Here is a 57,671-nt window from a genome sequence, read left to right as displayed (position 1 = left end):
CGGAGGGGTAAAGAAAGACGTCGCCCCGGGCCACCACCCGGATGGCCTCGATCAGCTCCTCGTCCGCGGCGGTCTTGCGAACGTATCCGGAGGCTCCTGCCTTGAGGACAGGGAAGAGATAGCGTTCGTGGGCATGGACGGTGAGGATCAGTATATAGGTGGAAGGGAAACGTTCGCGGATGCGCCGGGTTGCCTCCAGCCCGTCCAGCTCCGGCATCGAGATGTCCATGATGACCACATCCGGGCGGAGCCGCTCGGCCAGCTGCACCGCCTCCAGGCCGTTCCCAGCCTCCCCCACTACCTCCATGTCCGGCTCTTCTTCGATCAGCGCCCGCAGACCCCGGCGGAGCACCGGGTGGTCATCCGCGATCAGGATGCGGATCTTCCGTCCTCCGTTCATCATGCCAGACCTCCCGAGCCAGACAATGGGGTCCACCCGCAGGCACCCGGGCGCGGATGCGCGTGCCCTTGCCGGGGGCGGAATCGATCTCCAGTGTCCCCCCGATCAGGGCGAGACGCTCGGCCATCCCGATCAGCCCGAGGGAGCGGGCGCGCGACCGCCGGACCGCCTCCGGGTCGAAGCCGACCCCGTCATCTGCGATCAAAAGCTCCAGATGCTCCGTTGAACAGTTTAATGTGATCTCCACCCGGGTGGCCCGGGCGTGCCGGGCGATGTTGGTCAGGGCTTCCTGGGCGACCCGGTAAAGAACCAGTTCCACCTGGCGGGGCAGCCGCTCGATCCGCCCCTGGATCTGGAGGGTGAGGGAGAGCCCTGTCTGCTTCTGGAACTCCTCCGCCTGCCATCGCAGTGCTTCTACCAGCCCCAGGTCGTCCAGGATGGCGGGGCGGAGCTCCATGGCGATCCGGCGGAGATGCTCCAGGGCGGCGGTGGTCATCCGCTGGAGCTCCTCCACCTCCGGGCGCATCTCCGGAGGGAGGCTGCGGAGGAGCAAGCGTTGGCGGATCAACAGAGAGGTCAGCCACTGGGCGGCCTCATCGTGCAGTTCCCGCGCGATCCGCGCTCGTTCCTCCTCCTGAGCCTGCAGGATCTGCTGGGAAAGCCAGTGCAGGCGCTCGCTGTTGCTAACGATGGTTTCCACCATCTGGTTGAAGGTCTCCACCAGCTGCTCCATCTGGGCGTCGCGGAAGGGATGGGGGGGAACACGCACGTTGAACTGACCCCGGCGGATCGCCTCCGCGGCCTCCTGGAGCTGCTCCAGAGGGCGGAGGGCCCAGCGCACCAGCAGGCTGTAGATCAGCGCGCTCAGCGCGGTTCCTCCTGTCGCGAAGAGCAGGATGTAAGCGTAGCGCCAGCGGTAGTAAGCCTCCCCCGACAGCTGGTGGCCTGCCCGGAAGGACAGGGTGGTGCCGATCACGGCCCCGGCCGCGACCAGGAGGGTGTTGGCGATCAGGATCTTGTAAAACAAAGGCAACCGGAGCGCCCGTTCCCCCAGGGCGCGCAGGAGATCCCCCGGGCCTCCCCTTAACAGAGGGAGCGCTCCATCACGGGACATCTGGCTCATCTTGCCTTCCATCCTGATTCAAGAAGGAAGCGCGCCGCCGGATCATCGATCCTCCCGCAGATAACGCAGCTCGTAGGCGGCGCGCTCCAGCTCCTCCCGGAAGTCTGGATGGGCGATCTCGATCAGGGCCCGGGCCCGCTGGCGGATGGTCTTCCCGTAGAGATCCGCCACCCCCCACTCGGTGACCACGAAGCGGACATGGTTGCGGGTGGTGGTGACGCCGGCGCCGGGTTTGAGGGTGGGCACGATGCGGCTGATCACCGTCCCATCCTTCAGGCGGGCGGTGCTGGGCAGGGCGATGATGGGCAGCCCCCCGCGGGACCGGGAGGCGCCGTAGATGAAATCCAGCTGCCCACCCACCCCGCTGTAAAAGAGATGGCCGATGCTGTCCGCGCAGACCTGCCCGGTGAGATCCACCTCGATGGCCGAGTTGATGGCCACCATGCGTTCGTTTTGAGCGATGATGAAGGGATCGTTCACGTAATCGGTGGGATGCAGCTCAAAGATCGGGTTGTCGTGGACGAACTCGTAGAGCCGGCGGGTGCCCAACATGAAGCCGGCCACGATCTTCCCGGGGTGCAGGGTTTTCCGCTCCCCCGTGATCACCCCTTTCTCCACCAGATCAATGATCCCGTCGGAGAACAGCTCCGTGTGGATCCCCAGGTCCTTGTGGTTGGTGAGCGCCCGGAGCACGGCGTCGGGGATGGCTCCGATGCCGGTCTGTAGCGTGGCACCGTCCGGGACCATGGCGGCGATGTGCTCGGCGATGCGCCGGGCCACCTCGGATTGCTCCGCCATGTGGACCTCGGGGAGAGGGTAGGAGACAGGGACGACGGCGGTGAGCCGGGAGATGTGGATGAAGCTGTCGCCCAGGGTGCGGGGCATGTGTTCATTGACCTCCGCGATCACCACGCGCGCCGACTGGGCCGCCGGCTTGGTGATCCCCACCTCCACTCCAAAGGAGCAGAACCCATGCTCATCCGGCGGCGAGACCTGGATGAGGGCCACGTCCAGGGGGAGCCGGCCGCTGCGGAACAGGCCGGGGATCTCGGAGAGGAAACAGGGGGTGAAATCGGCCCGGCCCTCCTGGACGGCCCGGCGGACGTTGTCGCTGATGAAGAGGGTGTTGACGCGGATGTGCCGCTCCATGCCGGGGGTCACATAATCCGCGGGGCCCACGGTGAGGACCTGCACGATCTCCACGTTCTCCAGCTGAGGGGCGTATTCCACCAGGGCGGCTAACAGGCGCTGAGGGACCCCGCAGTTCCCCGAGAGGAACACCCGCATCCCGGATCGGATGTAGCGACGGACGGCTTCCTCCGGCGTCATCAGCTTCTCGCGGTAGAGTTCCATCCAGGACATCGGATGCCTCCTCGGCGAGGATCAACCCTGGCGGATCGAGGCCTCCATCTCCAGAACACGGGCCAGCTCCGGGTGGGTCACCTGACCCTCACGGGTGTTCACCCCACGGGCCAGGGCTGGATCCCGATCCAGGGCCTCCTCCAGGCCCACCCGGGCGATCTCCTCCAGGAACGGCCACAGAGCGTTCGTCAGCGCGTGTGTGGCGGTCCGCCCCAGCACGCCGGTCATGTTGGGCACCGCATAGTGGATCACCCCCTCCTCGACGAAAGTGGGGTCGCGGTGGGTGGTGGGGCGGCTGGTCTCGACGCACCCGCCCTGATCGATGGAGATGTCCATGATCAGGGATCGAGGCTTCATAGAGCGGACCATCTCCCGGGTGACCAGGATGGGCGTGCGGGCGCCGGGCACCAGCACGGCGCCGATCAGCACATCGGCGAAGCGGACGACCTTACGCAGGTTGTAGGGATGCGAGACCATAGTGACGACCTGGCTTCCGCACAGCTCCTCGAGGCGCTGGAGCCGACGGATGTCTTTGTCCAGCACATAGACGCTGGCTCCCATGCCGGCGAAGGCCCGGGCGGCGTTGGAGCCCACGACGCCGGCCCCTAGGATCACCACCTCGGCGGGCGGGACGCCCGGGGCACCGCCCAGGAGGATCCCTTTGCCCCCCCGGTCGTTCTGAAGCAGGGTGGCGGCGACATGGGCGGCCATCCGCCCGGCGATGGCGCTGATCGGAGCCAGGATGGGGAGGGTGCCGTCGTCGGCCTGCACTGTCTCGTAGGCGATGGCGGTGATCCGCCGCTGGAGCAGGATCTCGATCTTGTCTCGTCGGGCGGCGGCGAGATGGAGGAAGCCCATCAGGGCCTGGCCCTCCCGAAGCCACTCGAACTCCTCCTGGGTGGGCCGGGCCACCTTCACGACCAGATCCGCCCGTCCATAGACCTCGGGCCCGGAGTAGACGATCTGGGCGCCCGCGCGGCGGTAGTCCTCATCCGTGAAGCCGGCTCCCAGGCCTGCCCCGCTCTCCACCCACACCGTATGTCCGGCCTGGGTCAGCATCTCCACCCCTGCCGGGGTGAGGCTCACCCGGTATTCCTCCGGTCGGCGCTCTTTCGGGATCCCGATGTGCATCCTGACCTCCGCACGTTCCGAATTTCGGCGACCCCCTTTTCCCAGTTTACTTCACTTGCTCACTTGCTCTCGGGGGTCTCTTGCGCATTCTGGCGCCGGAACTGGCCAAGCGGGCATCGGAACGGCGCAGCCGGGCTCCGGGCGTCGGGAGCGGGAAGGAACGGAGGAGCGCAGGGCCTGGATCCAGACCCCGCGCCGATGGGAACGGTCGTTCCAGGATCCCCGGAAGGCTCACGCCCGCCTGGAAGCGTTGGATGAAGGGGCTCCCGATGGGATCGGGAAAGCGGAAGCGCGCTCGGGGCGTCGCATCCGGCTCCAGGGGATCTCATCCACGCCGAACTCCAGGAGCCGGATGAGCAGATCCATGAGATCCGTCTCGGTGATGATCCCAACCAGGCGATCTCCCTCGACGACGGGCACCCCGCCGAACTTGTGATCCCGCATCAGACGCACCACCTCGATCAGCGGGGTATCCGGGGAGACCGTGATGGGGTCAGGCGTCATGCAGGCCCGCACCGGCACATGCTCCAGGAGGAGCCGGTCCGAGCGCCGTTCGTGGAGCACCAGCGGGGAATTCAGGGCCAGTCGCACATCCCGATCCGTGATGATCCCCACCAGCCGGTCCCCCTCCACCACCGGCAGCCGCCGGCAGCGACGGGAGCGCATCCTCTCCACCGCCACGCCCAGCGGGTCGTCTGGCTGGACGGTGACCGGGTTGGGGGTCATGATATCTCGCGCTACCAGCATCGCACGCCTCTCCGTGCTCAGGGTTGCCGAAGGGGTTCAGGCCGTCTCACCGCAGCGACGCAGCAGCTCCTCCCAGCGTCGATCCACCTCCGCCTGGATCTCCGCCACCAGGTCCTGGAACTCCGGCCGGAGCAGGTGAGCGAACCGGCCCTGGAGCCGGAGGTATTCGGTGATGGGGAGCTTGCGGCGCGGCCGGTAGTTCAGCCGCCACACCCCATCCTCGACCTCAAAGAGGGGCCAGTAGCATGTCTCGACGGCCAGGCGGGTGACCTCGATGGTCTGGGCCGGATCGTGCCGCCAGCCCCGGTTGCAGTCGGAAAGGGCGTTCAGGAAGGCAGGGCCTCCGCTGGCCACGGCCTTGCGCACCCGGGTCATTAGATCCTTCCAGTGGGAGGGGGCGACCTGGGCCACATAAGGGATCCGGTGGGCGGCGACGATGGCGGTCAGATCCTTGCGCCACTGGGGTTTGCCCGGCATGACCTTCCCCACCGGCGTGGTGGTGGTCCAGGCCCCCCGGGGAGTGGCGCCGGAGCGCTGGATGCCGGTGTTCATGTAGCCTTCGTTGTCCAGACACACGTAGAGGAAGCGGTGCCCGCGTTCCAGCGCCCCGGAGAGGGCCTGAAGGCCGATGTCGTAGCTCCCCCCATCCCCGGCGAAGGCCACGAAGACCACCCGGCGGTCGGCCGGGAGGGCCCCCCGGCGGACGAGGGCGCGGTAAGCGGCTTCCACCCCTGCGGCCACGGCGGCAGTGTTCTCGAAGGCCACGTGGATCCAGGGCACGCGCCACGCCGTGTAGGGGAAGATGGTGGTGGAGACCTCCAGACAGCCGGTGCCGTTGATCACCACCACCGGGTCGTCGATGGCCAGCAGGACCTGCTTCACAATGATGGCCTCCGCGCATCCGGCGCACATGCGGTGCCCACCGGAGAGGGGCGTGCGCTTTTCCGACAGGATCTTCAAGTTCAGCGGAGTAGCCACCATGGGGACCTCCTCAGTCGCCAGCCATCGTGGCCTCGGGGATCCACAGGGACCACTCAGCGGGGCTGGGCAGCGGCAGCTCGCCGCGGACCCCCACGTAGGTGACCGGGCGGGTGACCGCGCCGCGATCGGCGATCTGCATCAGGTCGGTGAAGATCCCCTCGATCTCCGAGGGGGTGATGTCCCGCCCGCCTAGGCCGAACACGTAGTCCGCAATGGGGATGTGCAGGCCGTGGCGGTGGGCGGCTGCCAGCAGATCCAGCCAGAGGGGGCCTCCGTTCTCCAGTGCCCCAAAAGCGATGGCCCGGTCCATCACGCCGATGGCCCGCAGGTGCCGCAGGGCGGCGATGATCTCATGATCCGGGAAGGGACGATAGACCCGCAGCTTGAGCAGGCCGACCCGCCAGCCCATCCGCCGCAGGTTGTCCACCGCCACGCGGGCGGTCCCGGCGGTGGAGGAGAGGACCACCACCGCGGCCTCGGCGTCCTCCAGCTGGTAGGTCTCGAAGAGCCCGTAGCGGCGTCCGAAGCGTCGGGCGAAATCCTCGGCCACCTCCAGGATCGCGTCTTTCGCCCGGCGCATGGCCTCCACCTGGTGGCGTTTGTGTTCGAAGTAATAGTCGTAGAAATCCAGGGCCCCGAAGGTGAGCGGCCGCTCGAAGTTCAGGAGGGTGCAGGCCGGCTGATAGGTCCCCAGGAAGGCCCGCACCACATCGTCGTCCTCCACCCACACGCGCTCCACCGCGTGGCTGGTGATGAAGCCGTCCTGCATCACCATCACAGGCAAGCGGACCTGGGGGTGCTCCGCGATGCGCACGGCCTGCAGGGTGTTATCGTAGGCCTCCTGAGCGTTCTCCGAATAGATCTGGATCCAGCCCGTGTCCCGGGCGCCCATGGAGTCGGAGTGGTCACAATGGATGTTGATGGGCGCGGAGAGGGCCCGGTTGACGACGGGCATCACGATGGGCAGCCGCATCGCGGCGGCGATGGGGAGGATCTCCCACATCAGGGCCAGGCCCTGGGAGGAGGTGGCGGTCATGGCGCGGGCCCCTGCGGCCGCCGCGCCCACGCAGGCGCTCAGGGCGCTGTGCTCGCTCTCCGCCTGGATGAACTCTGTGGGGACCTCCCCGTCCGCCACGAACTGGGCGAAGGTCTGCACGATCCCGGTCTGAGGGGTGATGGGGTAAGCGGCCACCACGTCCGGGGCGATCTGCTTCATCGCGTAAGCCACCGCCTCGGTGCCTTCCAGCGCCATCCATCGGCCCATCCCGCACCTCCTTACGCTCCGGCCATCAGGCGGGCTTCCTCGACCATGGTGATGGCCTTGGGCGGACAGACGGCCGCGCAGATCCCGCATCCTTTGCAGTGGAGCTCATCGAAGCCCACGAACCGCCCGCCGGCCACCCGAACCGCGTCATCCGGGCAGTAGAGCCAACAATAGAGGCAGTGCGTGCATTTCTCCATCTCCACCACCGGCCGGAAGGTCCGCCAGCCTCCCGTGGCATACGCCACCGCGTTCCCGGCGTCCAGGATCAGGCCCCCCCGGGGCAGCTCAAACCAGGGGAGGGCCATCCCCGCCGTGGAGGCTTCCAGCGCCCATTCGCCCGCCGGGATCCGGCCGGGATCGATGCGCACCTCCTCAAAGCCCCGGCGGACCGCTTCCAGGTTGGCCTGGACGATGGCCTCCCCGAATTTGGGGGCGAGGTGATGGTGGAGGTGGCGGGTGAGATCTTCCAGGGAAAAGAGCCCGGTCACCCGGGCCAGGGCGCCCAGCAACGGCGTGTTGGGGAGGTTCCGCTGCAGGACCTCCAGGGCGATCCGCGTGGCATCCAGGAGGGCCAGGCGGCCCGGATAGCCCCGCGCCCGGGCCCGGACCCGGTCTGGAGGCAGTCCGGAGTTGACCACCAGCCAGCCCTCGGGCTTCAGCCCTTCCAGGATGGCCGGATCCCCCAGGAGGGTTTCATCCAGCACGATCACGAGATCCGGCGCCTGCACCTGCGAGTGCAGGGAGATCGGGGAGCGGCTGAGGCGGGTGAAGGCCCGGATGGGCGCCCCGCTGCGTTCCGGCCCGTAATCCGGAAAGGCCTGGATGAAATACCCGGCCTCCATGGCCGCCTCCGCCAGGAGGCGGGCGGCGGTCACCACCCCCTGGCCCCCGCGCCCATGCCATCGGATTTCGATCATCTCCCCCATCGCAGCTCTCCCTTCGCGGAATCCCCGACGGCCACGGTGAGGCTTCTGAGGCGAACCCGGATCGCCATCGATTTTCCTCTACAAATCACTGTAGAATCGCGCGGGGATTTCTCCAGTGATCTCCGGCCCGCTTTTGGGGTGAAGAATGTCGAGTTCCCACTTGGCGTTCGCCCGGCCTTCCCTCCTCGTGATGGAAGTCACAGGGATCAGGTGATCAAAATTACTACAACAGGGGTGATCATTTTCTTAAGGTGAGAGTTGAACCAGCATTGTCGACCCTGTGAGACTGCGGGCGGTTGCATCGCTGGTCTCTCCCCGCTGTCATCGTGCCGCGCTGTGCCCGGAGCCGCCCCAGCCGCCGATATGGGGGGGCCATCATGCGGGTCTACGCTCGGCAGCCGCTGAACCTGACCCAGGTTCGGATCCCACGGGGGCAGGTTTTCCTCATCCCGGAGCGCTGCAAGGGCTGTCAGATGTGTGTGGAGTTCTGTCCCCAGCAGGTGCTCCGCATGTCCAGCCGGATGAACTCGCGCGGTTACCATTACCCGGAGATCGCGCCCGGCAAAGAGAACGCCTGCGTCCATTGCGAGTTCTGCATGATGGTCTGCCCGGAGTTCGCCATCTTCACCCTTGAGGTGGACTCGGCATGACGGGCCGGGGTGTGTTGACGGGCGTCCACTTCATGCATGGCGACCATGCCTGTGCCGAGGGGGCGATCGCCGCGGGGTGCCGCTTCTTCGCCGGGTATCCCATCACCCCCTCCACGGAGATCGCCGAGCGCATGGCCCAGCGCCTTCCGGAGGTGGGCGGGGTCTTCATCCAGATGGAGGACGAGATCGCCAGCATCATGGCGGTGCTCGGCGCCTCGGCGGCCGGCGCCCGGGCGATGACCGCCACCTCCGGCCCGGGCTTCAGCCTGATGATGGAGAGCGTGGGCCTGGCGGCCATGCTGGAGATCCCCTGTGTGATCGTGGATGTGCAGCGCGGCTCCCCCTCCACCGGGCTGCCCACGCTCCCCGGCCAGGCGGATGTGATGCAGGCCCGCTGGGGCTCCCACGGGGATTACGAGATCGCGGCCTATGCCCCATGGTCCCCTCAGGAGATGTTCGATCTCACGGTGCTGGCCTTCAACGTGGCCGATCGCTTCCGGATCCCGGTGATGGTGATGGCCGATGAGGTGGTCGGTCACATGGTCGAGCGCGTGGTGATCCCGCCCGAAGACCAGATCCCCCGCTGGGAGCGGAAGCGGCCCCGCTATCCCGCCGGCAACGGGTTCAAACCTTTCCTGGTGGAGGATGAGGACCTGGTCCCTCCTATGGTGCACGCCGGGGAGGGATATCGGGTGCACTTCACCGGGCTGACCCACGACGAGCGGGGCTACCCGGACATGTCCGCCGAGACGCATCACCGCCTGGTGACCCGACTGGTGGAGAAGGTGCGGCGGAACGCCCATCAGATGATCCGCTACGACACGTATGCGTTGGAGGACGCGAAGATCGTGGTCATCTCTTACGGGTGCACCGCCCGTTCGGCCCGGCGGGCGGTGGCGGACGCCCGCCGCATGGGGATCCCCGCCGGGCTGTTGCGGCTGATCTCCCTCTGGCCTTTCCCGGCCGAGGTGGTGCGGGAGCTGGCGAAGCAGGCGGAGGTCTTCATCGTGGCGGAGATGAACCTGGGCCAGATGATCTGCGAGGTCGAACGCTACGTCTCCCAGCCCGTGAAGGGGGTTTTCCACGCCGGCGGGGCGATGATCCCGCCGGATCCGATCCTGCAGGCCATTCGGGAGGCGGCCTTCCATGGCGCACGCACGGGTGGCGGAAAAGCATCCCCTGGATGATCTCATCCGCCGGGACCGCATGCCCCATATCTGGTGCCCGGGGTGCGGCATCGGCATCGTGATGCGCTGTTACGCCCAGGCGATCCTGGAGTCCGGCATCCCGGTGGAGCGCCATGTGGTGGTCTCGGGCATCGGCTGCACGGCGCGGGTGCCCGGCTACATGAACCTGGATTCGTATCACGTCACCCATGGGCGTCCCATCCCCTTCGCCATCGGCCTCAAGCTGATGAAGCCCGAGCTGATGGTCACGGTGTTCAGCGGGGATGGGGACCTGGCGGCCATCGGCGGGAACCACCTGATCCACGCCGCCCGACGCAATGTGGATATCAAGGTGATCTGTATTAACAACTTCAATTACGGCATGACAGGCGGTCAGGTCGGGCCCACCACGCCCCTGGGGGCGAAGACCACCACCACACCCTACGGCAACCCGGAACACCCCTTCAATCTCCCCTATCTTTTGGCGGCCTCGGGAGCGGTCTTCGTCTCGCGATGGACAGCCCTCCACGTCCGCCAGATCAAGCAGGACATCCTGTATTCCTTCCGCAAGCCCGGTTTTACCTTCATCGAGGTCCTGGCGCCGTGCCCGGTGGGCTTCGGGCGGCCCAACGACATCGAGGACGGCGTGGAGGAGATGCAGCTGTATCGCCGCCGCAGCGTCCTGGTCTACCGGGTGCCGGAGGAGGTGCCCTGGGAGGCCCTGGAGGTGGACCTGCGGGAGGAGCGCCCCATTTACGTGGGTCGGTTCGTGGATCGGGAGCGGGAGGTCTTCCGGCCGGTGCGCCGATGAAGGGAGGATGCGATGCGCGTGGAGATCCGGATCGCGGGCTTCGGCGGGCAGGGGGTGGTGTTGGCCGGCTACATCCTGGGCAAGGCCTTCGCCGTCTACGAAGGCCTGGAGGCGGTGATGACCCAATCCTACGGTCCGGAGGCCCGAGGGGGGTCCTCCAGCTCTAACGTGGTGGTCTCCGATGAGCCCATCGATTACCCCTTCGTGCTGGAGCCGGACGTCCTGATCCTGCTCTCCCAGGAGGCCTACACCCGGTTCCGCCCTACGGCCAAGCCGGACGCCCTTGTCATCATAGAGGAGGATCTCGTCCAGCCCTGGCCGGAGGATCGTCCGCTCGGGATTCCGGCGACCCGGCTGGCGGAGGAGCTGGGGCGGCGCATCGTCGCCAACATGGTCGTCCTGGGGTTCCTCGCCGGGGTCTGGGGACAGGTGCGGCCGGAATCGGTGGAGAAGGCCATCGAGACCACCCTGGCCCCCCGGCTGGTCCCCCTGAACCGGAAAGCCTTCGCCGCCGGCTATGAATACGCCCGGACGCGCTTCCCGTCCTTCCGTGGCGCAGTTCCCCTGGAATCCCCGGAGGAGCGGCCGCGATGAGCGATTCGGTCCTGGTCATCGGCGGGGGGATCGCAGGGATCCAGGCGGCGCTGGATCTGGCCAACGCCGGCGCGCGCGTGGTGCTGGTGGAGCGGGAGCCCACCATCGGGGGGAAGATGGCCATCCTGGACAAGAACTTCCCCACCCTGGACTGCTCCATCTGCATCGAGGCGCCCAAGATGTCTGAGGTCGGTCTCCACCCGAACATCGAGCTGCTCACCCTGGCCGAGGTGGAGCGGGTGGAGGGCCATGCGGGAGATTTCGAGGTAACCATCCGCCAGCGGGCTCGCTTTGTGACGGATCAGTGCACCCGCTGCGGCGAGTGCGTGAACGTCTGCCCGGTGGTCCTCCCCAACGAGTTCGATGTCGGGATGGCGGCCCGCAAGGCCATCTACACCCCTATCCCACAGTCGGTGCCCGGTGCTTATGTGATCGACATCGAGAACTGCCTGAACGATCCCCCCCATTACCTTCCGTGCCACCGGTGCGTGCAGGCCTGTCAGCCAGGGGCCATCGATTTCCTGATGCCCCGGGAGCGCCGCTTGGTGCGCCGCGTGGGGTCCATCATCGTGGCCGTGGGCTATGAGACGATCGACCCGCGGCTGCTGCGGGAGTTCGGATATGGCACCCATCCCGACATCCTGACGGCCCTGGAGTTCGAACGTCTGCTCACCTCCGCCGGCCCGACGGGAGGCGAGATCCTGCGCCCCTCCAACGGCGAACATCCCCACAACATCCTGTTTGTCCTGTGCGTCGGATCCCGGGACCGCCGGTTCTTCCGGCATTGCTCCCGCATCTGCTGCATGTATTCCATCAAACACGCCTACCAGGCCATCGACCATGGCATCCGGGACGTGACCGTCCTCTACATGGACATCCGGGCTTACGGGAAGGGTTTCGATGGCTTCTGGGAGCGGACCCGCGAGGCCGGTGCCCGCTTCGTCCGAGGGCGCCCGGCCCGGATCGCGCCCAACGGGGACGGCCGGATCCAGGTGATCTACGAGGACACGGAACGGGGGATGCGCATCTCAGAGGATTACGATATGGTCGTGCTGGCCACGGCGGTCTCCCCGCCCGACGGCCTGGCGGATCTGGCCCAGCGCCTGGGGATCGAGCTGGATGAGGACGGCTTCATCCGGGCCCTGGAGGGGGTGGGCGGTCTGGTGCGAACCACGCGGCCGGGGATCTACGCGGCGGGTTGCGCCACCGGGCCCAAGGACATCCCGGACAGCGTCTCGGAGGGGAGCGGGGCCGCCGCCCTCGCCCTGAGCCACCTCACCCGCCGCCACTGGCCGGAGCCCCCGCAGGTGGAACCGATTACGGACATCGAAACCCCTCGGGTGGGAGTCTTCGTCTGCCATTGCGGCAGCAACATCGCCGGGGTGGTCGATGTGGAGCGGGTGGTGGAGTTCGCCCGGACCCTTCCCGATGTGGTCTACGCCACCCATCAGATGTTCTCCTGCGCGGGGAACACCCAGAAGGAGATCGAGGAGGCCATCCGCCGGGAGCGGATCAACCGGGTGGTGGTGGCCGCCTGCTCCCCCCGCACCCACGAGGCGATCTTCCGCGGGGTGCTCCAGCGCGCGGGCCTGAACCCGTATCTCCTGGAGATGGCCAACATCCGCAACCTGGACTCCTGGGTGCATAAGGCGGATAAGGAGGCGGCCACCGTCAAGGCGATGGACATGGTCTGGATGGCGGTGGAGAAGGCCCGGCGTCTGACCCCTGGGGAGCCCTCCCAGCTGCCCCTCACCCAGCGGGCGCTGGTGATCGGCGGCGGGATCGCCGGGATGACGGCGGCCATCGCCCTGGCCCGCCAGGGCTTTGAGACCCACCTGGTGGAGCGGAGCGCTGAGCTAGGCGGCCTCCTGAATCAGCTGGACGAGCTCTCGCCCTCCGGCCTGAAGGCCCGCGACCTTGTCGAGGCGAAGAAGCGGGAGCTCCTCCAGAGCGGCGTCCAAGTGCATCTGGGGAAGCAGATCGAGACCATCGGCGGGGTGGTGGGCAATTTCCAGGCCCGCCTGAGCGACGGCACCACCCTCCAGGTGGGCGCCATCGTGATGGCCACAGGGGCGGAGCCCTATCGGCCCACGGAGTTCGGCTACGGAAGCGACCCGCGGGTCATCACCAACCTGGAGCTGGAGGCGATGCTCCGGCGCGGCGCCGTCGAAGCCGAGCGCATCACCTTCGTGGGCTGTGTGGGCTCGCGCCAGGGCAACATGGGCTGCTCCCGCTACTGCTGCACCTCGATGATCGGCCAGGCCCTGCGCCTGCGGCGGATGGGCAAGAAGGTGCGGATCCTTTATCGGGAGATCCGCACCTACAGCCGCAACGCCGAGGAGCTCTACGAGCAGGCCATGCGGGAGGGCGTTCAGTTCTTCCGCTACGATCCCGATCGGCCGCCCCAGGAGGCCATCACCTTCGAGGATGGCCATGTGATCTTCTACGACCATCTCTCGCAGGCGTATCTTCGCCTGCCCACGGATCTGCTGGTCCTGGCAGTGGGCCTGCGCCCGGCCGCTGACGGCCTGGCTGAGCAGCTCCGGCTCTCCCGCAGCGAGGATGGCTTCTTGATGGAACTCCATCCCAAGCTGGGCCCAGCGGAGACAGCCACCCAGGGCATCTACCTGGCGGGGACCGCGCAGGGGCCGAAGGATGTGCGGGAGGCCATCGCTCAGGGCCTGGCAGCAGCGGCCAAGGCCGGCGCCCTCCTCGCCCGCGGGGTCATCGAGAAGGAGCCCCTCACCGCCCGGGTGGACCCGGAGAAGTGCATCGGGTGCATGCGGTGTGTGAAGGTCTGTCCCTTCAACGCCATCGAGCCCACCGGTCCCGTGAAGGTGGGGAAGGTGCGCATCATCGAGGCAGCCTGCATGGGCTGCGGGACGTGCGCCGCGGAGTGCCCAACGGATGCCATCCTCATGCCCTTCTTCACCAAGGAGCAGATCCTGGCCCAGATCGACGCGGCCCTGGCCGAGCGGCCGGAGGAGAAGTGCCTGGTGTTCACCTGCAACTGGTGCTCCTACGCCGGGGCCGATCTGGCCGGCATCGAGAAACGCCAGTATCCGCCTTCCTCACGGATCATCCGGACGATGTGCTCAGGACGCTTTGAGGAAGATTTCATCGCCCGCGCCTTCGAGAAAGGAGCCGGGGCGGTGCTGATCACCGGCTGTCGGCTGACAGAGACCGGCTCGGATTGCCACTACAACTACGCCAACCGGCAGACCTGGAAGCGCTTCCAGTATTGGCAGCGGAAGTTCGCCCGCATGGGGATCGAGCCCGAGCGGCTGCAGCTGCGCTGGATCTCGGCGGCGGAGGGCAAGGAGTTCGCGGAGAAGCTCCGGGAGATGGACGAGGTCGTCCGCCGCTACGTCCGCAAGCTGCGCGGGGAAGCCGTCCCGGCCCCCGAGCGTGCGGCCCAGCCCGCTGAGACGGCAGGAGGCGAGTGATGCTCGAGATGCCCGTCCTGACCCCCGACGAGGCGCTGTGGGAGCGCCTGTTCCGGGAGACGCAGGGGACAATGGCCCTCTGCTATCAGTGTGGGGTCTGCACCGCCGCGTGCCCCTGGGGCCTGGTTCGGCATGAGCCCTTCTCCGTGCGGGCCATGATGCGCCGGGCCCAGGTCGGTCTGCTGGACGGGGATGAGCACCTGTGGTTGTGCGCCGCGTGCGCTCAGTGCGAGACCCTGTGCCCCCGCGGGGTGCCGGTCTCCGAGATCTTCCAGAGCTTGCGGGAGCAGGCTTGGGAAACCCGTCGCATCCCCCGGGGCCTCTCCGCGGTGCTCTGGTCGGTCTACTGGAACAACAATCCCTGGTTCCAGCCTCCCTCCTACCGCGTCCGATGGGCCCGCGACCTGGAGGTGCCCCGCTTCGATCCGGCCCAGCATGAGCTCCTCTACTACGTGGGTTGCACCTCCGCTTATGACCGGCGGGCCCAGAAGGTCGCCCGCGCCCTGGTGCAGCTCCTTCGGGCCGCCGGCGTGCGTTTCGGCACCCTGGGCAACGATGAACCCTGCTGCGGGGAGGCCGTTAAGAGCCTCGGACACCGCCCTTACTTCTACGAGATCGCCCAGAACAACGCGAAGATCTTCGCCGACGCGGGAGTGCGGGAGCTCATCACCACCTCCCCGCATTGCTACGATGTGTTCCAGAATCACTACCCCCGGTTCCAGGCGGAGTTCCGCCCCTATCACTACACCCAGTATCTGGCCCGCCTGCTGGAGGAGGGCCGCCTCCGGTTTGCTCAGGAGGTCCGGCTCCGGGTCACTTATCACGATCCCTGCTACCTGGGGCGGCGCAACGGCGAATACGATGCCCCTCGTCGGATCCTGGATGCGATCCCCGGCCTGGAACGGGTGGAGATGGCCCATTCCGGTCCGGAGGCCCTGTGTTGTGGCGGCGGCGGAGGGCGGATGTGGCTGGAGACCCGGGCCGGCGAGCGGTTCGCCGACCTGCGGGTTCAGGAGGCCCTGCAGACCGGGGCTCAGGTGATCGCCACCGCTTGCCCGTTCTGCATGGCCTGCCTGGAGGACAGCCTGAAGGGCCTCGGCGTGCAGGGGATACGGGTGATGGATGTGGCCGAGATCGCGGCTATGGCGATCAGCCCCTCCGGAACGGACCTGCGCATCTGATGCGCTGCATCCAGCGGAAAGGGGGCAAACCCAATGGCGGCTTCCCTCTACGGTCCCGATGAGGCGCAACCTGCGATCTGGGTGTATCTGGAGCAGGAACAAGCCGTCCTGGAACGGGTGTCCCTGGAGCTGCTTTCTAAGGCCCGAGAGTTGGCGGATGGGATCGGCTGGCGGGTGGCTGGCTTGCTCCTCGGCCATCGGGTGAGGCCCCTGGTGGAGCAGGCCTTCGCCTGGGGGGCGGATGAGGTGTGGGTGGCGGATCATCCCCTCCTCGAGCCCTTCACGGTCGAGGCCCACACGGCGATGGCGTTCCGGGCCCTGATGCAGGGGCGGCCCAGCGTCTTCCTGTGCGGCGCCACTCCCAACGGACGGGACCTGGCCGGGCGTCTGGCGGTGCGGTTGCGGACCGGCCTCACCGCCGACTGCACCGATCTGCGCCTGGATCCAGAGCGGGGCGGGTTGCTGATCGGGGAGGTCACCGGCTTTGGCGGAGGCGTGGTGGCCCTCATCACCATGCCTCATCACCGCCCCCAGATGGCCACTGTGCGGCCAGGCGTCTTCCCCCTCGCTGCTCCCCAGCCCGGGCGGACCGGTGCGGTCATCCCTCTCGATGTGGATCTGCGACCGGAGGATCTCCACACCCGGGTGGTGGAGCGGGTGATCGGCCAGGGGGTGGATCTCACCCAGGCGCCGGTCCTGGTGGTGGGCGGGCGAGGGATCCACGGACGGTTCGATCTGCTCCGGGAGCTGGCGGAGCTGCTCGGCGGAGAGGTGGGGGCCACCCGCCCGCCGGTGGATGAGGGCCTGATCGGCCGGGAGCGCCAGGTCGGCCAGACCGGCGTGGTGTGTCGGCCGAAGGTGGCCATCGTGTGCGGTGCCAGCGGCGCCTTCCAGTTCGTGGTCGGGATCCAGAACGCCGGGACTGTGATCGCGGTCAACAACGATCCAGAGGCTCCCATCTTCGAGTTCACCGATTACGGCGTGGTCGGGGATGCCCTGCAGGTGATCCCGGCCCTGATCGAGGTCCTGCGCGCGGAGCGGATGGCGGTGGAGGGCGGCCCGGCCCGAGGATAGGGATGCGCCCCGAAAGATCGGGAGGAGGATGCAGACGATGGTGAGCCCGAACGGCCGGGACTGGCATTTCGTGGTCTGTATGAAGGTGGTGCCCAAGCCGGAGGAGGTGCGGGTGGACCCGGAGACCCGGCGGCTGGATCGGGCAGGGGCCCGCTCGGAGATCAATCCGCCGGACATGAACGCCCTGGAGATGGCCCTGCAGCTCAAGGACCGCTTCGGGGGACGGGTTTCCATCGTCTCCATGGGCCCGCCCTTCTTCGAGCCCTATCTCCGGGTAGGGCTCGCCATGGGGGCCGATCACATCTACCTGCTCAGCGACCGCCGGTTCGGGGGCGCTGACACCCTGGCTACCACCTACACCTTGGCCCGGGGAATCGAGAAGCTGGGACCGGTGGATCTGGTCTTCTGCGGGGAGGAGTCATCGGATGGGGCCACCGGCCAGGTGCCGCCCGGGCTGGCGGAGTGGCTGGGCTTCCAGCAGATCACCATGGTCACGCAGATCGAGCTGGATCCCTGGCGGCGGGTGGTGCGGGGGCGTCGGGAGCGGCCCGGCGGGTATGAGATCCTGGAGGTCCCTCTCCCGGCGGTGATCTCGGTCAAGACGGGATGCAACGAGCCTCGTTTCATGGACTACCGGCGGAAGCCATGGGCCTTCGCGCCGGAGCGGGTGACCGTCTGGAGCGCCGCGGATTTGGAGGTCGATGAGGTCTTCATCGGGGTCGCCGGTTCTCCCACGCAGGTCTCCGGGCTGGCCCAGGCCCCCTCCCGGGAGCGCCGGCGCATCCGGCTGGAGGGGAGCCCGGAGGAGGTGGCCCGTCAGCTGGCCGAACGACTGCGGGAGCTGCTGGGATAGGCAGCGTTAAGGGCCTCACCGCGGCCGTGGGAAGGAGCTTAACACCCGAATGTAGTTCGCCCGTTCATAGGCGGCCGGGTTGGCGACCCGCTGTCGACACATGCTCCCCTGCATCTGCTCGATGGAAACATATTCGTGTTCCTCCATCCATTGACGGATGTCCTCCAGCAGCCGCCGCACGTGCTCCGGCCCGTGGCGCAGCAGCGCCGAGGCCATGGTGACGGCCTTCGCCCCCACCATCATCGCCTTCAGCACATCCTCCGCCGTGTGCACGCCCCCCGTGATGGCCAGATCCAGGCGCACCTGAGGATACAGGATGGCCACCCAGCGCAGCCGCTCCCGGAGCTCGTGGGAGGTGCTGAGCACCAGATTGGGCACCACCTCCAGGGCCTCCAGGTCGATGTCCGGCTGATAAAACCGGTTGAAGAGCACCAGGGCGGCGGCGCCTGCCTCCTCGAACCGCCGGGCCATATAAGGAAGGGAGCTGAAGTAGGGGCTCAGCTTGACGGCCACCGGGATGCGCACGGAGGCGACCACATCCCGCACCAGCCGGACGTAATTTTCCTCCACCGCCTGGCTGCTCTCATCGGGGGATGTGGGCAGGTAGTAGATGTTCAGCTCCAGGGCGTCCGCGCCGGCCTCCTCCATCAGCCGCGCGTAACGGATCCACCCGCCGGTGGTCACGCCGTTCAGGCTGGCGATGACGGGGATGGAGAGGGCCGCCTTGGCCCGCCGGATGTGCTCGAGATAGCCCTCGGGCCCCAGGTTGTAGTGGTGAAGATCGGGGAAATAACGCAGGGCCTCGGCGAAGCTCTCCTCCCCGTAAGAGAGCCCGTAGTCCAGACGCTCGCTTTCCTCGATGATCTGCTCCTCGAACAGGGAAGGCAACACCACCGCCGCGATCCCCGCCTCCTCCAGACGGCGGAGGGTCTCCAGGTCCTCTGTAAGCGGAGAGGATGAGGCGATGAGGGGGTTCCGCAGGTGAAACCCCAGATAGCGGGTGGAAAGATCGACCATGGGAGCCTCCGGTGCAGTGTAGAAGAGAGGGGCGGGGTCACGCGACCCCGCCCCGGGTTGATCAAGCGCGGCCGTTCCGCCCGTTCACCGGCATCTGGGCCAGGGCCTCGTAGATCCGCCAGCGGAGGCGGATCTCCTCCTCGGCCTCCTCCAGCAGCTCTTCCGCGATCTCCGGCCGGCTGTGGACCAGCATCGTGAATCGGGTCTCGTTATACATATACTCCGAGAGCGGGATGCTGGGCGGCCGGGAGTCGATCTGAAGCGGGTTGAGGCCCTCCCGCAGCCGCCGCGGATCGTAGCGGATCAGCGGCCAGTAGCCCGAGAGCACGGCCCGCTTCTGCTGCTCCATCCCGTAGCGCAGATCGTAGCCATGGGCGATGCAGTGGCTGTAGGCGATGATCAGGGACGGCCCCTCATAGGAGTCGGCTTCCAGGAAGGCCTTGACGGTATGGGTGTCGTTGGCCCCCATGGCCACCCGGGCCACGTAGACGTTGCCGTAGCTGATGGCCATCAGGGCGAGGTCCTTCTTAGGGCCGCGCTTGCCGCCCGCGGCGAACTTGGCCACCGCCCCCCGCGGGGTGGCCTTGGACATCTGGCCGCCCGTGTTGGAGTAGACCTCGGTGTCCAGCACCAGGATGTTCACGTCGTAGCCCGAGGCCAGCACGTGGTCCAGCCCGCCGTAGCCGATGTCGTAGGCCCAGCCGTCGCCCCCGATGATCCACACGCTCTTGCGCACCAGGGCGTCCGCCACCGCCAGCAGATTCCGCACCTCCGGGGAGTCGGGCAGTGCCTGCAGGCGGGCCTTGAGCAGCCCCACCCGCTCCCGCTGGGCCCGGATCCCTTCCTCCGTGGATTGATCGGCGTTCAGGAGCTCCTCCACCAGCGCCTCGCCGATCTGCGCGCGGAGCCGCTTCAGGAGCTCCATCGCGTATTCCCGTTGCTTGTCCAGGCTGAGGCGCATCCCCAGGCCGAACTCCGCGTTGTCCTCGAACAACGAGTTGGACCAGGCCGGGCCGCGCCCCTCCCGGTTGTAGGTCCACGGGGTGGTGGGGAGGTTGCCCCCGTAGATGGAGGAGCATCCGGTGGCGTTGGCGATCACCAGCCGGTCGCCGAACAGCCGGGTGAGCAGCGAGAGGTAGGGGGTCTCCCCGCAGCCGGCGCACGCCCCGGAGAACTCGAACAGCGGCTCCAGCAGCTGCACGTCCTTCACCTGCCCGACGTTCACCCGCAGCCGATCCACCTCAGGGAGCTGGAGGAAGAACTCCCAGTTCCGGCGCTCGGCCTCCCGCAGCGGGGCCTGGGGCCGCATGTTGATGGCCTTGCGGCTCACATCGGACTTGTCCTTCGCCGGGCAGACCTCCACGCACAGGGCGCAGCCGGTGCAATCCTCCGGGGACACCTGGAGGGTGTAAACCATATCCTTGAACTCCCGCCAGCGGGCCGGGGCGTGCTTGAAGGTGGGCGGGGCCTCCGCGAGCAGGGCGGGATCGTAGACCTTGGCCCGGATCACCGAGTGGGGGCAGACCATCACGCACTTGCCGCACTGGATGCACAGGTCCGGCTCCCACACCGGGATCTCCTGGGCGATGTTGCGCTTCTCCCACTTGCTGGTCCCGCTGGGCCAAGTGCCGTCCGGCGGGAAGGCGCTCACCGGCAGGAGATCCCCCTCCCCGGCGATCAGGCGGGCGGTCACCCGCTGCACGAACTCCGGGGCCTCCGGCGGCACGGGCGGCCGACGGTCGAAGGTGCTGGTGACCCGGTTGGGGACCTTCACCTCATGGAGATGCTGCAGGGCGGCGTCCACCGCCGCGAAGTTCTTCTCCACGATGACTTCGCCCCGCTTGCCGTAGGTCTTGACGATGGCCTCCTTGATCTTCGCTACCGCCTGCTCCAGGGGCAGGATGTTCGTCAGGGCGAAGAAGCAGGTCTGCAGGATGGTGTTGATGCGCGGCCCCAACCCGTGCTCCCGCGCGATGCGGTAGGCGTCCACCACGTAGAAGCGGAGGTTCTTCTCGATGATCGCCTGCTGGACCGAACGGGGGAGGTGGTCCCACACTTCGTCCGGCCCGTAGGGGCTGTTGAGCAGGAAGATCGCCCCCGGCTCGGCAACCTGCAGCACATCCATGCGCTCCAGGAAGTTGAACTGATGGCAGGCCACGAAGTTGGCGCGGCGGATCAGGTAGGAGGAGCGGATGGGCCGCGGCCCGAAGCGCAGGTGCGAGACCGTCACCGAGCCGGACTTCTTGGAGTCGTAGACGAAGTAGCCCTGGGCGTAGTAATCGGTCTCGTCCCCGATGATCTTAATGGAGTTCTTGTTGGCGCTCACCGTGCCGTCGGCCCCCAGGCCGTAGAAGACCGCCCGCACCGTCTCCGGGTCCTCGGTGGAGAACGAGGGATCGAACTCCAGGCTGGTGTGGGTCACATCGTCGTAGATGCCCACCGTGAAGTGGTTCCGCGGGCGGTCCTTCGCCAGCTCGTCGAAGACGGCCTTGACCATGGCCGGGGTGAACTCCTTGGAGGAGAGCCCGTAGCGCCCCCCGATGATCCGCGGCATCTCCCGGAAGGGGGCGAGGCCCGAGGCCATGGCCTCCTCCACCGCGGTCACCACATCCAGGTAGAGGGGCTCCCCCGCGCTGCCCGGCTCCTTCGTCCGATCCAGCACGGCGATGGCCTTCACGGTGGGCGGCAAGGCCCGGATGAAATGCTCCACCGAGAAGGGGCGGTAAAGCCGGACCTTGATGACCCCCACCCGCTCGCCCCGGGCGTTGAGATACTCCACGGTCTCGTGGGCCACCTCCGCCCCCGACCCCATGAGCACGATCACCCGCTCCGCCTCCGGGTCCCCCACGTAGTCAAAGAGATGGTAGTGACGCCCGACCAGACGGGCGAGGCGGTCCATGGCGTTCTGGACGATGGTGGGGCAGGCCAGGTAGTAAGGGTTGACCGCCTCCCGGGCCTGGAAATATGTGTCGGGGTTGTGGGCGGTGCCCCGGATGAAGGGATGATCCGGCGAGAGGGCGCGGGCCCGGTGGGCGCGGATCCACTCCTCATCGATCATCGCCCGCAGGTCCTCCGGGGTGAGCAGCTCGATCTTGTTGATCTCATGGGAGGTGCGGAAGCCGTCGAAGAAATGGAGGAAGGGAACGCGGGACTCCAGGGTCGCCGCGTGGGCGATGAGGGCCAGATCCTGGGCCTCCTGGACCGAGCCTGAGGCCAGGATGGCGAACCCGGTCTGCCGCGCGGCCATCACGTCGCTGTGATCCCCGAAGATGGAAAGCGCGTGGGTGGCGATGGTGCGGGCGGCCACGTGGATCACCAGGGGGGTGAGCTCCCCGGCGATTTTATACATGTTGGGGATCATCAGCAGCAGGCCCTGGGAGGCTGTGAAGGTGGTGGCCAGGGCGCCGGTCTGGATGGCCCCATGGATGGCCCCGGCGGCTCCGCCCTCGCTCTGCATCTCGATCACCTTCGGCACCGTCCCCCACAGGTTAGGACGCCCCTTCGCCGCCCACTCGTCTGCCAGCTCCCCCATCGGGGAGGAGGGGGTGATCGGATAGATGGCGATCACCTCGCTCAGCTGATAGGCCACGTTGGCGGCGGCCTCGTTCCCGTCCACCGTTACCATCGGTCGGGCCATGGGAAACCTCCCTCTTCGCTTGGGCTGCCAACGGCCCCGCCCGGGGCCGAGAAGGTTCATCCCGGTTATCTTTATTTCTGCGAAGTATACATCCGGAGCGCTTCAGGTAGGGGTGTCGACCGTCAGGTCTCCCGGGTGCTTTCGCTCATATCCAGGGGGCAGTCGCCCCGGGCCCTCGCCCGGGGCTGGGGGATCACCGGGGCGACCGGTTCGGCCGCCCGGGTCAAGGGATCACGATGGGCAAGCGCAGGAGGACGCGCGTGCCCTGGCCGACCGCGCTCTCGATCTCCACGCGACCCCGATGCGCCTCGACGACCTGCTTGATCACTGTCAGCCCAATTCCCATCCCTCCGAACTTCCGGGTAGTACCTCCGTCGACCTGATAGAAGGGCTCAAACACTCGGGAGATGGCTTCGGCAGGGATGCCGATCCCTTCATCACGCACTTCCAAAAGGGCTTCCGGCCCCTGCACGGCGAGGGAGACTTGGATCGTACCCCCCGTCGGGGAGAATTTGACCGCGTTCTCCAGGAGCTCGGTGAAGGTCAGGAGCAGGTGCTCCCCTTCCCCCATCACCCAGACCGGATGATCCGGCAGATGAACCTGGAGGACATGGCGTTGGGGATCGAGGCGGCTCTGATACGCCCGGCATGCCTCCCGCACCAGCTCCCGGAGATCCAGGATGTTCAGCGACCGCGCGCCGGCCTGGATCTCCTGAAGGGTGAGGAGGAGCTCCACATACCGAATGAGCCCATTTAACCGCTCCTGCATCACCCCCAGCGCCTCACGTTGCTCCGACGTCAGGGGGCCCAAAGCTTCCTCCTGCATGAGCTCGATGTATCCCTGAAGGATCGCCAGGGGGGTCCGCAGCTCGTGGGAGACGTTCTGGATCATCTGTTCACGGAGCTTCAGGGCCTGTTGCAGGGACTCCGTGAGGCTTTCGAGCTCACGGGCGCGACGCTCCAGCTGCCGCCACAGGCGCTCGTTGAGCACCCCCGTGGTCAGCAAGGCAGCTACCCGGAACAGGAACTCCTGGGTGTCTACATCGAAGACCGCCGGCTTCTCCCAGGCGATGGCCAGGCTCCCCAAGATCTCGTCCTCGTGCTTCAACGGAAGAAGCGCCAGCGATCGGGCGGGAAAGAGGGTAGGGGCGCCGGGCGGATCGGTGAACCAGAGGGCCTGGCCCTGAAATATGGGCTCCAGGGCCGGAATGGCATGCCGGCGCATGCGGGCCGGGAAGACGGATCGTGATCCCGAGGCCGAGCGGATCCTGCAGGCCAGCGTCGAGGGATCTTCTTCCACGGGGAGATACAGGCCCACTTCACGTGCCATCAGCTCGCTCCGGATCAGATCAAAGATCGGCTGCAGCACCCCATGCAGATCCCGGAACCCGCTGAGGGCGTCCGCCAGGCGATAGAGCAGGCGCAGATGGCGGACGAAGCGGATGCGCTCAACGGTATGGCCGATCTCCAGCGCGATGGCTTCCGCGAGCGCGATCTCCTCCGGCCTCCACTGGCGCGGGGTCGGGCTGGCCAGGCCCAGGACGCCGATTGGGCGCTCGCCGGCCCGGATCGGCACGCTCAGGGAGGCCCGGATGCCCGCCTGCAGGAGGGCGTCTCGCAGGGCAGATGGAGGAAGCTCCCGGTGATCCGACACCGCAAGGGTCTCGGTGATGCGGAGCCCCTCCTTTCGAGCGGTGTCCTCAATGGACGCGAGGATGGGGGATGAGATCCCGCGTGCGCTGAGCCTCCCCGCGGCCCAGAGGACCCCGATGGGGCTCTCCAGGGCCTCCATAGCCTGCGCGAGAACCTGATGGAGGAAGGCCTCAAAGTTCTGGACCTCTAAGGCGGAGCGGAGGATCCGATGCAGGGCCTCGAGGAGCTGGGCCAGGCGTTGTTGCCGCTCCAGGGCTTGCGCCCTTTCGATCAGGCCCGCGACCCCTTCGGCAATGGTTTGAACCAGCTGGACCTCCTGTGGGCTGAACGAGCGCTCCACGCGGACGCTATCCAGGCCGATGTGGCCGAGGACCTCTTCCCCCCGTGGGATGGGCACGATCAGGATGGAGCGGATCCCAAGCCGCTGCAGCAGGGGTGCGGAGGCGCCGAAGAGGGCCGGATCCCGGATCTTGTTGAGGACGAGGGGCTGGCGCGTCTGCACGACACGGGCGGAGAGAGGATCGCCGGTCAGGTCGATGACGGCGCCCAGGGCCGAGGGGCCCTCGATCCGCCGGTGCTCGGCGACGATGCGCAGGCGATCCGGCCCCTCCCGGAGGGCGATGGCCCCCCGATCCACCTCGAGGTGCTCCACCAGCTCCCGGATGAGAACGTTCAGGAAGGCCGGGAGATCCGGCAACCACCGCGTCCCTTCGGCCAGGGCTGCGAGCAGGCGCATTCGTTGCTCCAGCGTCTGTTGCTGCTGACGCTGGCGTTGCAGTATCTCGAACAAGGGGAGGAGCCCTTTCACCGAGGTGTGCGCGAGGAACTCCAGCCGGGGCTCGGGATCAAAGACCAGCCGGTAAAGGCCGGGAGGAAGTCGCGGATCTTCCTCCCGGAGCGCCAGGGTTAGCAGGAGAGGATCCGGCGGCAGGGTGAGCGGGATCACTATAAAGGAGGCCAGGGGCACCGGTGGGGTGAAGAGCGGCAGCGTATCCGGATCCCCTCGGATCAGGGTGAACCAGATCACCGGAGCCTCCCGCCGGAGCCGATCCAGGGCCTCCAGGATCTCCCAGGCGGCCCGGGGGTCCGGTTGGCTTAGCAAGCCCTGCAGATCCTCCCATAGCCCCACCGTCGGGGGGCCTTCCCGGGGGAGCAGGTCCAGGAGGCGGGCGCGCAGGTCGGGGCTCCACTGTGGGGCGTCCACGAGGGTGGTCCCCGGCAGATCTTGCAGGATCCCGCTGAGCGCGCCGTCCTGACGGAAGTAGAGCAGGCGATGCCCGGCGCGGGCGGCCGCGCGGATCCAGGCTTCCCATAACTGCTCTTCTCCAGGTATCTCCCACCGCAATCCGGCGATCCAGTCTCCTCTTTTCGCCTTCTGCCACAGCGAGTGTAAGGAAAAAGTTTCCATCCCGATTTGTCTCCTTCTCGAGGATCCCCAACGTCAGGTCCCGAACGTCTCCCTTCGTCAGGGGGCTTGAGCGCTTCCTCACCGGGATGGCATCTGGATCGAATCGTTTCAATCTCAAGACCGATCACCAGGATAGCCAGGCGCTCCGATGTCTCCCTAGTCGACTGTCCGGGCCATCGGATCCATCCCGAAGCAGGTGTCCGAAACACATTTCCATTTTACCAAAACTTCTAGGTGCCATCAAGATCTGCTTTTTGATGATTTTGATTTGCATTAAGAGAATCTCGTTCCCCTCCGCTTCTTGCACCCCTTCTGCCTCCGAATTCATCTCAAAACTCCAGTGTCCGGTTGTAGTAGACTCTTTCTGGACAACCTGTTTGAGCAGGAAGGCTGATGGCGTTCCGGGAGTTGACGGATGGGCCGTGGGCCTTCATCGAGCCCCCGTTGCCGTCCCAGGCCCAAACCGGCAGGTCCCGTGTCGACGACCGCAAGGGGCTCCATTGGGATCCTGCATGTCCGGGTCATCGGCTGCCGGGGGTGCGATAGGCCCCGCCCATACGGCTCCGATCCGACCGCCTGGCGGCGGCATCTGGAACTTCAAGAGAAGGGGATCTGGGGAAAGATCCTCCTCGCCTGCTTCCTCTTTTTGAGGAGACATCCACGTTGACCCCGCTTTCCTGATGACGTAGCAGCAGGACATGATGACGGCGGGCGAAATCCCCCGCGTCCTGGATGCGTGGCAGAAGTCCCTCCTCCTCGGCCGCTGCGCTCAGCTCCGGCAACTCCTCGACAGACCGGCGCATGATCCCATCCCCATCAGCGGTGAGGCGCGGTTGGAGGCGAGCGAATCGGTGAGCAGGGCGCTTCAGGACCTCCCGGACACCGCGCAGGGGGGAAGCGCCATCCCCAGGTGTGGGATTATGATAGAGCCAGAGCTTGGATTTCCTGTGGAGCCCTTGATGACTCGAACGGGGATCATCCGCTGGTTCTTTCTGGCGCTGGCCCTGGGAGGGCTGTGCGGGCGCGGCGGGGTGCCCGGCCCAACCCCCACGCCAGCGATTCCGACGACCGCTCCCCGGGGGACGCCCACCCCTGTCGAAGCCCCAGACGCTGCGGAAACCCTCCAGGCGCTCCTGCAGGCAGATCCTCCGGTGCGGGACCTGCGGGATCTGGCGGTGCGGTATCACGGCCTCCCGCCCAACACCCCGGAGACGGCATGCCGGTCGGATCGTGATCTCCCCCTCGGCGCCCGATGGGACTTCCTGGTCTCCAACAACGACACGAACGAGACCTTCACCGTCACGGCAGTCCTGCGGGAGAAGACCCCCCATGCGTATCTCTGGGTGGAGGAAGGGCGGACGGTGGACCCGGCGGATCTGCGGGCGGCCGCCGAGGCCTTCGAGCAACGGACCTATCCAACCGTCCGTGAATTCTTTGGGAGCGAATGGACGCCCGGCGTGGATTGCGATCCGCATCTCTTCATCCTCCACGCCGGCGGGCTGGGGGGTGTGGCGGGCTATTACGCCAGCAAGGATGAGTTCCCTAAAGCCGTGCGGGCCGACTCCAACGAGGCGGAGATGTTCTACATCAATCTCGACGCCGTGCGTATCAATTCGGATTTCTATCACGGGGTGCTGGCCCACGAGTTCCAGCACATGATCCACTGGTATCACGATCGCAACGAGGAGACCTGGCTGAACGAAGGAGCCTCGGAGCTGGCCGCCTTCCTCAGCGGCTACGACGTGGGCGGCTTCGAGAGCGCCTTCCTGGTCCAGCCCGACACCCAGCTGAACACCTGGGGGACTCAGGAGGAGGGGAACGCGGAGCACTACGGGGCCGCTTTCCTTTTCCTGGCATACTTCCTGGAGCGCTTCGGAGAAGAGGCCACCCGACGCTTGGTGGCCCATCCCGAGAACGGCCTGGAGGCTGTGGACGCGGTGCTGCGCGAGTGGGGAGTGGGAGAGGACGCTGACGCCTTCTTTCTGGAATGGGTTGCGGCAAACTTCCTGGATCACGCCGAGCCCGCCTCGGGGCCGCGCTACCGGGCGTTGCAGCTTCCGGAGCCCCGGCGGGCCGTTCGAGTGAACCGCCTCCCGCAGGAGATCCGGGACACGGTGTTCCCTTACGCCACGGATTACATCGAGCTCCCGGCCGGGCGGACCCTGGCCCTTTCCTTCCGGGGCTCCTCCGTCCTCCCCCTGGTCGCCGCCTCCCCCTTCGAGGGTCGGCGGTTCTGGTATGCGGTCCGGGGGGACGACAGCAACCCCCGCCTGACCCGCATCGTCGATCTGCGGGGAGTCCCGCGGGCCACCCTGCGCTATCGCATCTGGTATGATCTGGAGGAGGATTGGGATTACGCCTACGTCAGCGTCTCCACGGATGGAGGGCGGCGCTGGACGATGCTGCGCACGCCCTCGGGGACCGACGCGAACCCCAATCACAACAACCTGGGATGGGGCTACACGGGGGTGAGCGGGGGAGGGGAGAGGCCGCGCTGGATCACCGAGACGGTGGATCTCACCCCCTACGCGGGGCAGGTGATCCGCCTGCGCTTCGAGGTGGTCACCGATGACGCCGTCAACCGCCCCGGGGTGGCCTTAGACGCCATCGAGATCCCGGAGATCGGGCTCCGGGATGGGGCCGAGGAGGAGGCCGGGTGGGAGGCCGAGGGCTGGGCCCGGGTCGCCCCGGAGGTCCCCGTGCGCTTCGCCCTCCAGGTCCTCCGCCTCCGGAGGGATGGGGAGGCCCGGGTGGAGCGGCTGCCCCTGCGGGCGGACGGGACCGGGGAGGGGCTCGTCGAGGCGGGGCCGGATCGCCGGGTGGTGCTGGCGATCTCGGCGCTGGCGCGGTTCACCACCGAGCCCGCGCCCTACACGTTGCGGATCGCCCTTCCGCAGATCACCGGAGGCTGGCATTGAGCGAGAGCGAGGAAGAACGGACGCTGGAACCCGGGCTGGCGGCCTGGCTGGAGCGGGCCCTGGAGGATGAGAGCTGGCGGAGCGGGCTGACAGACGCAGAGGCAGAGCGCCTGCTCGGCTGGGCGATGGCGCGGGTGGGGTCCGCCCCGGAGAGAACCGGCGAGCGGGTGCGCCTGGCCATGCGTCGCATCGGCCGGGCAGCTCGGGCCCCGGCGGCGGAGGCGGGGGAGCTGCTCTCTCCATGGGGGCTGGCGCCTCCTCCGGAGTGGGAAGCCTGGACGCCGGGGCAGCGTCTGGAATGGACTCTGGAGGCCCTGCGGGACTGGTTCCCGGACCCCCCTTCGGAGGAGCCGGAGGGGTGAGCGCATTTCCCTTCCGGAGGTCCCTTTGAGCGCGCGCAGGAGGCGGAGTCTGCTACAGGCAAGGTCTCGTGCGTTATCCCGGCCTCTATCCCTGGCCGGCCTGGTCGTCCTGCTGATCCTGGTGGCGGCCCTGGGGATGGCCCAGCAGTGCATGGGCCGGGGCGGGGCGCCGCCTTCCACGGCTCCCTCCGGCGAGGGGGGATGGTATGAGGTCTTCTTCACTGCCCCGCGTTTCCCGGACGCCCCGGAGTTCCATCGGGGAGGTGTAGCCGATGCCCTCATCGCGGCCATCGACGGCGCTCAGCGGACCCTGGACGTGGCCGTATACGACATCGATCTGATGCCAGTGGCGGAGGCCCTCCTGCGGGCTCGCGATCGCGGCGTCCGGGTTCGAGTGGTCACCGAGACCGACAACGCCGACACGAAGGCCGTCGCCCGCCTGCGGGCGGGGGGCATTCCCGTGGTCACCGACGAGCGGGAGGGCTACATGCACAACAAGTTCATGGTCATCGACGGCGATCGGGTGTGGACGGGATCGATGAACTTCACGGACAACGATGTCTATCAAAACAACAACAACGCCGCTCTCCTCCGCTCGCCGGAGCTGGCCCGCAACTACGCCGCCAAGTTCGCTGCCATGTTCGAGCGCCGCGCCTTCGGCCCTGCCCGTTCCCCCGGCGATACGGTCCCGCGATTGACCATCGAGGGGATCTCGGTGGAAAATTACTTCGCCCCGGAGGATCCGACGGTGGAGGCCATCGTGCGGGCGATCCGGGGAGCGCGGGAGCGCATCGTGTTCATGGCCTTCGCCTTCACGCACCCGCGGATCGGCGATGCGCTGCTGGAGCGGGCCCGGGCCGGGGTGGAGATCCATGGGGTGTTCGAGTCCAGCGGCGCGGGATCCCCGGTGAGCCAGTTCAACCGCCTGCGGCGAGCGGGGATCGACGTGCTGAAGGACGGCAACCCTTACAACATGCACCATAAGGTTTTCGTCATCGACCGTCGGGTGGTGATCTTCGGGTCCTATAACTTCTCCCGCAACGCCGAGCAGGACAACGACGAGAACTTCCTGATCGTGACGGATCCGGCGATGGCGGCCCGGTTTGAGTCGGAGTTCGCCCGGGTTTATGAGCAGGCTCTGAACCCGCCCCGAGGGGGCGGGTGGCCGGATGGGACGCTGGCGTGGGCGCGATGAGGAAGAGGCCCGCCGGCCCGGCCCCGGGAGCTCGGATCGATTTCCTTCGATATTTCGTGAAATGAGGAGCGCGTGAAGATGCGTCCTGCCCCATCCTCCTCCGCACCGTCTGAGGAGCTGGAGCCGGCCCCGCCCTGGGGGATCGGCCTGGCTCTGACGGCCCTGGCGTATTTCCTGATGGTCCAGTTCATGTTGGGCGTCCTCTTCTTTCTGATCTACTGGGTCGTGGCGATGCCCGGCCAGCCGTTCGAGGCCGCCTACGCCCGAGCGGCCGCTAGCGGGCGCTTCACGGGGTTGGCCAGCGGCTTCATCTATCTGTTCACCCTGATCACCGTGGGGGCTGCCTTGCGCTTGTGGGTGCGCGGCCCGCTGGCCCCCGCCCTGCGCCTGGTTCCCCCTGCGCGCATCCCCATCTGGGCAGTGCCCTTCTTAGCGTTGGGCTTAGCAGTGGCGCTGGATGCGGTCACCATGGCGTCGGGCCGGCCGGTGATCCCGGAGAACCTGGCCCCTCTGTTCCGAGGCCGGGATCCCCTGGGCTGGGCGGCGATGGGGTTCCTCGCCGTGCTGGTCGGCCCGCCGACGGAGGAGCTGCTGTTCCGGGGCCTCCTGTATCCCGCCCTGGCGGTGCGGGTGGGCCCCATGTTCGCCGTCTATCTCGTCTCGCTGATCTTTGCCCTGCTCCACCTCTTCACTTATGGAGGGACCGCGGATCAATGGTTCTGGATCGCCCAGGCCTTCCTGGTGGGCCTGGCTCTAACCGGTTTGCGGGCCCGCACCCGGTCCCTCTGGCCGCCTATCGTGATGCACATGACCCTCAACCTCTACGCCACCCTCGAGGCCATCTTCCTGTTGAACTTCCGGTAGGAGATCCCATCCTCAGCCTGCGGGAGGGTCCCATGGCCTACACCTCGATCCTGGTGGAGACCATCGAGAACGTGGGGCTGATCCGCCTGAACCGCCCCCAGCAGCTGAACGCCCTCAACAGCGTCCTGATGGAGGAGCTGGCGACGGCTCTGGAGGCCTTCGATCGCGACGAGGCCATCCGCTGCATTGTGATCACGGGGAACGAGCGGGCCTTCGCTGCGGGGGCGGATATCAAGGAGATGGCCGAGGCCAGCGCGGTGGAGATGCTGCTGCGGGATCACATCGCCCGCTGGGATCGCATCCAGCGGATCCGCAAGCCGATCATCGCCGCGGTCTCGGGCTGGTGCCTGGGTGGGGGCTGCGAGCTGGCCATGGCCTGCGACATCATCATCGCCTCGGAGACCGCTGTCTTCGGCCAGCCGGAGATCAACATCGGGGTGATGCCCGGGGCCGGGGGCACCCAGCGCCTGACCCGGGCCATCGGCAAGTCGAAGGCAATGGAGATGATCCTCACCGGCCGTTACATGAGCGCCCGGGAGGCGGAGGCCGCCGGGCTGGTTTCCCGAGTGGTCCCCGTGGAAGTTTACCTGGAGGAAGCGATCCGTCTGGCGAAGGAGATCGCCGCCCGGCCGCCCATCGCCGTCCGCTTGGCCAAGGAGGCGGTGAACAAAGCCTTCGAGACCAGCCTGCGGGACGGCCTGGAATATGAGCGCCGGCTCTTCTATATCCTCTTCGCCACGGAGGATCAGAAAGAGGGAATGCGGGCATTCATCGAGAAGCGCAAGGCCGAATGGAAAGGACGCTGAGCTCCGGTGGTGGGACCGATCGGTTTCCGAACCCTGGTTCTGGCCCTGGAGGCCATCCGCTGGAACCCGGACGGCCCGGCCCTCATCGTGGCCGCCCCCGACGCGGCGGAGCAGGTGCGAGGGGGCATCGCCACCCTCCTCGGCGCGGTCCAGGCGGCCATGGCCGGCGAGACCTGGCTGACCCCTGCCTTCACCTCTTCCACCATGGTCTATCCGCGGACGGGCCCGCCGGATAACGGCGTGGTCTACCTGGCCATGCAGGGGGGCAACGCCCGGGCGGTGTTTTTCCGCCCGGATCTCGCGGCGGATCCGGAGTGGGGTTCGTTCCCGGAGATGGCCCGTCGGCTGCCCGGCGCGCGCCGGAGCGAGCACCCCGTCCTTTCCTTCGTCACGGTGGGCCCGCGGGCGGAAGCGGTCGCCGCCGCCCAATCCCTCCAGGATCCCTGGGGGCCGTTGCGCTGGCTCCATGCGGAAGGGGGCGACGTCCTGCTCCTCGGCGCCGATCACACGATGAACGTGGCCATCCATTACGTGGAAGCCCTGGCCGGGCGCAAAACCTTCCTCCGCTGGGCGTTGATGGACCGCCGGGTGGTGGAGTTGCCGGGCTTCCCGGGGTGTCGTCGAGGCTTCGGCGCCGCCGCGCCGCGTCTGGAGCCGATCACCCGTCGGGTCTACCTGAGCGAGCGGGTCTTCCAGGGGCTGCCCATGGGGCGGATGGTGGAGATCCTTCTGGAGCTCCTGCGCCGGGATCCTATGGCCCTGCTCTGCGAGGACCCCATGTGCCTGCTCTGTCACGCGGTTCGCCAGCATGTCCTCTACGGCTCGCGTCCCGCCTGAATCCACCGCTGAGGAGGCATCATGGCTCGGGAAGCGATCGCCACGGAGAAAGCTCCTCCCGCCGTCGGCCCCTATTCCCAGGCCATCCGGGTGGGGAACCTCATCTTCACCGCTGGCCAGCTGGGCCTGGTCCCGGAGACCCGTCAGCTGGCGGGGCCGGACATCGAGAGCCAGACCCGGCAGGCCCTGGAGAATTTGCGGGCGATCCTGGAAGCGGCGGGGTCCTGTCTTCGTCACGTGGTCAAGACCACGGTGTTCTTGGTGGATCTCTCCGAGTGGCCTCGCATGAACGCCGTTTACGCCGAGTTCTTCCCGCAGATGCCCCCCGCCCGTTCGGCGGTGGGCGTGGCCACGCTGCCTATGGGAGCCCGGGTGGAGATCGAGGCGATCGCAGAGGTGTGCGATTGCCCCTCTCCGGAGGCCTGCGGGTGCCGGTGAGGGATCTCCCCGAGGAGAGGGGATGCGGGCGCTTCCTTCACCGATGGTCTCTGACCTGGCTGGGAAGAGGGCCGGTCGGAGCTCCTCCGATCCTTCGGGCGGGGCCGGAAGGCTGTTTCCCTTCGGTTGACCGCTCCGAGGACCCGGCTCATCATGTCGGTGGAGCTCTTCGGTTGGGCGGCTGGGGCGAGGCGAGGTCCTGAACGGCGGCCCACAGAGATCCCCAGGAGGTGGCGATGGGGGTGATGGTGGTGGACGAGCGGAAGGTTCCGGTGCGGGAGCCGTATGTGATCCGGATGGGGGGATGGACGCTGGAGCGCTATCTTCGGGAGGCGCCGGAGGACCGGATTTGGGAGTTCGTCCGGGGGGAGGTCCTGATGCACTCACCGGCCACCGCGGAACACCAGGATCTCGTCGGTTTCCTCTACTGGCTTCTCCGGGGCTATTGCGAAATTAGGGGGTGGGGGAAAGTTTTGATGGGGCCGGCAGCGGTGCGGATTTTGCCGGAGGTGGTGCGGGAGCCGGACGTGTTTGTGCTCCGTCCGGAGGATGTGGGACGGGCGCGGGGGGTGCCTCTGGAGGTGGTGCCGGTTCTGGTGGTGGAGGTGGTGAGCCCCTCCACGCGGACGCTGGACTTGTGGGAGAAGGCGGAGGAGTATGCGCGGGCGGGGGTGGAGGAGTATTGGGGGGTGGATGGAGAGGAGGGGGTGCTGTGGGCGCATCGGCGGCGGGGGGATCGATATGCGGTGGAGGGGGTGCGGACGGGACGGGTGGCCAGCATCGCGGTGCCGGGGTTCTGGCTGGAGGTGGGATGGCTGTTTCAGATCCCCCGGCCTCCCGTGACGGAATGTTTGCAGGCCATCCTCGGGGCACCCGGGCCATAAGAAGACAAGAAGACAACGCCGAGTGTTCCACAAGGCAAGTCCGGAGTGGAGGTGGACGCTTTGGGGAACCTCATCCTCAGAGGGATGCGGGGCGGATCTCAAGGATCGACCTTCTCTGAAAGGGATTCAGGCCCCCAGCTCGAGGATCCTCCTTGGGCCCCCGGTCGGGCGGCATCTTGACAGGGGACGCGATCGGCGTATAAAATCATAAGCGCAGTATGCCGTGTGGGCCTGTAGCTCAGGCGGTCAGAGCACTCCCCTGATAAGGGAGGGGTCCCTGGTTCGAGTCCAGGCAGGCCCACCTGAGGTGGGGATGTAGCTCAGATGGGAGAGCGCCTCCTTTGCACGGAGGAGGTCACGGGTTCGAATCCCGTCATCTCCACCTGAGCACCTTGACAGGAGAGGGACTCCTCGTTATAATCCAACGCTGCCGGATGGAGGCTGGCTCCCGAGGCCGGGCGGGGTTTGGTTCGGAGGCGGGAGCCAGCGGCCATCCGCTGGCGGGCCGGGAAGGGGCTCGTCAGGGTGAGTCGGGCGAGGAGTCCGATGTGCACCTTAACAACCGAACAGAGCGTGGAATGGAGGAAAGCAACGCGGGCAGCTCGGGAAACGGGTTCTCCGCGTCACGTGTAAGCGAGTAAGGGCATGCGGTGGATGCCTTGGCGCCAGGGGCCGATGAAGGGCGCGGCACACTGCGAAAAGCCTCGGGGAGCCGTGTGCGGGCGCGATGACCCGGGGGTGCCCGAATGGGGAAACCCGCCTGGGGTGAACCCCAGGCATCCGTGGCTGAATCCATAGGCCACGGAGGGGCACGGGGGGAACTGAAACATCTTAGTACCCCCAGGAAAAGAAATCAACCGAGATTCCCCTAGTAGTGGCGAGCGAACGGGGAAGAGCCCAAACCCACAGGGTGTCAAAGCCCGAGGGCGTTGCCCTGTGGGGGTTGTGGGACCCATCCGGGGGCGGCCTCGGACGCCTCAGGGAGTTACCAAGCCTTGGCCTAGCCGAAGTGGTCTGGAAAGGCCCGCCATAGAGGGTGATAGCCCCGTAGGCGAAAGGTCGAAGGCCTCCCGGGGATGGGATCCCGAGTACCACGGCCCACGTGGAAGGTCGTGGGAAGCAGGGGGGACCACCCTCCAAGGCTAAATACCCCTGGCGACCGATAGCGCACCAGTACCGTGAGGGAAAGGTGAAAAGAACCCCGGTGAGGGGAGTGAAATAGAACCTGAAACCGCATGCCTACAAGCGGTCCGAGGGCTATGGCCCCCTTTGGGGGCAATGCCTGAGGGCGTGCCTTTTGGAGAATGAGCCGGCGAGTTACTCTCGGTGGCGAAGGCTAAGGGGGTCACACCCGGAGCCGGAGCGAAAGCGAGTCCGAACAGGGCGTCTCGTCGCCGGGAGTAGACGCGAAACCGGGTGAGCTACCCATGGCCAGGGTGAAGCGGGGCTAATCCCCCGTGGAGGCCCGAACCCATCACCAGTGCAAAGGTGTGGGATGAGCTGTGGGTAGGGGTGATATGCCAATCGAACCCGGAGATAGCTCGTTCTCCCCGAAATAGCTTTAGGGCTAGCCTCACGCGGTCCGTGGCGGAGGTAGAGCACTGGTAGGGCTAGGGGCGTTATGCTACCGAACCCTGTCAAACTCCGAATGCCGCCACGTGCAGCGTGGGAGTCGGACCGTGGGGGATAACCTCCATGGTCGAGAGGGGAACAACCCAGACCGCCTGCTAAGGCCCCCAAGTCCGGGCTCAGTGGGAAAGGATGTGGGGCTGCTATGACAGCCAGGAGGTTGGCTTAGAAGCAGCCATCCTTTAAAGAGTGCGTAACAGCTCACTGGTCGAGCGGCCCTGCGCCGAAAATGTAACGGGGCTCAAGCCCGGCGCCGAAGCAGCGGGTTCTCGTGTCGATGAGGCACGGGAGCGGTAGGGGAGCGTTCCGCACGCGTGGAAGCGCGACCGTGAGGACGCGTGGAGCGTGCGGAAGTGAGAATGCCGGCACGAGTAGCGGAAGACGCGTGAGAACCGCGTCCGCCGAAGGCCTAAGGTTTCCGACGCAAGGTCGATCCGCGTCGGGTTAGGCGGGACCTAAGGCGAGGCCGAAAGGCGTAGCCGATGGACAGCCGGTTAATATTCCGGCCCCACCCGGGTGGAGCGAAGGGGGGACGCAGGAGGGTAGGCCAGCCGGCCGCTGGCTGTGCCGGTGCCAAGTCCTTAGGGCGATGAAGGCGGTAGGCAAATCCGCCGCCGGAGCCTGAGGGATGATGGCGAGCCGGGGAAACCCGGCGGAAGTGGTCGAGCCCACACTGCCGAGAAAAGCCTCTAAGCGTTGAAGCCCGGGTGCCCGTACCGCAAACCGACACCGGTAGGCTGGCGTAAGCGCGCCAAGGCGGACGGGAGAACCCTCCTCAGGGAACTCGGCAAACTGGCCCCGTAACTTCGGGAGAAGGGGTGCCTCGCGTAGGGTGAGGCCTTCGGGCCGAGCCCGAGGAGGCCGCAGTGAACAGGCCCTGGCGACTGGTTACCTAAACCACAGGTCTCTGCTAACCCGTAAGGGGAAGTATAGGGGCCGACGCCTGCCCAGTGCCGGAAGGTTAAGGGGAGGGGTGACCCGGCTTCGGCCGGTGTAGCCCTGAACTGAAGCCCCGGTGAACGGCGGCCGTAACTATAACGGTCCTAAGGTATCGCCGGAAAGGCGCTGCCTGCCTGTCGGGTAACCGACAGGGCAATACCCGGCTGTATGCGGGAAAGCCCTTAGAGCCCTCCCTACGTCTCCGGCAGAAGGCCGGCGTCAAAATGGTGAGGGATTGGGCAATCCGCAGGAAACCCCCGGGCTCAACTCCGGCGGGGATCCTCAGAGACCATACGCCGGGTATCCGGCCGGGAGGCCATTCATGGATCTGTCTCCAGACTGGGTAGTGGGGTTCGTGGATGGCGAAGGTTGTTTCCACGTCTCCATCACCCGCCATCCCTCGCTGAAGGTTGGTTATCAGGTCCTGCCGGAGTTCGTGGTCGTCCGGCACCGCCGGGATATCCAGGTACTTTACGCTTTGAAACGGTTCTTCCGGTGTGGCGTGGTCCGCCCCAACCATGAAGACCGCTACGCCTACCGGGTTCGACAGCTGGAGTGCCTGGAGCGCATCTGTGAGTTCTTCCTCCAGCATCCCCTGAAAACCCGTAAGAACGTCGAGATGCGCCGGTTCCGGCGGATCCTCCTCCTGATAAAACAAGGGCGACATCGAACCCGGGAGGGACTGCTGGAGATCATCGAGATCGCCTCTCGCATGAACGCCGCTGACCGCCCTGCGCTGGAGCGGATCCGCCAAGAGCTCCTGGCCGGATGAAGAGATGGTCCACCCCGTGGCGAAAGCCGCGGATTAAGGTGAGCGAAATTCCTTGTCGGGTAAGCCGATCGCTTGCCCCTTCTCCCCGCGAGGGGAGATGAAACGCCGGCTCATATCGGGGGAGCCCTCCTGCCGTGGTGCGGGACGGCGTGGGGTGATCCCGAGGGAAGTCGGCCCGGTCCTCGCCGGGCTTGACCCCGTAACGACTGACCCGAAAGGGGAGGCGCGGTTCCCCACCCCGCGCAACACGCCGGCCCTCACCCCTCGCCCAGATGCGGCGAGCCAAGGGCGCCTATGGAGCCTCCTTCCGGATGAGGTGGGGCGAGATGATGCAACTGGATCCCTGGTATGTGACCGGGCTGGTAGACGGCGAGGGAAGTTTCATGGTGAGTTTCAATCTGCGTCCCTCGCTGTCTACAGGGATCGAGGTGCGTCCCGCTTTCGCTGTCGCCCTGAATGAGCGCTCGCTGGAGGTGCTGAAAGCCCTGCGCCGTTTCTTCGGTTGCGGAGCCATCCGCTACTCGCGCGGGGACCGCACCTACAAATGGGAAGTGCGATCGATCTCGGACATCGTGCAACGCGTGCTTCCCCACTTTGAGCGCTATCCTCTGCAAACAGCGAAGCGGGCAGATTTTGAACGTTTCGCCCAAATTTGCCGCTGGGTTCACGCGAATCGCCATCGCAATCGGGAGTATCTGAGGCGCATCATCGATCTGGCGTATGAGATGAATCCGGGCGGCAAGCGTCGTTATCGGAAGGAGGATCTCCTAAGGGTGCTCGGGTGAGGTGAAGGGATAGTCTGCCTCCAGTGGAAACACTGGGAGAAGGCGAAGTTCCGACCCGCACGAAAGGCGTAACGACCGGGGCGCTGTCCCGAGGAGGGTCCCGGCGAAACTGCGAACTGCGTGAAGACGCGCAGTGCCCGCAGCGGGACAAAAAGACCCCGTGGAGCTTTACTGGAGCCTGGTATTGGGTTAGGGTTTGGCCTGTGTAGGATAGGTGGGAGGCTGAGAAGCCCGGGCGCCAGCTCGGGTGGAGCCGCCGGTGAAATACCACCCTGGTCAAATCTTGGCCCTAACGCCGACCCGTGAACCCGGGCGGCGGACAGTGCCTGGTTGCCAGTTTTGCTGGGGCGGCAGCCTCCTAAAAGGTAACGGAGGCGCCCAAAGGTCCCCTCAGGCGGAATGGAAACCCGCCGTTGAGTGCAAGGGCATAAGGGGGCTTGACTGCGAGGCTGACAAGCCGAGCAGGGGCGAAAGCCGGGCCTAGTGACCCCACGGTTCCGTGTGGAAGGGCCGTGGATCAACGGATAAAAGCTACCCCGGGGATAACAGGCTGGTGAGGCCCAAGAGTTCACATCGACGGCCTCGCTCGGCACCTCGATGTCGGCTCATCGCATCCTGGGGCTGGACAAGGTCCCAAGGGTCGGGCTGTTCGCCCGTTAAAGCGGTACGTGAGCTGGGTTCAGACCGTCGTGAGACAGGTCGGTCTCTATCCGCTGTGGGCGTTGGGGGCTTGAGGGGTGCTGCCCCTAGTACGAGAGGACCGGGGTGGACGGACCTCTGGTGTGCCGGTTGTCGCGCCAGCGGCATCGCCGGGTAGCCAACGTCCGGACGGGATAACCGCTGAAAGCATCTAAGCGGGAAGCCCACCCCAAGATGAGGCCCCCCACCGGCTTTGACCGGGTAAGGCCGCCGGGAGACGACCGGTTTGATAGGCCGCAGGTGGAAGCCCGGTAACGGGTGAAGCTGAGCGGTACTAACGGCCGAGGGCTTACACGTGACGCGGAGAACCCGTCCCCCGAGCCCACGCTCTGTTCGGTTCACCCTTCCACTTCTCTACATGTGAGTGCGCGTGAAAAACAAAAGGACCGGTTGAACACCGGTCCTTTTGTTTTTATGAATCACCCATCCTTGAAGGAGCGGTCAGGGCTCGGATCCTCTCCCGAAGGCGTGCGATTTCCTTCTCCCAGCGTTGTTCCCCCAGCGCAAGCCGCTGATGCTGACGGAAGGCCAGCTCGATGGCCGCTCCATATAGATCTCCCAATCGCTTCCATTCCTGCCAGTCTCCTCGCAACAGAGCACCCCACCGCCGGAACCCCCGCCGCCACGCTGAGCGACACTCCTGATAGACCGCTGGAGGCAGGGTTCCGCGTTCGACCTCCTTCCCAAGATACCATGTGATCCAGAGACGTTCTCGATACAGTCCCCATAGCCCCAGGGCGAACACCAACAGCGCCCCCATCCAGTCCCCTGCTATAACTGTGAGGCAACCCACCAGGGCGCTTCCCTCATCCCCCAGATGGCTGACGAGGGTCAGCACTCCGTTATGGAATGCGTGGAAGCCGACCCCTGCGCCCCATCCGACCAGGGGAGCCCAAAGGCGCCGAAACCCTCGAGGCGACAGCCTCGCCATCGCCAACCCCAGGCCGGTGAAGCCGGTGAAGAAGGCGTGGTTCAGGCCGAAGATCCCCGCCCGCAGGGATGCCAGGGCCAGCATCGCTGCGGTTCCCCCTTCGATTCCCGCTCCAATCAGATAGAAAACGTTCTCGGTCGCCGCGAAACCAAAGCCCACCAGGGAGCCATAGAGGAATCCGTCATACAGGCTGTCGATCTCATCCCGGCGCCGGAGGAACAGCAAGGCCAGGAAGAGCCCTTTGGCGGTCTCTTCGGCAAGGGGGGCGATCAGACCGCTGGAGATCAGATCTCTCCACAGCCCCTCCTCAAGGGGAGGCTCCAGGGCCACTTCCGCCAGCAGTGCGATCAGGATGGCCGGGAGCAGTCCCCATAAAAAGGCCGTAGAGGCCAGCCGGAGCGGCTCCTTCTCATAGCGATCCAGCCACCACACGAAAAGAGCGTAGCTTACCATGGGAAGATAACCCAGAAGAAGTGCCAGCCCGATCATTGCCCCAGTCTCCGGAGGCCATCAGGAACCCAGAAAGCATGCATCCGGCTATGAGGTGAACTGCCAGCGACACCAGCGCCGCTCCAGCGCGTCCACAACCAGATATAGAGCCAGCCCCATCCCGCTCATCAAGACGATCCCGCCATACATTGCCGGATAGTCAAAAAACGTGCTGGCCTGGATGTAAATGTAGTAGCCCAGCCCGTAACGAGTGGCCAGGAGCTCGCTCAGATACAGCACAGCCACTGCCGTGCCGATGCTCTGGCGCACCGCCGTGAGGATGGCCGGCAGGGAGGCGGGCAGGTAAACGAACCAGAAGAGAGCCCGCCGCCCCGCTCCCAGGCTGCGGACGGAGAGAAGCAACTCTGGCCGCAGGCCCGCTGCTGCATCCCGGACCAGCACCAGGATCTGAAAGAAGAGGATCAGATAGATAAGGAGAATCTTGGCCAGGTCCCCGACCCCAAAGAAGAGGATCAGGATCGGCACCAACACGACCTTGGGGATCGGATACAGCAGATACAAGAAAGGAGAAACCAGCCGGTGCAGCCCGGGGCTGAGTCCCAAGAGCAACCCCAGAGGAGCTGCCGTGGCAATCGAGAGGAGGATGCTGATGATCACCCGCCCGGCGCTGGCCAGGAAGTGCCATCCCAGCTCTCCTTGGAAACCCCTCACCAGAGCAATCCCTACCGTGAACGGGGCAGGCAGGATGGGACGCTGGACCAGCGCCGCCAGGATATGCCAGAGGACAAGCAGCACCCCCATGGCCACTAACACTTCGCCGCGACGCGGCATCTCCTACGCCTCCTTCGCTTGAATGAGATGAGGGACCGATCCGATGTCTTGGCTGAGAGCCCCGAAACGAACCTCGATTATAATAATGGGCGTGAACGCGAGGACACTGATCCCGTTATACCAAGAATTCGCACCAGGCTTCGTGGAATATCTCGAGGGGTGCAAGGCTCAATGGCTCGTCGTCCGCGCGCACGCCCATGGCAACAAACGCTGTTCATCATCCTGGCGATCCTGGCGGTGATCAGTCTGATCCTGACCAGCCTGATCACCAGCGCCCCGCCGCCTCCGCCGACGCCAACGCCTTTCCCGCTGTTCCTGCCCACCCCCTGAGCCCATCGCCACAACCTCCAAGCAATGGAGGGAGAGTGAATGACACGCTCCGGCGTATCGTCCAGCGTTTCTGCCCGCTTGCTCGCATGGGTCGCTTGGGGGTTGATGCTGGCCGGTTACTGGGCTCCATGGGTGGAGGGCTCAACAGCTGGGTTGACGTTCTCCGGGTTCGATCTGCCCCACTTCCTGGTTTTCTTCCAGCGGGCCGGTTATGGGCCTCTGGTCCGGGAGCGTCTGTGGATGCCTCTATGGGGTCTTGCCCTCGGCCTCGGCCTCCTATCCCTGGGTCCGGAGCGAAGGCTACGGGCCTCCCCGCGGGGGTTCTTCTGGCTCCTCGCCCTCCTGTGGCCGCTGGCTACATGGCCTCCTTACCCGGAGCTCTTGAACCCCTGGTCCGTTGAAGGGCGAGGCGGTTTCATCGGCGGCCTGATGGCTGCCTGCGTCGTCGCATCGCTGCCGCTCTGGCCTGTCTCCTGGCGCCGCCGGGTGGCCCTGGCTCTGCCCCCCGCTGTCCTGGGGATCACTGGACCGGAGCTGGTGCAGGCCTGGAGGCTCTGGGGCGAACATCTCCGGATCCCGCCGGATATGGGCTGGGGGCTTCCGCTTTACGGGTTGGGGCTGGCCCTCTGGGGATGGGCTTGGTGGAGGACCTCCTGGTAAACCGCCATCACGTTCTCGACCATCTTCTCCAGGGTGAAGTGCGCTCGAACCCGCTCCCGGCCCTGCAGGCCGCGCACCCGGGCGGTGACGGGATCCCCAAGGATCTCACCGATGGCAGTGGCCAGGGCTTCCGGATCCCGGGGAGGCACCACCCATCCCGCCTCGCCGACCACCCAGCGGGTCCCGGTCCCGATATCGGTGGTGATCACCGGCAGGCCGGCGGCCATCGCCTCCAGCAGCACGGTCCCGAACGCCTCCGCCCGCGCACTGGCCGGCAGCACGAAGAGATCGGCCGCGTGATAAACCAGGGGCAGCTGGGCATCCGGGATGTCCCCGAGGAAATGCACGCGCGGGGAGAGCCCCAGATCATGCGTCAGGGCGCGCCATGGCCGCTCCATCGGACCGGTCCCTACGATCACGGCGTGGACATCCGGCAGGCGCTTGAGCGCGTGGAGCAGGGTCTCGAGCCCCTTGTAATACCGCAGGCGGCCCACGAAGAGGACGTGGGGACGTCGGGGCGTCTCACACCAGGAGGCGCGCAGGGCCCGCGTTGCATTAGGGGGAGCGGAGAGAAAGCGGCTGAGATCGATGCCCAGGGGAACCACACGGCATTTTTCACGGAAGGCTCGCAGGTGGGGGGAGGTCTCCAGATAGACGGGGCTGGTGACCAGGATACGGGCGACCCGGGAGAGCACGCGATGGAGCAGCGGACGATAGAGCCGACCCCCCAGGCGCTGGCGCACGATATCGCTGTGGTAGGTCATGACGGCAGGGATCCTTCCTCCGGTCAGGAGGTAGGCCAGTTCCGCCGGTGGGTAGGGATGATGCAGGTGGACCAGATCGCAGTGGGGAAGGAGGCGCCGGGCGTGCAGGAAGAAAACAGGGCTCAGAGGGGTGGAGGACACCGTGAGCCAGCGCCCGGCCTTCAACACCCACAGGTTCCCCTCCCGGATCTCCTGGGTTCGGCAGGTGGGGGAGGTCACCAGGACGATGACTTCCAGGCCGGAGCGGGCTTGGGCCTCCGCCAGGAACCGAATGTGATTCTCGATCCCTCCGAGGATCGGGAAGTAGTCCTTGTATAAGTGGACCACCCGCATGGTTTCCGAGCCAGGCTTGCCGGGAATCGGTCGCTTCGGGCCTGCTCATTTTACTTTTATCCGGCAAAGGCCGGTGCGCTCTTCCTGGGGGGATTCTTTATCGCCGGGAAGCCGTGCGGCTATAATCGAGAGAGCTGGGGGACGCACCGGCCTGACCGCTGAATCTCACGCGCGGAGGTGTGAGGAAATGACGTTGGATCATGGGCTGGAGGATCTGGAGGCGTTTCTGCGCCGTCTGGAGTCGGATCCGGAGTCGGTGGATGTGAGGGCGCTGGTGGATCTGATCCGGACTTTCTATCAGTGGATGGTGACCTCCTCCGCTCGTCTGCGGATGCTGGAGGAGCGGATGGCGGAGCTGGAGGAGGCCCGGTATCGGATGGAGGAGCGCCTGGCCCAGCTGGAGGCCGAATTCGAGGAGATGCGGCGACGCCATGAGGAACGCCTTGCATCCCTGCAGGCGCTCATCCTCCAGCAGTTAGGGTGGGCGCTTGCCCGGGGAGGCGAGTCCCTGTTCTCGTTGAATTAGGGACCTAATTCTCCGGTTGTTCCCTCAAAGTTGCCTCGGGCAGAGGGATTCTGTTTCCGCGAGGCGGCACGTGAAGGCGGAGCGGATCCGTTCTTCCGTTCTCGGTTTCTGGACATGGGCTGTCCCCTTTCTTTTGCTCGGATGGGCTCTTCATCTGTTTCACATCGCGGGCCCTTCCCTGCGGGGCGATGAGGGGTTCTCCTGGATGGTAGCGCGCATGGACGTGGGGGCGATCCTGCGCTTCATCTGGGAGGCACGGGAGCCCCACTCCCCGCTCCCCTTCCTGTGGATGAAGATTTGGATGATGGGAGCGGGGGATTCTGAATTCACCCTGCGCTTCCACTCTGTGTTCGCTACCTTCCTGATCCTCCCGTTGGCGGGCGTGTGGCTTTACTGGATCACCCGCAAGCCCCTGATGGGAGCGATGGGGATCGCCCTCGTGGGCATACATCCTTATATAATCTGGCTGGCCCAGGACGCGCGACCCTATGGGACGTTGGCGTTCTGGGGTCTATTTCAGTCCATGATCCTCTGGCGGGCCCTGCGCGCCAACCGGCTTCAAGGATGGATCGCTTACGGGTTGGCCAGCGCCCTCGCGCTTTACTACCACTATGCGATGCTGTTCGTGTTACCTCTTCAGGGAATGCTGACGTTGCTTCTGTGGCGTCATCGCTGGCGGGGGTGGATGCTCTCTGCTATCGCCATTGGGATCGTGTGGGCGCCTGGGGCAGTGTTCGCCTATCACGCCCTGGCCCCTTACCGGGGAACCGCCCTCCAGGCCCCGCCTCCTGCCGATGCGGCGGCTCAGGTCCTCCGGGTCTTCACAGTAGGCTGGACAGGGGATGGCTGGCCTGCGCGCCTGGCGGTGGGGGGCGCTCTGATCCTGGCCGGATCGGCTGTCTTCCGGCTTCTGAGGCGCTCCAGGAAGACAGGGATCTGGATGCTCGGACACCTAAGCGTCCCGATCCTGGCGACCTGGCTGGCTTCTCAGGGGCGAGCGGTCTTCGCGCCCCATTATATGGCAGCAGGGCTGCCTTTCTGGATTACCCTCATCGCCCTGGGGAGGTGGGGGTTAAGCGCCCTTCGCCCTTCATGGCTCCAGGTAATCCCGTGGTGGATGCTCGCTGTCGGTTTCGCTCAGAGCCTCTGGCACCACTATGCGCTGCCTCAATATGCAAAGAGTCCTCCCGTGCGGGAGCTGGTCTCCTTCCTCCGCCAGAAGGTGGCGCCCGGGGATCACATTCTGATCACCTTTCCAGATCCCGTTTTCCCATATTATTATCGCGGTGACATCCCATGGAGCATGCTTCCGGCCACCCAGCCGTTTCATCCTGAGGAGGTTCGGGAGCGCCTGAAGGAGCTGGCCCAGCGTCATCCCAGGATCTGGCTCCTGCCGGTGCACCTACCTTCGTGGCCCGGGTCTGAAGAGGTGGAGCGCTGGCTGGTTCGTCATGCGGATCTTCTGGAAGTATATCCTTTCGGCGTCCTTCGCCTGATGGCCTTTCGCCCTCTCCCTTGGGCCCTGCAGGAGATGCAGCGACAGGAGGCACGTTGGGCGGATGGGGTGGAGCTCCTCGGCGTGCGGGTGGAGCCCAATCACCCTTCCCACCCAGGTGGGCTGCTTCGGATCTCGACGGCATGGCGCCGATGGGGGGCGGCCCCTCAGGAGCACAGCGTCTTCGCCCATCTGGTGGATGAAGAGGGCCGGCTCGTGGCTCAGGATGATCACCCGGTCGGCCGAGGGGAATATCCACCATGGATGTGGGAACCGGACGAGGTGGTCTTCGAGCGCTTCGAGCTGCGGCTGCCCGTGGAGATCCCGCCGGGCCGCTACCGGCTGCGGATGGGACGTTACAACTGGGAAACGCTGATCCGCGTCCCGGTAGGGGATCAAGATTTTATTGAGATCGGCACGGTGGAGGTTCTGCCATAATCGAGAATCGAGCTTCGTGGGTGGCTCGATGTTGCCTTCAGCGCACGGATTGGCATGGAAGAAGGGGGAGATACACGAACCCCATTTCATCGGCTCGCACGTTGGGCAGATGAGTCCGGATTGGAAGGCGTTGGCCGCTCCGCCAGTTATACACGCCAAGACGTATGGCGGTAGAATGTGCGCTCCTGGATATGGCCAGCGTCCGCGTCTCCGGCAGGGTTTGTCCAGGAGGGATGCGATCGAACGAAATCGTACCATACCATGGCGGACCGTCCGCCTGGGCCAGAATCTTTCCGTCGGCGCTGAGCGCGTGGACGGCCAGCGAAAGATCCGGCAAGGTGTTGGGAGCTCCCTCCCACTCCAAGTAAAGATAGATATTAGAAGCGCAGCGCTGGGCATGTGCCCTTCGCAGGACAGGTCCTCCTATGAAGGCTACCTCAAGGTCTTCCCACCGCAACCCGGATTTCATCAGCGCGCCTGTGTGAGGGCCTGTTTCTTCATAGACGGTGAAAAGGATGAGATCTCCCTGCTGAATCCAACGGATCAGCTCGATGGGATCTGCTGTTCGGCCGCTGACCTGAAACGCGTATCCGCGAGGCCGATGGAAAGGGGTATCCGCCTGCACCATGATCACATCAGGATGCACTGCGGCGTTGGCCCGAAACAGCATGCCAGGTAGGAGATGTCCGCCGAAGACCAGTGCGCCCTCTGAGCCGATCGGGAAGAATCGATCGTGATAGGCAAGCCATTCGGGGAAATTCACCAGGATGGCCAGACGAATGGGGGCAGTCGGTGGAAGGCGTCGGATCTGGTCCAGAGGTTCTAAAGAGCGAGCATAGAGATCGATCTGGCGGTTCAGGATCAGGAGATCCATGATCACCATGACAACCACGGTCGAGCGCTTTAGAGTCCGAAGCCAGAGCGAAGAGGAGGTCCGGGTGCCCAGCCATATTCCCCAGAAGGAAGCCACGCCTATGGTCCCCAAATAGAGGAGACGACGGCCGTGCAGGAAGTAGCCAGTGGGGAGCCATAATGCCGCCGGGAGAGCGGCCATGACATGGAAAGCTGCTCCGGCGATGCCAATCCATCCATGTGGCCTCCGCGCGAGGACGAGTAAGGCAGCGATCATCCAGATCAACGCGATGCCCTGGATCCAGGGACGCAGGCTTTCTCCGAGCAAACGACTCAACCCGGGGAACAATGGGAAAGCAAGGGCCTGGAGCACAAACCAGCCTCGCTCCGCCAGCTCCTCCAATCCCCATGAAGGAGCAGGTGGCTCGCTGCGCGGGAGGAGCGGATAGATCCCTGCGTAAAGCCCTCCGGCTATCCCGTACGGGATCCAGGACCAGGTTCGTCGGGAGGCGACTATGCTCAACCCGCCCAGGAAAGGCCCCAGTAGAACCACGGTCTCATGGGTGAGCATGGCGAACAGGAACACAACGCTCAGCAGGATGTGCTTGTGAACAGGGCTCAGGGACGAGAGAAAAAGGGAGCCGCCGATCAGGAAGAGCAACGCTTGAAAAACGTGAAGGGAGAAGGCAGGCACAAGGATCACCTGCTCATCATAGGGGATTAATCCGAAGATCAGCCCTCCCAGCCACGCCACCGCGTTTGGAACACGCAGTTGACGGAGCAGCCGAACCAGCCATGCGATGTTTAGAAGGTGAACGGCCAACACGGTGAAATGGAGAGATAATCCAGCCTGTGGACCCAGAAGCCTGTGATGGAGGGAGGTCCACAGCAGGATCATCGGACGATAATACGAATGCCCCGGATGGGGCAGAAGCAGCTCCGGATAGGATCTCCCGTCGATGAGGGCAAGGTGGAGAAGATCGTCATAGAAAAGCGGGAAAAAGATGACCCGCGCGTAGATCGTCCACGGCAGAAGGAAGAGAATCAGAGCCCAAAACCGAAAGGCCTTAGATGCCATCGGACCTCGCTTGCGTTATGAAAGGGATGGAAAGTAACCCTTGGACCACCCGCATATAAATCCGCATGCGCTCCCGGCGCATGGCCGGCTTATGCCCCAGCAAGGCTTTGCTCCCCTCCACGCCGATCTGCCACAGATACTGGGCGATCAGGAAGGCCCGCAGGGCGGCGGCGGCCCACGTACCGTGATGCTTTCGGAAATACCGGATCTTGCTCCGCTGGAAGGCCAGATGCTGCAGGGCCGGCACCTGATCGCTACTTCGCCCCCCATAATGGATCACTTTCGCCGGCGGATAGTAGAACACCCGCCAGCCCGCCTGCCGGATCCTCCGGCACCAGTCCAGCTCCTCGGCATACATGAAGAACCCCTCGTCCATAGGCCCGACCCGCTCGACCACCTCCCGCCGGACCAGCATGGCCGCCCCGGTGACCCAATCCACTTCCTGGATCTCGTGATCCGGGCGATCCAGGACGTAATAGTGCGCCAGGATGGAGCGGGGCGCCCAGGGCTGCCACCATGTGCTCTCAAACAGCGCAGTCCAGAAGGTGGGAAACCGCCGGCGGGAGGACTGGACGCTCCCATCCGGGTTGAGCAGCTGCGGACCTACCACCCCCACATCCGGATGGGCGTCTGCAAAGGTGACCAGCTCCTCGATGGCCTGATCCAGAACTACGGTATCCGGATTCAACAAAAAGAAATAGCGGCCCCGTGCGACCGCCATCCCCTGATTGTTCGCCGCCGGGAAACCCCGGTTGGCCGGGTTGATCAGAAGCCGCACCTCGGGGAAGGCCTCCCGCACCCGCTCCGGGGTCCCGTCCGTCGAGGCGTTGTCGACCACGATGATCTCCCCCTCCAGCCTCCCCAGGGCCTGCCGGATGGAGCGCAGGCAGGGAGCTAGCCAGCTCCATACATTCCAGCTCACCACGATCACCGAGACGTCCATTGCCCTTCTTCGAGCGCTCCCGGCCAGGGGAGCTCAATGATCCCGACGCAGGACGAGTTCGCCGAGGAACCGCAGGGCTTCTCGGGCCGGACCCTCCGGGAGGTTCTCGAGGTAACTCTGGCTGCGACGGATGAACGCCTCCGCCTCCGCCCGGGCCTGGGCGATCGCCTTCGAGTTCCGCACCCGCTCAACCGCCTCGCGGATGAGGTCCTCATCCCCGGAGCTCCCGGCCAGGATGCGGTCGATGACGGGATCCCCGGGGTGCTCCTCCAAATAGAAGAGCACCGGGAGGGTAATCAGGCCCTGGCGCAGATCGTTGCCGACCGGCTTGCCCAAGACCTGGGCCTCACCGGTGAAGTCCAGGATGTCGTCCATGATCTGGAACGCCATCCCCAGATCCACCCCGTAACGCCGAAGGGCCTCCACCTGGGGCTCAGGGGCCCGGGCCAGCACGGCAGCCGCCTCGGTGGCCAGCTCGAACATCGCCGCCGTCTTAGCATAGATCCGTCGGAAATAATCCTCCCGATCCAGCATGGCGGCGCGGTCTCCAAATTGCTGGCGCAGCTCCCCCTCGCAGATGGTCATCAGCGTGCGTGCGAAGATGGCCATGACGCGGACGTTCTCGGTCTGCGCGGCCAGGGAGGCCGCGTAGGCGAACAGATAATCGCCCGTCAACACCGTTGCCGCCGGGGTCCAGATGGCGTTCAGGGTTGGGATCCCCCGCCGGAGCAGGGAGCCATCGATCAGGTCGTCGTGGACCAGGGTGGCGGTGTGCAGCATCTCCACGGCGGCGGCCAGAGCGATCATCGCCTCGTCCGCTTCCCGGTAGAGCCGACCGGTCAGCAAAACCAACATGGGACGGATGCGCTTGCCCCCCGCACGCAGCAGATGGTCCACCGCGGTTTTCAGGGGTTCAAACGTGAGGGGGATCGCCCGCATGCGGGTCTCTACCTGCTCCAGGTCTCCCTGGAGCCACTCCTGGATATGGACCAGAGCCTGCACCGAATGCGCGGTCGGAGGCATTCCCGTCTACCTGATTCAGAATGTTCGTCGAAGAACAAGCTTCTCGTCTCATTTTACATCGGGCGTGGAGCCTTTCCATGATCTATGGATCTCCGCCTCCGCAGCGAGACTCTGGGAGATCGCTTTCCTGCGGTGGGGGAAGCCGGAAGAGCCGGCAAGCGTTCGCGGTGGTTTGTCGGGCGATCTGCTCCATCGGCAGCCCGAGCAGCTGGGCCAGGGCTTCCGCCACGTTCCGCAGGTAAGCGGGCTCGTTACGACGGCCCCGATGGGGTTGCGGGGGCAGATAGGGCGCGTCCGTCTCCAGCACCAGGCCGTCCAGGCCGACCGCCCGCACGGCCTCTCGCAGGCTTTCCGCCCGGGGATAGGTGAGCGGCCCCCCGATCCCCAGGAGGAACCCCCATTTCACGGCGATCCGCGCCATTGCGGGATCGCCGGAGAAGGCGTGGAGGACCCCTCGGGCCCCGGGGCGGGCGGCGAGCCAGCGCTCCAGCTCCTCCATCACCGCCTCGCGGGCCTCCCGCTGGTGGATGATCACCGGCAGCCCCAGCTCGCCGGCCAGCTCCAGCTGGGCCCGGAAGGCTTCCCGTTGTGCCTCTCGAGGCGAGCGATCGCGATAGAAATCCAGGCCGATCTCCCCGATGGCCACCACTCGAGGATGTCGCGCCCAGCTCCGGAGCTGGGCCAGGAGCTGGGAAGAAAACTGCGAGGCCACGTGGGGATGAATCCCCACCGCCACGTAAAGCCCTGGATGGCGTTCGGCCAGCGCCAGGGCGCGCGGGATCCCTTCCGGTTCCACCCCGGGGAGGATGAGGATCTCCACGCCCGCCATCCGAGCTCGGGCCAGCACCTCCTCCCGATCCGGATCGAAGGCCGGGTCGTCCAGGTGGCAATGGGTATCGATGAGGATCGACCGCTCCATCACCGGTCTACTCTTCCAGCCCGGCCAGACGGCGGCCTTCTTCGAGCAGCTGAGCCACCCGCTCCGGCACGGTGGTCTCGGTGTAGATCCGCAGCAGGGGCTCCGTTCCCGAGAACCGGATCAGCAGCCAGCCGCCGTCCTCCAGGTAGAACTTGTAGCCGTCGGAGCGATCGATGCGGACCACCCGCAGACCGGCCAAGCGATCCGGTTGTGTCTGATCCAGGCGGGCTCGGGTCTCCTCCCGGCGTTCCGGTGGGAATTCCACATCGATGCGGGAGTAATAATGGGGGCCGACCCGCTCGAACAGCCAGCGGATCAGCTCCGAAGGGCGTTTGCCGGTCCGGACCATAAAATCCAACAGGTAGAGGCCGGCCAGGATGCCATCCCGCTCGGGAAGGTGCCCCCGGAAGGCGAAGCCTCCGCTTTCCTCCCCACCGATAAGGGCGTCCGTCTCCAGCATCTTCGGGGCCACATACTTGAACCCCACGCCGGTCTCATAGACGGGCACCCCGTAGCGCTCCCCGAGTTTCTCCAGCATAGAGGTAGTGGAGAGGGTTTTGACGATGGGGCCGCGCTGGCCGCGGACCTCCAGGAGGTAGAGGGCCAGGAGGCCGTAGACCCGAAGCGGATCAACGAACCCGCCATGCTCATCCACCAGTCCGACGCGATCGGCGTCGCCATCCGTGGCGATCCCCGCGTCGGCCTTCAGCTCCCGGACCTTTTCCTGCAGGTCGTCCAGGTTCGGCGGGATGGGCTCCGGGCGCTTCATCCGGGGGAAGATGGGGTTGCGCTCGCCGTGGATCTCCACCACCCGGATGCGCCCCGGGGAGAGCAGCCGCCGCAGCCAGCCGATCCCGTTCCCCCACATCGGATCCACCACAACGGTGAGATCCGCCTGGCGGAGGGTTTCCAGGTCTACTAGCTGCTGGAGGTGCGCGAGATAAGCCGGGGCCGGGTCGAAGATCTCCACCAGGCCTTTCGCCCGGGCCTCCGCCAGGGGCATGCGTTTCACCCCCTGTTCATCCGGAGGGATGCGGGCCTCGATCTCCCGCAGGCCCTGGGGATCGACGGCCCCGCCGAAGCGGTTGCGGACCTTGAACCCGTTGTCGGTGGGGGGGTTGTGGCTGGCGGTGATGTTGATGGCCCCTGCGGCGCCCCGGGCCACCACGCTGTAGCTGATCACCGGGGTGGGGACGGCCCGGTCGCAGAGATAGACCCGGATGCCATTGCCGGCCAGGACCTCCGCACAGGCCTCGGCGAAGTGCTCGGAGGCGAAACGGTGATCGTAGCCGATCACCACCCCGCCTTCCGCCTGTCCGGTATCCAGCAGCCAGCGGGCGAAACCCTGGGCGCACCGGCGGACATTGGCGAAGGTGTAATCGTCCGCGATGCGACCGCGCCAGCCATCGGTCCCGAAGCGGATGACGGTCATCTCAGCCCTCCCGGATCCCGTATTCCTGTTTTACCAGCTCCAGGTCGGCGTCTACCATAATCTTCACCAGCTGCTCGAAGGTCACCGAGGGCGCCCAGCCCAACTTGGTCCGCGCTTTGGTGGCATCCCCGACCAGGAGGTCCACATCCGCAGGGCGATAGAGAGCAGGGTCCACCACCACGTATTTCTTCCAATCCAGCCCGAGGTAATCGAAGGCCAGCTCCACGAACTCGCGGACGGAGTGAGTCTCCCCGGTGGCGATGACGTAATCCTCTGGCTCGTCCTGTTGCAACATCAGCCACATCGCCCGCACGTAATCCGGGGCATATCCCCAATCCCGGCGGGCCTCCAGGTTCCCCAGGCGCAGCTCGTGGGCCAGGCCCAGCTTGATCTTCGCTGCTGTGTAGGTGATCTTGCGGGTGACGAACTCCAGCCCCCGTCGCGGGCTTTCATGGTTGAAGCAGATCCCCGACACGGCGAACATCCCGTAGCTCTCCCGGTAGTTCACTGTGATCCAGTGGGCGTAGACCTTGGCCACCCCATATGGGCTGCGGGGATGGAAGGGAGTGTTCTCGTTCTGCGGGACCTCCCGGACCTTCCCGAACATCTCACTGCTGGAGGCCTGGTAGAAGCGGATGGTGGGATCCACCAGGCGGATGGCCTCCAGGAGCCGGGTCACTCCCAGGGCGGTGAACTCCCCGGTCAGGACCGGTTGCTTGAAGGAGGTGGGGACGAAGGATTGGGCGGCCAGGTTGTAGACCTCGTGGGGTCGGTGTTCCCGCAGGATGTCGATCAGGGAGGACTGATCCAGCAGGTCCCCCTGCACCAGCGTGATCCGATCCTGGATGTGCCGGATCCGCTCGAAATTGATGGTGCTGGTGCGACGCACCATCCCGATGACCTCGTAGCCTTTCTCCAGCAGGAACTCCGCCAGGTAAGAGCCATCCTGTCCGGTGATGCCGGTGATCAGCGCTCGCTTCCGCTCCATCTGCTTCTTCCTCCCTCAGGGTTTGCGATTCATCCGGATCCGCCAGGCCGGGATCCTCTCCGCGGATCCCTGAGCTCAGGCCCGGGAGCGGGCCTCCCGGGCGCGCGCCCGCCACTCCTCCAGCACGTCCCGCAGGGATTGCTCGAAGGGGATGAGGGGTTGCCATCCGACCCGCTCCCGGATCCGGGTGGTGTCCGCCACGCTGACGGGGATGTCCACCGGCCGGAGGCGTTGAGGGTCTACCTCGATGCGCACCTCCACCTGAGCCATGGCCAGCATGGTTTCCAGCACCTCCCGGATGGAGCGGGGGCGTCCGGAGCCGATGTTGTAAACCTCCCCGGGCTCCCCGCGTTCCAGGAGCAACCGGTAGGCCCGGACCACATCCCGCACGTCGGTGAAATCCCGCTGGACCTCCAGGTTGCCCACCCGCAGGACGGGCTCCTGGAGGCCGGCCTCGATCCAGGCGATTTGCCGGGCGAAGGAGGGCACCACGAACCGGGGGGCCTGCCCCGGCCCGATGTGATTGAACGGGCGGGCCCGGATGATGGGCAGGGCGTAGGCCCGCGCATACACGGCGGCCAGCCCGTCCTGGGCGACTTTGCTGAGGCCGTAGGGGTTGGCCGGTCGCAGGGGCTGCTCCTCCCGAATGGGGAGCTCCTCGGGCCGGACGAGGCCATACACCTCATTAGAGGTCACAACGAGGACCCGAGGCCGCAGGCCCAGGGCCCGCAAGCCATCCAGGAGATTCAGCGTCCCCCGCACGTTGGTTTCGAAGGTCCCCCATGGATCCCGCCAGGATTCCGCCACGTCCGACTGGGCGGCGAGATGGATGATGCCCTCCGGAGCCACCCGGGCGAGGGCGCGCTGCACCTCCTCCGGGTTGCGCAGGTCCACAGACATCATCTGCAGGCGATCGGGCAGCCCGTCGACGGGCCGTCGCGCCCAGCCCCAGAGCTCCCAGTCCGTGCCCTGGGCCAGGGCGGCAGCCAGGTGTCGTCCGACGAATCCGCCGACGCCGGTGATCAGCAGGCGCAACGCAGCGTGCTCCTCCGATCGGATGAGGCTCCGGCCTTTCCGAATTATACCAGGCACGCTAACTTTCCTCTGATGTTTCTGAGATATTAGTTGAATGTGGATCGCTGATCCCTCGACCGGAGGGCTTGCATGCCGGAGCTGTTCCATCGCTATCCGGGCAACCCGATCCTGACGGCCGGGGACTGGCCGTATCCGGCCAACTCCGTGTTCAACCCGGGTGCCACCCGTTTCAACGATGAAGTCCTCCTCCTGGTGCGGGTGGAGGATTTCCAGGGGCTTTCCCATCTCACCGTGGCCCGCAGCCCGGATGGGCGGAGTGGCTGGCGGGTGGATCCGGAGCCCACGTTGTTGCCGGATCCGCTCCGCCATCCGGAGGAGTTCTGGGGGATCGAGGATCCCCGCATCGTCTTCCTCGAGGAGGAGGGGCTTTATGCGGTGACCTATGTGGCCTATTCCCGTGGGGGGCCGCTGGTGGCCCTGGCCACGACCTCGGATTTCAGAACTTTCCATCGTCTGGGGCCGATCCTGCCTCCGGAGGATAAAGATGCCAGTCTGTTCCCCCGGCGCTTTCGAGGACGCTGGGTGATGATCCACCGGCCGATGCCCACCTCGCCCCGCACCCGGCCCAACATCTGGATCTCCTTCTCCCCGGATCTGCGGCATTGGGGGGATCACACGGTGATCATCGAGGCTCGCCCCGGGGGCTGGTGGGATTCGGATCGGGTGGGCCTGGGACCCCAGCCCATCGAGACCCCGGAGGGATGGCTGATCCTGTATCACGGCGTGCGTCAGACCGCCTCCGGCCGGATCTATCGGGTGGGGATGGCGTTGCTGGATCTGGAGGACCCGCGGAAAGTGATCCGGCGCAGTGCGGAGTGGGTGTTCGGCCCCCGCGCGCCCTACGAGCGGGTCGGAGACGTGCCCAACGTGACTTTCCCGTGCGGCGCGGTGGTGGATCCTCGCTCCGGCGAGCTGCTGATGTATTACGGCGCTGCCGACACCTGCGTCGCTTTGGCGACGGCGGACTTGCGAACGCTCCTGGATTATCTCCTGCATGCGCCGATGTAGGAAGAAAGCTTTTTCCTTTCGGAAAAACCTGGCGAGGAGGTGGAAATCCGATGGGGGAGCGTCTGCGCATCGCGCTGGTGGGGACCTACGTGCCCCGTCCGTGCGGGATCGCGACGTTCACCCACGATCTGGCGAAGGCGATGGCGGAAGCCCAGGGGACATCCCAGGGAGGGGCGGAAAATCCTTCGCCCTTCCTCTCCACCGTTCAGGTGGTTGCCCTCACCAACCCCCCGCAACGCTACGATTACGGGCCCGAGGTGGTTTTCGAGATCCGGGCCGATGTCCCGGAGGATTACCGGGCGGCCGCTGCTTACCTGAACCAGGCGCCCATCGATGGGGTGTGTCTCCAGCATGAGTATGGGATCTTCGGCGGGCCGGACGGGGCGTATGCGCTGGAGCTGGTGGAGCGCTTGCGCAAGCCTCTCGTGGTCACCCTGCACACGGTCCTCTATGAGCCTTCGGAGGGCCAGCGGCGTGTGCTCATCGCCCTGGCCCGACGGGCGGATCAGGTGGTGGTGATGGCGGAGCGGGCCCGTCAGTTCCTGGTGGAGCGCTATGGGATACCCGCCGAGCGGATCACCCGAATCGACCATGGCGCGCCGGCGATGCCCCTGGAGGATCCCGAGCCCTATAAAGCGCGCCTGGGCCTGGATGGGCGTCGCGTCCTGCTCACTTTTGGGCTTCTCAGCCCTAACAAGGGCATCGAAACGATGATCGAGGCGATGAAACGCCTGGTCCCCCACCATCCCGATCTTCTATATCTGGTGGTGGGGGCCACGCATCCGGAGGTGCGCCGACAGTTCGGCGAGGCCTATCGCCGGTTCCTGGAGGAAGAGATCGCGCGAGCCGGGCTGCAGGCGCACATCCGCTTCGTCGATCGCTACCTCAATCGAGAGGAGCTCCTAACTTTCTTGATGGCCGCCGATATCTACGTGGCGCCGTATCTGACGCGGGAGCAAATCGTCTCCGGAACCCTTACCTATGCCCTGGCCTGCGGGAAGGCCATCGTCTCCACCCCCTCCTGGTATGCGGAGGAGGTGCTGGGGGAGGGACGAGGCCTCCTGGTCCCCTTCCGGGATCCGGAGGCCATGGCCCGGGCCCTGGATCAGTTGCTCTCCAACCCGGAGGAGTGGGATCGATTGCGTCGGGCGGCCTACGCGCGAGGGCGGGAGATGGCGTGGTCCATCGTCGGCGCTCGCTATCTGGAGCTGTTCCGTCAGGTCCTCGAGCGCCCGCGGCCCGGCCTCCGGCCGGCGTGGGTGCTGGCCCGGCCGCTGAGGCTTCCCACCGTCCGCCTCGAACACCTGCGCCGACTCACTGACGACACCGGTATGCTGCAGCATGCCCGCTTCGCCATCCCGGACCGTCGGTTCGGTTACTGCACGGACGACAACGCCCGAGCCCTGCTCTTCACCGTGCGGGAATGGCAGCGGACCGGAGAGGCCTCGTTGCTCCCGTTGATGGAGGTTTACCTGGCTTTTCTCCAGCATGCCTGGAACCCGGAGGCGCAGCGCTTTCGGAATTTCATGGCCTATGATCGCCGATGGCTGGAATCGATCGGTTCGGAGGATGCCTACGGCCGGGCGATGTGGGCTCTGGGGGAGGCGGCCGCCTTCGGGCCGGAGGGGATCGCGGAGCCTGCATGGACCCTGTTCCAGGAAGCCTGGCCGGGGGCGTGGTCTCTGGAGCATCCCCGGCCGTGGGCCTATGCCGTCTTGGGCGGGGTGGCGATGTGGCAACGATTCCCTGGGGATCGGAGGATCCGGACGGGCTGCCTCGAGCTGGCCCGACGTCTGGAGGCGCGTTTTGAGACGTATGCCCGGCCCGGCTGGTCCTGGTGCGAGGATCGGATCACTTATGACAACGGGATCCTGCCGGCGGCGCTGATCGCCGCGGGTTACAGTCTCCAGGAACCTCGCTGGATGGAGCGGGGGCTTGCGGCCCTGAACTGGCTGGTGGAGATCCAGACGGACCCCCAAGGCGGACATCTTTCCTTTGTGGGCAACCGGGGCTGGTTCCCCCGGGGAGGGGAGAAGGCGCGCTTCGCCCAGCAGCCCATCGAGGGAGCAGCCATGGCGGAGGCGGCAGCCTGGGCCTGGCGGGCCACGGGGGATCGGATCTGGCTGGAGGTGCTCGAGCGCTGTGTGGGCTGGTTCCTGGGGTGGAATGATCGAGGATGCGCGCTGGCCGATCTGAAAACCGGTGGATGCCGGGACGGGCTGGAGGCCACAGAGGTCAACGTCAATCAGGGCGCTGAGTCCACACTGGCTTGGCTGCTGACCTTGAACCTGGCCCATCGGTTCCTGCGCCCGTCCCCGGAGCCGGACCGTGAGGCGCAGCCCCGCGCCCTCTCGCTTCGCCGCTCCTGAGGCCCCCAGCGGTTCCCGGCTTCGCGAAAGCGCCCCGGCTCCGGGGAATTCGGGCGGTGGAATCTGGAGCCGTATCCCCAAAAAGTGCGCGGCATGGGTTGACGAAGAGATGGGCTTCCCATAGAATTCGAGAGGATCGTTAAGCCGCGGCGGTGTTTCGAGGGCGATCCGAACGACGCACTGGATCACGCATTGAAGGCATCATTTCTGACCGAGGTGGGATCGATGCCTGGCCTTTCACCCATTTCGTTGCTCCTGCTCATCGGCGGTGTCCTGGGTGCGACGCTGGCGCTGGCGGGGATCCTGGCGCTTCTCTTGCCCTGGCTGACCCGGGAGGTGCAGGCGGCTTATGGGCAGGCGCCTGCCCCCGCTCGTCCAGCTGTAGCCCCCGCCGGAGAGGCTCCCGCTGCGCCGGCCGCTCCTTCCCAGCGCATCGGCCCCTGGCCCTTTGTGATCAGCGGGCTGGCTTTGCTCGTCGTCCTGGCCGTGATCTTCTATCCGATGCCGCAGCCTCAAGGATCCGCTCCCGCTGCGCTGACGGAGGGAAGCGCCCCCATCTCTGCTCCGGCGACAAACCCCACGCCGGCGGCGGTGGCCCTGAAGGGGGATGCGGAGAAGGGGAAGGAGCTGTTTTTGGGCACGTGCGCTTCGTGC

43 protein-coding genes, 2 tRNA genes, 1 rRNA gene and 1 pseudogene (1 of these 47 running past the window's edge) are annotated in these 57,671 nt (G+C 66.1%); 26 read left to right on the top strand and 21 right to left on the bottom strand.

Features of this window, described 5'->3' with window-relative positions; translation table 11 throughout:
* The 8 genes from CFB18_RS10615 to CFB18_RS10580 all read right to left on the bottom strand — a co-directional run.
* Positions 1-400, bottom strand: the 5' portion of a protein-coding gene (locus tag CFB18_RS10615; RefSeq protein ID WP_088571940.1) for a response regulator transcription factor. 272 nt of this gene lie to the left of the window's left edge; only the first 400 of its 672 coding nucleotides appear in the window; its start codon is at positions 398-400; the stop codon falls past the left edge of the window.
* Positions 360-1,514 carry a HAMP domain-containing sensor histidine kinase gene (locus tag CFB18_RS10610; RefSeq protein WP_159461703.1) on the bottom strand — a complete coding sequence of 385 codons (1,155 nt, stop codon included), beginning with the start codon at positions 1,512-1,514 and terminating at the stop codon, positions 360-362. Before CFB18_RS10610 ends, CFB18_RS10615 begins: the two co-directional genes overlap by 41 nt.
* Before the next feature lie 51 nt (positions 1,515-1,565).
* Complete coding sequence (locus CFB18_RS10605; protein ID WP_088571939.1) at positions 1,566-2,876, bottom strand: acetyl-CoA hydrolase/transferase family protein; 1,311 nt, start codon at positions 2,874-2,876, stop codon at positions 1,566-1,568.
* 30 nt (positions 2,877-2,906) lie between these two features.
* Positions 2,907-4,016 (bottom strand): alanine dehydrogenase, encoded by a 1,110-nt coding sequence (gene ald, locus CFB18_RS10600; RefSeq protein ID WP_088571780.1) that lies wholly within the window; start codon positions 4,014-4,016, stop codon positions 2,907-2,909.
* Between the two features lie 231 nt (positions 4,017-4,247).
* Positions 4,248-4,763 carry a CBS domain-containing protein gene (locus tag CFB18_RS10595; protein WP_088571779.1) on the bottom strand — a complete coding sequence of 172 codons (516 nt, stop codon included), beginning with the start codon at positions 4,761-4,763 and terminating at the stop codon, positions 4,248-4,250.
* Between the two features lie 36 nt (positions 4,764-4,799).
* Entirely contained in the window at positions 4,800-5,744 is a 945-nt protein-coding gene (locus CFB18_RS10590; protein ID WP_088571778.1) for a thiamine pyrophosphate-dependent enzyme, read from the bottom strand.
* A gap of 10 nt (positions 5,745-5,754) precedes the next feature.
* Entirely contained in the window at positions 5,755-7,008 is a 1,254-nt protein-coding gene (gene porA, locus CFB18_RS10585; protein WP_088571777.1) for a pyruvate ferredoxin oxidoreductase, read from the bottom strand.
* A gap of 11 nt (positions 7,009-7,019) precedes the next feature.
* A complete protein-coding gene (locus CFB18_RS10580) occupies positions 7,020-7,934 on the bottom strand; it encodes a 2-oxoacid:acceptor oxidoreductase family protein (protein WP_088571776.1) in 915 nt (304 codons plus the stop codon).
* Positions 7,935-8,311: 377 nt separating this feature from the next.
* Between CFB18_RS10580 and CFB18_RS10575 the strand changes: the two genes are divergently transcribed.
* From CFB18_RS10575 to CFB18_RS10540, 8 genes are read left to right on the top strand one after another with little or no spacing between them, the layout of a single operon-like run.
* A complete protein-coding gene (locus CFB18_RS10575) occupies positions 8,312-8,584 on the top strand; it encodes a 4Fe-4S dicluster domain-containing protein (protein WP_088571775.1) in 273 nt (90 codons plus the stop codon).
* Positions 8,581-9,771 (top strand): 2-oxoacid:acceptor oxidoreductase subunit alpha, encoded by a 1,191-nt coding sequence (locus CFB18_RS10570; RefSeq protein WP_088571774.1) that lies wholly within the window; start codon positions 8,581-8,583, stop codon positions 9,769-9,771. Before CFB18_RS10575 ends, CFB18_RS10570 begins: the two co-directional genes overlap by 4 nt.
* Entirely contained in the window at positions 9,731-10,561 is an 831-nt protein-coding gene (locus CFB18_RS10565; RefSeq protein WP_200808170.1) for a thiamine pyrophosphate-dependent enzyme, read from the top strand. The genes CFB18_RS10570 and CFB18_RS10565 overlap by 41 nt, the downstream gene beginning before the upstream one ends.
* 12 nt (positions 10,562-10,573) lie before the next feature.
* The gene (locus CFB18_RS10560) at positions 10,574-11,155 is read left to right on the top strand and encodes a 2-oxoacid:acceptor oxidoreductase family protein (protein WP_088571773.1); all 582 of its coding nucleotides are present in this window, start codon (positions 10,574-10,576) and stop codon (positions 11,153-11,155) included.
* Positions 11,152-14,601 (top strand): FAD-dependent oxidoreductase, encoded by a 3,450-nt coding sequence (locus CFB18_RS10555; protein WP_088571772.1) that lies wholly within the window; start codon positions 11,152-11,154, stop codon positions 14,599-14,601. Before CFB18_RS10560 ends, CFB18_RS10555 begins: the two co-directional genes overlap by 4 nt.
* On the top strand, positions 14,601-15,782 hold the full coding sequence (locus CFB18_RS10550) for a (Fe-S)-binding protein (RefSeq protein WP_088571771.1): 1,182 nt from the start codon (positions 14,601-14,603) through the stop codon (positions 15,780-15,782). The genes CFB18_RS10555 and CFB18_RS10550 overlap by 1 nt, the downstream gene beginning before the upstream one ends.
* A gap of 33 nt (positions 15,783-15,815) precedes the next feature.
* On the top strand, positions 15,816-16,856 hold the full coding sequence (locus tag CFB18_RS10545; protein WP_088571770.1) for an electron transfer flavoprotein subunit alpha/FixB family protein: 1,041 nt from the start codon (positions 15,816-15,818) through the stop codon (positions 16,854-16,856).
* Positions 16,857-16,884: 28 nt separating this feature from the next.
* Complete coding sequence (locus tag CFB18_RS10540) at positions 16,885-17,709, top strand: electron transfer flavoprotein subunit beta/FixA family protein (RefSeq protein ID WP_200808169.1); 825 nt, start codon at positions 16,885-16,887, stop codon at positions 17,707-17,709.
* A gap of 15 nt (positions 17,710-17,724) precedes the next feature.
* Here the strand turns inward: CFB18_RS10540 and CFB18_RS10535 are convergent, their stop codons facing one another.
* The 3 genes from CFB18_RS10535 to CFB18_RS10525 all read right to left on the bottom strand — a co-directional run bounded on the left by CFB18_RS10535 (position 17,725) and on the right by CFB18_RS10525 (position 25,361).
* Positions 17,725-18,726 (bottom strand): dihydroorotate dehydrogenase-like protein, encoded by a 1,002-nt coding sequence (locus CFB18_RS10535; protein WP_088571768.1) that lies wholly within the window; start codon positions 18,724-18,726, stop codon positions 17,725-17,727.
* A 61-nt stretch (positions 18,727-18,787) separates the two neighbouring features.
* Positions 18,788-22,363, bottom strand: coding sequence for a pyruvate:ferredoxin (flavodoxin) oxidoreductase (nifJ, locus tag CFB18_RS10530; protein ID WP_088571767.1), 3,576 nt, complete (start codon positions 22,361-22,363; stop codon positions 18,788-18,790).
* Positions 22,364-22,586: 223 nt separating this feature from the next.
* On the bottom strand, positions 22,587-25,361 hold the full coding sequence (locus tag CFB18_RS10525) for a GAF domain-containing protein (RefSeq protein ID WP_143597587.1): 2,775 nt from the start codon (positions 25,359-25,361) through the stop codon (positions 22,587-22,589).
* A 1,022-nt stretch (positions 25,362-26,383) separates the two neighbouring features.
* Here CFB18_RS10525 and CFB18_RS16290 point away from each other — a divergent pair.
* The 11 genes from CFB18_RS16290 (at position 26,384) to CFB18_RS10470 (ending at position 38,849) form a co-directional block, all read left to right on the top strand.
* Positions 26,384-28,342 (top strand): M6 family metallopeptidase, encoded by a 1,959-nt coding sequence (locus tag CFB18_RS16290; RefSeq protein ID WP_159461702.1) that lies wholly within the window; start codon positions 26,384-26,386, stop codon positions 28,340-28,342.
* A complete protein-coding gene (locus CFB18_RS10515; protein WP_088571764.1) occupies positions 28,339-28,704 on the top strand; it encodes a hypothetical protein in 366 nt (121 codons plus the stop codon). Before CFB18_RS16290 ends, CFB18_RS10515 begins: the two co-directional genes overlap by 4 nt.
* Positions 28,705-28,729: 25 nt before the next feature.
* Complete coding sequence (locus CFB18_RS10510) at positions 28,730-29,899, top strand: phospholipase D-like domain-containing protein (protein WP_143597585.1); 1,170 nt, start codon at positions 28,730-28,732, stop codon at positions 29,897-29,899.
* A 78-nt stretch (positions 29,900-29,977) separates the two neighbouring features.
* Positions 29,978-30,763 carry a CPBP family intramembrane glutamic endopeptidase gene (locus tag CFB18_RS10505; RefSeq protein WP_088571762.1) on the top strand — a complete coding sequence of 262 codons (786 nt, stop codon included), beginning with the start codon at positions 29,978-29,980 and terminating at the stop codon, positions 30,761-30,763.
* A gap of 32 nt (positions 30,764-30,795) precedes the next feature.
* The gene (locus CFB18_RS10500; protein ID WP_088571761.1) at positions 30,796-31,569 is read left to right on the top strand and encodes an enoyl-CoA hydratase; all 774 of its coding nucleotides are present in this window, start codon (positions 30,796-30,798) and stop codon (positions 31,567-31,569) included.
* Positions 31,570-31,578: 9 nt separating this feature from the next.
* Positions 31,579-32,406 carry an AAC(3) family N-acetyltransferase gene (locus tag CFB18_RS10495; protein WP_159461701.1) on the top strand — a complete coding sequence of 276 codons (828 nt, stop codon included), beginning with the start codon at positions 31,579-31,581 and terminating at the stop codon, positions 32,404-32,406.
* A gap of 21 nt (positions 32,407-32,427) precedes the next feature.
* Complete coding sequence (locus CFB18_RS10490) at positions 32,428-32,844, top strand: RidA family protein (protein WP_088571759.1); 417 nt, start codon at positions 32,428-32,430, stop codon at positions 32,842-32,844.
* 236 nt (positions 32,845-33,080) lie between these two features.
* Positions 33,081-33,728: a Uma2 family endonuclease gene (locus CFB18_RS10485; protein WP_088571758.1), complete on the top strand. Its 648-nt coding sequence runs from the start codon at positions 33,081-33,083 to the stop codon at positions 33,726-33,728.
* A gap of 227 nt (positions 33,729-33,955) precedes the next feature.
* Positions 33,956-34,029 (top strand) — tRNA-Ile (locus CFB18_RS10480).
* A gap of 8 nt (positions 34,030-34,037) precedes the next feature.
* Positions 34,038-34,110, top strand: a tRNA-Ala gene (locus CFB18_RS10475).
* A gap of 245 nt (positions 34,111-34,355) precedes the next feature.
* Positions 34,356-38,849: ribosomal RNA gene (locus tag CFB18_RS10470) — 23S ribosomal RNA — on the top strand.
* A 115-nt stretch (positions 38,850-38,964) separates the two neighbouring features.
* Here the strand turns inward: CFB18_RS10470 and CFB18_RS10465 are convergent.
* Together CFB18_RS10465 and CFB18_RS10460 are read right to left on the bottom strand one after the other, a co-directional pair.
* Positions 38,965-39,972 (bottom strand): PrsW family intramembrane metalloprotease, encoded by a 1,008-nt coding sequence (locus CFB18_RS10465; RefSeq protein ID WP_088571757.1) that lies wholly within the window; start codon positions 39,970-39,972, stop codon positions 38,965-38,967.
* A 48-nt stretch (positions 39,973-40,020) separates the two neighbouring features.
* Positions 40,021-40,764 (bottom strand): ABC transporter permease, encoded by a 744-nt coding sequence (locus CFB18_RS10460; RefSeq protein ID WP_088571756.1) that lies wholly within the window; start codon positions 40,762-40,764, stop codon positions 40,021-40,023.
* A 171-nt stretch (positions 40,765-40,935) separates the two neighbouring features.
* Between CFB18_RS10460 and CFB18_RS15345 the strand changes: the two genes are divergently transcribed.
* Positions 40,936-41,094, top strand: coding sequence for a hypothetical protein (locus CFB18_RS15345; protein WP_159461700.1), 159 nt, complete (start codon positions 40,936-40,938; stop codon positions 41,092-41,094).
* 39 nt (positions 41,095-41,133) lie between these two features.
* The gene (locus tag CFB18_RS10455) at positions 41,134-41,754 is read left to right on the top strand and encodes a hypothetical protein (RefSeq protein ID WP_143597584.1); all 621 of its coding nucleotides are present in this window, start codon (positions 41,134-41,136) and stop codon (positions 41,752-41,754) included.
* Here the strand turns inward: CFB18_RS10455 and CFB18_RS10450 are convergent.
* Positions 41,700-42,851, bottom strand: coding sequence for a glycosyltransferase (locus CFB18_RS10450; RefSeq protein ID WP_088571754.1), 1,152 nt, complete (start codon positions 42,849-42,851; stop codon positions 41,700-41,702). The genes CFB18_RS10455 and CFB18_RS10450 overlap by 55 nt on opposite strands.
* 187 nt (positions 42,852-43,038) lie before the next feature.
* Here CFB18_RS10450 and CFB18_RS10445 point away from each other — a divergent pair, with 187 nt between their 5' ends.
* A complete protein-coding gene (locus tag CFB18_RS10445) occupies positions 43,039-43,377 on the top strand; it encodes a hypothetical protein (protein WP_088571753.1) in 339 nt (112 codons plus the stop codon).
* Positions 43,378-43,582: 205 nt separating this feature from the next.
* Positions 43,583-45,310 (top strand): glycosyltransferase family 39 protein, encoded by a 1,728-nt coding sequence (locus CFB18_RS10440; RefSeq protein ID WP_143597583.1) that lies wholly within the window; start codon positions 43,583-43,585, stop codon positions 45,308-45,310.
* A 37-nt stretch (positions 45,311-45,347) separates the two neighbouring features.
* On the opposite strand, the gene CFB18_RS10435 is transcribed toward CFB18_RS10440, so the two are convergent.
* The 7 genes from CFB18_RS10435 to CFB18_RS10405 form a co-directional block, all read right to left on the bottom strand.
* Positions 45,348-47,240: a hypothetical protein gene (locus CFB18_RS10435; RefSeq protein ID WP_088571751.1), complete on the bottom strand. Its 1,893-nt coding sequence runs from the start codon at positions 47,238-47,240 to the stop codon at positions 45,348-45,350.
* The gene (locus CFB18_RS10430) at positions 47,230-48,183 is read right to left on the bottom strand and encodes a glycosyltransferase family 2 protein (RefSeq protein ID WP_088571750.1); all 954 of its coding nucleotides are present in this window, start codon (positions 48,181-48,183) and stop codon (positions 47,230-47,232) included. Before CFB18_RS10430 ends, CFB18_RS10435 begins: the two co-directional genes overlap by 11 nt.
* 33 nt (positions 48,184-48,216) lie before the next feature.
* Complete coding sequence (locus CFB18_RS10425; protein WP_088571749.1) at positions 48,217-49,206, bottom strand: polyprenyl synthetase family protein; 990 nt, start codon at positions 49,204-49,206, stop codon at positions 48,217-48,219.
* An 82-nt stretch (positions 49,207-49,288) separates the two neighbouring features.
* The gene (locus CFB18_RS10420) at positions 49,289-50,125 is read right to left on the bottom strand and encodes a TatD family hydrolase (protein ID WP_088571748.1); all 837 of its coding nucleotides are present in this window, start codon (positions 50,123-50,125) and stop codon (positions 49,289-49,291) included.
* A 7-nt stretch (positions 50,126-50,132) separates the two neighbouring features.
* The gene (locus CFB18_RS10415; protein WP_088571747.1) at positions 50,133-51,557 is read right to left on the bottom strand and encodes a phosphoglucomutase/phosphomannomutase family protein; all 1,425 of its coding nucleotides are present in this window, start codon (positions 51,555-51,557) and stop codon (positions 50,133-50,135) included.
* A gap of 1 nt (position 51,558) precedes the next feature.
* Positions 51,559-52,545 carry a GDP-mannose 4,6-dehydratase gene (gmd, locus tag CFB18_RS10410; protein WP_088571746.1) on the bottom strand — a complete coding sequence of 329 codons (987 nt, stop codon included), beginning with the start codon at positions 52,543-52,545 and terminating at the stop codon, positions 51,559-51,561.
* Positions 52,546-52,620: 75 nt separating this feature from the next.
* The gene (locus tag CFB18_RS10405; protein WP_088571745.1) at positions 52,621-53,580 is read right to left on the bottom strand and encodes a GDP-mannose 4,6-dehydratase; all 960 of its coding nucleotides are present in this window, start codon (positions 53,578-53,580) and stop codon (positions 52,621-52,623) included.
* Between the two features lie 129 nt (positions 53,581-53,709).
* On the opposite strand from CFB18_RS10405, the gene CFB18_RS10400 reads away from it, so the two are divergent.
* The 3 genes and pseudogenes from CFB18_RS10400 to CFB18_RS10390 form a co-directional block, all read left to right on the top strand.
* The gene (locus tag CFB18_RS10400; RefSeq protein WP_088571744.1) at positions 53,710-54,648 is read left to right on the top strand and encodes a glycoside hydrolase family 130 protein; all 939 of its coding nucleotides are present in this window, start codon (positions 53,710-53,712) and stop codon (positions 54,646-54,648) included.
* A 50-nt stretch (positions 54,649-54,698) separates the two neighbouring features.
* On the top strand, positions 54,699-57,017 hold the full coding sequence (locus CFB18_RS10395; protein ID WP_088571743.1) for a glycosyltransferase family 4 protein: 2,319 nt from the start codon (positions 54,699-54,701) through the stop codon (positions 57,015-57,017).
* 225 nt (positions 57,018-57,242) lie between these two features.
* Positions 57,243-57,671 (top strand): annotated as a pseudogene (locus CFB18_RS10390) (hypothetical protein); the annotation flags it as partial.

Origin of the sequence: Thermoflexus hugenholtzii JAD2 (assembly GCF_900187885.1) — a bacterium.
GTDB classification, from domain to species: domain Bacteria; phylum Chloroflexota; class Anaerolineae; order Thermoflexales; family Thermoflexaceae; genus Thermoflexus; species Thermoflexus hugenholtzii.
Note: the sequence above shows the minus strand (reverse complement) of the source record. Positions and strands in the feature narration are given on the sequence as shown.

Coding starts and splice junctions, on each gene's coding strand:
- CFB18_RS10550 (WP_088571771.1), top strand. CDS start 14,601: ATGCTCGAGATGCCCGTCCTGACCCCCGACGAGGCGCTGTGGGAGCGC.
- CFB18_RS16290 (WP_159461702.1), top strand. CDS start 26,384: ATGACTCGAACGGGGATCATCCGCTGGTTCTTTCTGGCGCTGGCCCTG.
- CFB18_RS10490 (WP_088571759.1), top strand. CDS start 32,428: ATGGCTCGGGAAGCGATCGCCACGGAGAAAGCTCCTCCCGCCGTCGGC.
- CFB18_RS10545 (WP_088571770.1), top strand. CDS start 15,816: ATGGCGGCTTCCCTCTACGGTCCCGATGAGGCGCAACCTGCGATCTGG.
- CFB18_RS10555 (WP_088571772.1), top strand. CDS start 11,152: ATGAGCGATTCGGTCCTGGTCATCGGCGGGGGGATCGCAGGGATCCAG.
- CFB18_RS10605 (WP_088571939.1), bottom strand. CDS start 2,876: ATGGAACTCTACCGCGAGAAGCTGATGACGCCGGAGGAAGCCGTCCGT.
- CFB18_RS10570 (WP_088571774.1), top strand. CDS start 8,581: ATGACGGGCCGGGGTGTGTTGACGGGCGTCCACTTCATGCATGGCGAC.
- porA (WP_088571777.1), bottom strand. CDS start 7,008: ATGGGCCGATGGATGGCGCTGGAAGGCACCGAGGCGGTGGCTTACGCG.
- CFB18_RS10425 (WP_088571749.1), bottom strand. CDS start 49,206: ATGCCTCCGACCGCGCATTCGGTGCAGGCTCTGGTCCATATCCAGGAG.
- CFB18_RS10420 (WP_088571748.1), bottom strand. CDS start 50,125: ATGGAGCGGTCGATCCTCATCGATACCCATTGCCACCTGGACGACCCG.
- CFB18_RS10505 (WP_088571762.1), top strand. CDS start 29,978: ATGCGTCCTGCCCCATCCTCCTCCGCACCGTCTGAGGAGCTGGAGCCG.
- CFB18_RS15345 (WP_159461700.1), top strand. CDS start 40,936: ATGGCTCGTCGTCCGCGCGCACGCCCATGGCAACAAACGCTGTTCATC.
- CFB18_RS10415 (WP_088571747.1), bottom strand. CDS start 51,557: ATGACCGTCATCCGCTTCGGGACCGATGGCTGGCGCGGTCGCATCGCG.
- CFB18_RS10440 (WP_143597583.1), top strand. CDS start 43,583: ATGGTAGCGCGCATGGACGTGGGGGCGATCCTGCGCTTCATCTGGGAG.
- CFB18_RS10540 (WP_200808169.1), top strand. CDS start 16,885: ATGCAGACGATGGTGAGCCCGAACGGCCGGGACTGGCATTTCGTGGTC.
- CFB18_RS10535 (WP_088571768.1), bottom strand. CDS start 18,726: ATGGTCGATCTTTCCACCCGCTATCTGGGGTTTCACCTGCGGAACCCC.
- nifJ (WP_088571767.1), bottom strand. CDS start 22,363: ATGGCCCGACCGATGGTAACGGTGGACGGGAACGAGGCCGCCGCCAAC.
- CFB18_RS10450 (WP_088571754.1), bottom strand. CDS start 42,851: ATGCGGGTGGTCCACTTATACAAGGACTACTTCCCGATCCTCGGAGGG.
- CFB18_RS10395 (WP_088571743.1), top strand. CDS start 54,699: ATGGGGGAGCGTCTGCGCATCGCGCTGGTGGGGACCTACGTGCCCCGT.
- CFB18_RS10565 (WP_200808170.1), top strand. CDS start 9,731: ATGGCGCACGCACGGGTGGCGGAAAAGCATCCCCTGGATGATCTCATC.
- CFB18_RS10400 (WP_088571744.1), top strand. CDS start 53,710: ATGCCGGAGCTGTTCCATCGCTATCCGGGCAACCCGATCCTGACGGCC.
- CFB18_RS10485 (WP_088571758.1), top strand. CDS start 33,081: ATGGGGGTGATGGTGGTGGACGAGCGGAAGGTTCCGGTGCGGGAGCCG.
- CFB18_RS10590 (WP_088571778.1), bottom strand. CDS start 5,744: ATGGTGGCTACTCCGCTGAACTTGAAGATCCTGTCGGAAAAGCGCACG.
- CFB18_RS10575 (WP_088571775.1), top strand. CDS start 8,312: ATGCGGGTCTACGCTCGGCAGCCGCTGAACCTGACCCAGGTTCGGATC.
- CFB18_RS10435 (WP_088571751.1), bottom strand. CDS start 47,240: ATGGCATCTAAGGCCTTTCGGTTTTGGGCTCTGATTCTCTTCCTTCTG.
- gmd (WP_088571746.1), bottom strand. CDS start 52,545: ATGGAGCGGAAGCGAGCGCTGATCACCGGCATCACCGGACAGGATGGC.
- ald (WP_088571780.1), bottom strand. CDS start 4,016: ATGCACATCGGGATCCCGAAAGAGCGCCGACCGGAGGAATACCGGGTG.
- CFB18_RS10455 (WP_143597584.1), top strand. CDS start 41,134: ATGACACGCTCCGGCGTATCGTCCAGCGTTTCTGCCCGCTTGCTCGCA.
- CFB18_RS10465 (WP_088571757.1), bottom strand. CDS start 39,972: ATGATCGGGCTGGCACTTCTTCTGGGTTATCTTCCCATGGTAAGCTAC.
- CFB18_RS10610 (WP_159461703.1), bottom strand. CDS start 1,514: ATGTCCCGTGATGGAGCGCTCCCTCTGTTAAGGGGAGGCCCGGGGGAT.
- CFB18_RS10430 (WP_088571750.1), bottom strand. CDS start 48,183: ATGGACGTCTCGGTGATCGTGGTGAGCTGGAATGTATGGAGCTGGCTA.
- CFB18_RS10445 (WP_088571753.1), top strand. CDS start 43,039: ATGACGTTGGATCATGGGCTGGAGGATCTGGAGGCGTTTCTGCGCCGT.
- CFB18_RS10595 (WP_088571779.1), bottom strand. CDS start 4,763: ATGCTGGTAGCGCGAGATATCATGACCCCCAACCCGGTCACCGTCCAG.
- CFB18_RS10500 (WP_088571761.1), top strand. CDS start 30,796: ATGGCCTACACCTCGATCCTGGTGGAGACCATCGAGAACGTGGGGCTG.
- CFB18_RS10460 (WP_088571756.1), bottom strand. CDS start 40,764: ATGCCGCGTCGCGGCGAAGTGTTAGTGGCCATGGGGGTGCTGCTTGTC.
- CFB18_RS10560 (WP_088571773.1), top strand. CDS start 10,574: ATGCGCGTGGAGATCCGGATCGCGGGCTTCGGCGGGCAGGGGGTGGTG.
- CFB18_RS10580 (WP_088571776.1), bottom strand. CDS start 7,934: ATGGGGGAGATGATCGAAATCCGATGGCATGGGCGCGGGGGCCAGGGG.